44 protein-coding genes are annotated in these 57,671 nt (G+C 39.6%); 20 read left to right on the top strand and 24 right to left on the bottom strand.

Translation table 11 applies throughout. The features are described 5' to 3' along the window. Positions 1-281 precede the first annotated feature (281 nt). Positions 282-560 carry a hypothetical protein gene (locus HRT55_RS20260; RefSeq protein WP_291624155.1) on the top strand — a complete coding sequence of 93 codons (279 nt, stop codon included), beginning with the start codon at positions 282-284 and terminating at the stop codon, positions 558-560. 84 nt (positions 561-644) lie between these two features. On the opposite strand, the gene HRT55_RS20255 is transcribed toward HRT55_RS20260, so the two are convergent. Both HRT55_RS20255 and HRT55_RS20250 read right to left on the bottom strand, forming a co-directional pair. Continuing rightward, positions 645-1,304 carry a 3-oxoacid CoA-transferase subunit B gene (locus HRT55_RS20255; protein WP_291624153.1) on the bottom strand — a complete coding sequence of 220 codons (660 nt, stop codon included), beginning with the start codon at positions 1,302-1,304 and terminating at the stop codon, positions 645-647. Positions 1,305-1,306: 2 nt separating this feature from the next. Then, positions 1,307-2,014 (bottom strand): CoA transferase subunit A, encoded by a 708-nt coding sequence (locus HRT55_RS20250; protein WP_291624151.1) that lies wholly within the window; start codon positions 2,012-2,014, stop codon positions 1,307-1,309. A gap of 186 nt (positions 2,015-2,200) precedes the next feature. Between HRT55_RS20250 and HRT55_RS20245 the strand changes: the two genes are divergently transcribed. From HRT55_RS20245 to HRT55_RS20220, 6 genes are all read left to right on the top strand, one after another. Next, positions 2,201-3,109 carry a LysR family transcriptional regulator gene (locus HRT55_RS20245; protein ID WP_291624149.1) on the top strand — a complete coding sequence of 303 codons (909 nt, stop codon included), beginning with the start codon at positions 2,201-2,203 and terminating at the stop codon, positions 3,107-3,109. Between the two features lie 340 nt (positions 3,110-3,449). Then, positions 3,450-4,232: a 3-hydroxybutyrate dehydrogenase gene (locus HRT55_RS20240; RefSeq protein WP_291624147.1), complete on the top strand. Its 783-nt coding sequence runs from the start codon at positions 3,450-3,452 to the stop codon at positions 4,230-4,232. Between the two features lie 117 nt (positions 4,233-4,349). Further along, positions 4,350-5,534 (top strand): thiolase family protein, encoded by a 1,185-nt coding sequence (locus HRT55_RS20235; protein ID WP_291624146.1) that lies wholly within the window; start codon positions 4,350-4,352, stop codon positions 5,532-5,534. Between the two features lie 2 nt (positions 5,535-5,536). Further along, positions 5,537-5,920 carry a carboxymuconolactone decarboxylase family protein gene (locus HRT55_RS20230; protein ID WP_291624145.1) on the top strand — a complete coding sequence of 128 codons (384 nt, stop codon included), beginning with the start codon at positions 5,537-5,539 and terminating at the stop codon, positions 5,918-5,920. 347 nt (positions 5,921-6,267) lie between these two features. Further along, positions 6,268-8,337, top strand: coding sequence for a PHB depolymerase family esterase (locus HRT55_RS20225; protein WP_291624144.1), 2,070 nt, complete (start codon positions 6,268-6,270; stop codon positions 8,335-8,337). A gap of 446 nt (positions 8,338-8,783) precedes the next feature. Further along, positions 8,784-9,422, top strand: a complete 639-nt coding sequence (locus tag HRT55_RS20220) for an ABC transporter substrate-binding protein (RefSeq protein ID WP_291624143.1) — start codon at positions 8,784-8,786, stop codon at positions 9,420-9,422. Positions 9,423-9,535: 113 nt separating this feature from the next. Here the strand turns inward: HRT55_RS20220 and HRT55_RS20215 are convergent, their stop codons facing one another. Together HRT55_RS20215 and HRT55_RS20210 are read right to left on the bottom strand one after the other, a co-directional pair. Beyond that, positions 9,536-10,516 (bottom strand): alpha/beta hydrolase, encoded by a 981-nt coding sequence (locus HRT55_RS20215; RefSeq protein WP_291624142.1) that lies wholly within the window; start codon positions 10,514-10,516, stop codon positions 9,536-9,538. Beyond that, complete coding sequence (locus HRT55_RS20210) at positions 10,504-11,730, bottom strand: CynX/NimT family MFS transporter (RefSeq protein WP_291624141.1); 1,227 nt, start codon at positions 11,728-11,730, stop codon at positions 10,504-10,506. The genes HRT55_RS20215 and HRT55_RS20210 overlap by 13 nt, the downstream gene beginning before the upstream one ends. A 198-nt stretch (positions 11,731-11,928) precedes the next feature. Here HRT55_RS20210 and HRT55_RS20205 point away from each other — a divergent pair, with 198 nt between their 5' ends. Together HRT55_RS20205 and HRT55_RS20200 are read left to right on the top strand one after the other, a co-directional pair. Further along, entirely contained in the window at positions 11,929-15,462 is a 3,534-nt protein-coding gene (locus tag HRT55_RS20205) for a PAS domain-containing hybrid sensor histidine kinase/response regulator (RefSeq protein WP_291624140.1), read from the top strand. A 142-nt stretch (positions 15,463-15,604) separates the two neighbouring features. Next, on the top strand, positions 15,605-16,330 hold the full coding sequence (locus HRT55_RS20200; protein WP_291624139.1) for an ABC transporter substrate-binding protein: 726 nt from the start codon (positions 15,605-15,607) through the stop codon (positions 16,328-16,330). A gap of 119 nt (positions 16,331-16,449) precedes the next feature. On the opposite strand, the gene HRT55_RS20195 is transcribed toward HRT55_RS20200, so the two are convergent. The 6 genes from HRT55_RS20195 to HRT55_RS20170 form a co-directional block, all read right to left on the bottom strand. Further along, entirely contained in the window at positions 16,450-17,118 is a 669-nt protein-coding gene (locus HRT55_RS20195; protein WP_291624138.1) for a response regulator transcription factor, read from the bottom strand. Positions 17,119-17,231: 113 nt separating this feature from the next. Next, positions 17,232-19,484: a TonB-dependent receptor gene (locus HRT55_RS20190; RefSeq protein WP_291624137.1), complete on the bottom strand. Its 2,253-nt coding sequence runs from the start codon at positions 19,482-19,484 to the stop codon at positions 17,232-17,234. Positions 19,485-19,620: 136 nt separating this feature from the next. Further along, on the bottom strand, positions 19,621-20,574 hold the full coding sequence (locus HRT55_RS20185) for a PHB depolymerase family esterase (protein WP_291624136.1): 954 nt from the start codon (positions 20,572-20,574) through the stop codon (positions 19,621-19,623). Between the two features lie 313 nt (positions 20,575-20,887). Further along, complete coding sequence (locus HRT55_RS20180; RefSeq protein WP_291624135.1) at positions 20,888-21,895, bottom strand: adenosine deaminase; 1,008 nt, start codon at positions 21,893-21,895, stop codon at positions 20,888-20,890. A 441-nt stretch (positions 21,896-22,336) separates the two neighbouring features. Next, positions 22,337-23,014 carry a single-stranded DNA-binding protein gene (gene ssb, locus HRT55_RS20175; RefSeq protein WP_291624134.1) on the bottom strand — a complete coding sequence of 226 codons (678 nt, stop codon included), beginning with the start codon at positions 23,012-23,014 and terminating at the stop codon, positions 22,337-22,339. A gap of 308 nt (positions 23,015-23,322) precedes the next feature. Continuing rightward, on the bottom strand, positions 23,323-23,727 hold the full coding sequence (locus HRT55_RS20170; protein ID WP_291624133.1) for a thioesterase family protein: 405 nt from the start codon (positions 23,725-23,727) through the stop codon (positions 23,323-23,325). Positions 23,728-23,851: 124 nt separating this feature from the next. Between HRT55_RS20170 and HRT55_RS20165 the strand changes: the two genes are divergently transcribed. Together HRT55_RS20165 and HRT55_RS20160 are read left to right on the top strand one after the other, a co-directional pair. Next, positions 23,852-25,468: an amidohydrolase family protein gene (locus tag HRT55_RS20165; protein ID WP_291624132.1), complete on the top strand. Its 1,617-nt coding sequence runs from the start codon at positions 23,852-23,854 to the stop codon at positions 25,466-25,468. Between the two features lie 362 nt (positions 25,469-25,830). After that, complete coding sequence (locus HRT55_RS20160; protein ID WP_291624131.1) at positions 25,831-27,681, top strand: BamA/TamA family outer membrane protein; 1,851 nt, start codon at positions 25,831-25,833, stop codon at positions 27,679-27,681. A gap of 73 nt (positions 27,682-27,754) precedes the next feature. On the opposite strand, the gene pssA is transcribed toward HRT55_RS20160, so the two are convergent. Both pssA and HRT55_RS20150 read right to left on the bottom strand, forming a co-directional pair. Further along, positions 27,755-29,083, bottom strand: a complete 1,329-nt coding sequence (gene pssA / locus HRT55_RS20155) for a CDP-diacylglycerol--serine O-phosphatidyltransferase (protein ID WP_291624130.1) — start codon at positions 29,081-29,083, stop codon at positions 27,755-27,757. Positions 29,084-29,198: 115 nt separating this feature from the next. Then, the gene (locus HRT55_RS20150; RefSeq protein ID WP_291624129.1) at positions 29,199-31,241 is read right to left on the bottom strand and encodes an FAD-dependent oxidoreductase; all 2,043 of its coding nucleotides are present in this window, start codon (positions 31,239-31,241) and stop codon (positions 29,199-29,201) included. Between the two features lie 187 nt (positions 31,242-31,428). On the opposite strand from HRT55_RS20150, the gene HRT55_RS20145 reads away from it, so the two are divergent. Then, positions 31,429-31,914, top strand: coding sequence for a hypothetical protein (locus tag HRT55_RS20145; RefSeq protein WP_291624128.1), 486 nt, complete (start codon positions 31,429-31,431; stop codon positions 31,912-31,914). A gap of 34 nt (positions 31,915-31,948) precedes the next feature. Here the strand turns inward: HRT55_RS20145 and HRT55_RS20140 are convergent, their stop codons facing one another. Further along, the gene (locus HRT55_RS20140; protein WP_291624127.1) at positions 31,949-32,164 is read right to left on the bottom strand and encodes a dodecin; all 216 of its coding nucleotides are present in this window, start codon (positions 32,162-32,164) and stop codon (positions 31,949-31,951) included. Positions 32,165-32,318: 154 nt separating this feature from the next. Further along, positions 32,319-33,683 (bottom strand): MFS transporter, encoded by a 1,365-nt coding sequence (locus tag HRT55_RS20135; protein ID WP_291624126.1) that lies wholly within the window; start codon positions 33,681-33,683, stop codon positions 32,319-32,321. A gap of 309 nt (positions 33,684-33,992) precedes the next feature. Between HRT55_RS20135 and uvrA the strand changes: the two genes are divergently transcribed. From uvrA to HRT55_RS20115, 4 genes are all read left to right on the top strand, one after another. Further along, the gene (gene uvrA / locus HRT55_RS20130) at positions 33,993-36,824 is read left to right on the top strand and encodes an excinuclease ABC subunit UvrA (RefSeq protein ID WP_291624125.1); all 2,832 of its coding nucleotides are present in this window, start codon (positions 33,993-33,995) and stop codon (positions 36,822-36,824) included. A gap of 94 nt (positions 36,825-36,918) precedes the next feature. Beyond that, a complete protein-coding gene (locus tag HRT55_RS20125; RefSeq protein ID WP_291624124.1) occupies positions 36,919-37,461 on the top strand; it encodes a GNAT family N-acetyltransferase in 543 nt (180 codons plus the stop codon). A 128-nt stretch (positions 37,462-37,589) separates the two neighbouring features. Beyond that, a complete protein-coding gene (locus HRT55_RS20120; protein ID WP_291624123.1) occupies positions 37,590-39,485 on the top strand; it encodes a propionyl-CoA synthetase in 1,896 nt (631 codons plus the stop codon). Between the two features lie 182 nt (positions 39,486-39,667). Beyond that, complete coding sequence (locus HRT55_RS20115) at positions 39,668-41,944, top strand: hypothetical protein (protein ID WP_291624122.1); 2,277 nt, start codon at positions 39,668-39,670, stop codon at positions 41,942-41,944. Here HRT55_RS20115 and rluF read toward each other — a convergent pair. Then, positions 41,934-42,899, bottom strand: coding sequence for a 23S rRNA pseudouridine(2604) synthase RluF (gene rluF / locus HRT55_RS20110; protein ID WP_291624121.1), 966 nt, complete (start codon positions 42,897-42,899; stop codon positions 41,934-41,936). The two genes, HRT55_RS20115 and rluF, sit on opposite strands and share 11 nt — an antisense overlap. 89 nt (positions 42,900-42,988) lie before the next feature. On the opposite strand from rluF, the gene HRT55_RS20105 reads away from it, so the two are divergent. Then, a complete protein-coding gene (locus tag HRT55_RS20105; protein WP_291624120.1) occupies positions 42,989-43,690 on the top strand; it encodes a glycerophosphodiester phosphodiesterase family protein in 702 nt (233 codons plus the stop codon). Positions 43,691-43,822: 132 nt separating this feature from the next. On the opposite strand, the gene hutI is transcribed toward HRT55_RS20105, so the two are convergent. Beyond that, positions 43,823-45,064 (bottom strand): imidazolonepropionase, encoded by a 1,242-nt coding sequence (gene hutI / locus HRT55_RS20100; protein ID WP_291624119.1) that lies wholly within the window; start codon positions 45,062-45,064, stop codon positions 43,823-43,825. A 150-nt stretch (positions 45,065-45,214) separates the two neighbouring features. On the opposite strand from hutI, the gene hutC reads away from it, so the two are divergent. Next, positions 45,215-45,976: a histidine utilization repressor gene (hutC, locus tag HRT55_RS20095; protein ID WP_291624118.1), complete on the top strand. Its 762-nt coding sequence runs from the start codon at positions 45,215-45,217 to the stop codon at positions 45,974-45,976. An 82-nt stretch (positions 45,977-46,058) separates the two neighbouring features. Here hutC and HRT55_RS20090 read toward each other — a convergent pair whose 3' ends face one another. Both HRT55_RS20090 and hutH read right to left on the bottom strand, forming a co-directional pair. Further along, positions 46,059-48,089, bottom strand: coding sequence for a urocanate hydratase (locus HRT55_RS20090; RefSeq protein ID WP_291624117.1), 2,031 nt, complete (start codon positions 48,087-48,089; stop codon positions 46,059-46,061). Positions 48,090-48,105: 16 nt separating this feature from the next. Beyond that, complete coding sequence (gene hutH, locus HRT55_RS20085) at positions 48,106-49,623, bottom strand: histidine ammonia-lyase (RefSeq protein ID WP_291624116.1); 1,518 nt, start codon at positions 49,621-49,623, stop codon at positions 48,106-48,108. A gap of 156 nt (positions 49,624-49,779) precedes the next feature. Here hutH and HRT55_RS20080 point away from each other — a divergent pair, with 156 nt between their 5' ends. Further along, positions 49,780-50,676: a LysR family transcriptional regulator gene (locus tag HRT55_RS20080; RefSeq protein WP_291624115.1), complete on the top strand. Its 897-nt coding sequence runs from the start codon at positions 49,780-49,782 to the stop codon at positions 50,674-50,676. Positions 50,677-51,007: 331 nt separating this feature from the next. Here the strand turns inward: HRT55_RS20080 and HRT55_RS20075 are convergent, their stop codons facing one another. The 6 genes from HRT55_RS20075 to HRT55_RS20050 all read right to left on the bottom strand — a co-directional run bounded on the left by HRT55_RS20075 (position 51,008) and on the right by HRT55_RS20050 (position 55,988). After that, positions 51,008-51,652, bottom strand: a complete 645-nt coding sequence (locus tag HRT55_RS20075; protein ID WP_291624114.1) for a PEP-CTERM sorting domain-containing protein — start codon at positions 51,650-51,652, stop codon at positions 51,008-51,010. Positions 51,653-52,170: 518 nt separating this feature from the next. Next, on the bottom strand, positions 52,171-53,103 hold the full coding sequence (gene dusC, locus HRT55_RS20070) for a tRNA dihydrouridine(16) synthase DusC (protein ID WP_291624113.1): 933 nt from the start codon (positions 53,101-53,103) through the stop codon (positions 52,171-52,173). Continuing rightward, positions 53,103-53,375 (bottom strand): hypothetical protein, encoded by a 273-nt coding sequence (locus HRT55_RS20065; protein WP_291624112.1) that lies wholly within the window; start codon positions 53,373-53,375, stop codon positions 53,103-53,105. Before HRT55_RS20065 ends, dusC begins: the two co-directional genes overlap by 1 nt. 245 nt (positions 53,376-53,620) lie before the next feature. Continuing rightward, complete coding sequence (locus HRT55_RS20060; protein ID WP_291624111.1) at positions 53,621-54,526, bottom strand: SDR family NAD(P)-dependent oxidoreductase; 906 nt, start codon at positions 54,524-54,526, stop codon at positions 53,621-53,623. A gap of 30 nt (positions 54,527-54,556) precedes the next feature. Further along, entirely contained in the window at positions 54,557-55,054 is a 498-nt protein-coding gene (locus tag HRT55_RS20055; RefSeq protein WP_291624110.1) for a nuclear transport factor 2 family protein, read from the bottom strand. Positions 55,055-55,061: 7 nt separating this feature from the next. Continuing rightward, a complete protein-coding gene (locus tag HRT55_RS20050; RefSeq protein ID WP_291624109.1) occupies positions 55,062-55,988 on the bottom strand; it encodes a bifunctional GNAT family N-acetyltransferase/hotdog fold thioesterase in 927 nt (308 codons plus the stop codon). A gap of 320 nt (positions 55,989-56,308) precedes the next feature. Here HRT55_RS20050 and HRT55_RS20045 point away from each other — a divergent pair, with 320 nt between their 5' ends. Next, positions 56,309-57,070, top strand: coding sequence for a hypothetical protein (locus HRT55_RS20045; RefSeq protein ID WP_291624108.1), 762 nt, complete (start codon positions 56,309-56,311; stop codon positions 57,068-57,070). Positions 57,071-57,671: the final 601 nt, after the last annotated feature.

Here is a 57,671-nt window from a genome sequence, read left to right as displayed (position 1 = left end):
GATTACACAATATAACCCAAACAAAACTGGTTAATTTAACTAATAAGTTAGTGTTTTTCATAATTATTTTTGTCAAATTAACTAATTGATAAGTATTTAACCACTTAGCCTAAATAAATTAGTAGCACATGAGAAAGGTAACAAAATTTTTATTTATTTTAACGGCACTGGTTAGCAAAATAGACTGTACAAAAAGCAACATCAGCCCAACAATTCTCAACAGTGTCACCGGTCATAATTGGTTATTATCTCTCCACTAGCTAAAGAGTTAGGTAAAAATCATGCTAAATAACTTAATACAGAACAATGAATCAAGGTCTATCAATGCTTTTTTAACCGACAGCAGACAGCAGAGCTACGATCAAGACACCTTATGGGACAAACTTAACCTTAGCCAACAATATGCGGTGTGTAGCTTAGGACAATTTGGTTACCTACTCACCTATGTACGTAACTTTGGTGATACTACTCTGGCAATATTGAAGCAAAATGACAAAATTGCCACTATCAACGAAGCGGGTGTGATCAATATTAATCCGGCTATTGTCTGTCGTCAGTAATACTAATTACTTCATATTTTCTTCGTAAAAGACCAAAATAAAAAGGCGAACACATGTTCGCCTTTTCGCTATAGAAAACGGCTATCAGCTAAATTTCATCTCAGGAATATCGCCTTCAATCACCAGCTCACCTTGAGTTAACTCGATAATTTCTGCCACCGACACGCCTGGTGCCCGTTCAAGTAAATGAAATTGCCCTGCTTTTATTTCAATAAAAGCTAAATCCGTTAATACTTTTTTGATACAGCCTTTACCTGTTAAGGGTAAAGTACAATTACTGAGTAATTTAGACTCACCATGTTTTGAAGCGTGGGTCATAGTAACGATAATATTGTCAGCGCCCGCCACTAAATCCATAGCACCACCCATGCCTTTGATGAGCTTTCCTGGGATCATATAAGAAGCAATGTTGCCATTAACATCCACTTCAAATGCACCTAATACAGTTAAATCAACATGGCCACCACGTATCATGGCAAAGGATTCGGCGGAATCAAAAATTGACGCGCCAGCAGCCATAGTTACCGTTTGTTTACCGGCATTGATTAAATCGGCATCAACTTCGTCCTCTGTTGGAAAAGCGCCCATACCCAATAAACCGTTTTCTGATTGCAGCATCACCTCTATGTCTTTAGGAATGAAGTTTGCTACCAGCGTTGGTATGCCGATACCTAAGTTTACGTAAAAGCCATCTTGTAATTCTTGCGCGACACGCTGTGCGATTTGATCTCTTGATAAAGCCATGATTATTCTCCTGCAGGTCGTGTAGTACGCTGTTCAATACGTTTTTCAAAAGTACTTTGAATTAAGCGGTTAACATAAATACCCGGCGTGTGAATCTCATCTGGGTCCAGTTGCCCTGGCTCAACGATCTCTTCCACTTCAACCACAGTTATTTTTCCAGCGGTTGCCGCTAAAGGGTTAAAGTTACGCGCTGTTTTTCTAAACACTAGATTGCCGTATCTATCGGCTTTCCACGCTTTCACTATGGCAAAGTCACCCACTATCGCCTCTTCTAAAATATAATCACGACCATTAAACTGGCGTTCATCTTTACCCTCAGCCACAGGTGTACCGACCCCCGTGGCCGTGTAAAATGCAGGAATACCAGCACCACCAGCGCGCATTTTTTCAGCCAAAGTTCCTTGGGGGGTTAACTCAACACTTAGCTCTCCTGACATCATTTGTCGTTCAAACTCAGCGTTCTCACCAACATATGAGGCAATTATTTTACTAATCTGGCGATCAGGTAATAACAAGCCAAGACCAAAACCATCAACACCACAGTTATTAGAAACGAGAGTAAGTCCTCGGGTGCCTTTATGTTTTATCTCACTGATTAAGTTTTCTGGAATACCGCAGAGGCCAAAGCCGCCGGCAATAATGGTCATGTTATCCGTTAACCCTGCCATCGCTTCTTCATAGCTATACACAACTTTATCAAATCCTGACATCTGTATTACTTTCCACTTTGATGAAAAGCCCTAAGTAAGTTTTAAGTGTTTAGCAGTTTTAACTAATTGCATGCATTTGTTAAATTGATTAATCTTAACTATTGATAACTTTTACTTATAAATGATATCTATAGGTACAGCTATAAATAGTTTCCTAATAAATTAATACGCCGATGTGAGCATAAAATGAATATCACCTTAAAACAGATCCGCGCATTCCTTGCCATTGCCCAAGTAAAGAGTTTTGCCGAGGCTTGTGAGCTGTTACATATTTCACAACCAGCTTTAAGTGTCACTATCAAAAACTTAGAAGCAACCGTTGGTGGTCAACTTTTTGCTCGCTCAACCAGAGCCCTAGCCTTATCTCCTGAAGGTGAGCTATTTCTACCGGTAGCAAAACGCTTGTTAACTGATTTTGATAATGCCTTGGTCGAACTGCATGAAAGTTTTGCGCTTAAGCGCGGCAATTTATCCTTTGCTGCCATGCCCTCTTTTGCTAGTACTTTATTGCCAAAACAACTGGTGGATTTCAATAACCAATACCCCGCAGTAAAAGTAAAAGTTCATGATGTCATCGCTGAAGATGCAGTAGCCATGGTGCGTTCAGGAAAAGTAGAGTTCGCCATCAGCTTTGATCCTGGTAATTCTGATGATCTTAACTTCGAGACCCTTTTTACCGACAAATTTATCGCTGTTTTTCCACAGAGCCACCCGCTAGCTAACACAAAGAACATTCAATGGCAGCAGCTTAGTCAATACCCATTCATAACACTGCAAAGACCATCAAGTATCCGCTTATTACTCGATGAAACCTTAGCCAAAGAGGGCATATTTCTCGATATTGCTTTTGAAGCAAATCAGCTAGCAACCGTAGTACAAATGGTGGCTAATGACTTAGGAATTAGTGTTATCCCCTCACTTTATCAGCAACAACTCTCGGCGCTGAAGCTTAACTATTGTCAAATAAATGAACCTGTTATAAGCCGCCGTGTCGGCATTATCAGTAAGCGCAGGCATGTTTTTTCTCATGCTGCCACTGAGTTTTTAAGAATTATCCAGCGTAATTTCTCACAAGATATCTCATCAGTTAAGTAGATCGAATGAATCAAACTAGCGACTAACCTAAGTCAATCAACTTAGGTTAATGGATGAAAGCTCATCAAACTAATCCTTCAAAATAAGCCTTAAAACTCCCCCCTTCAAAAAAGTATTTACATAGCTAGATTTATCTACTATCAGTCATGCCTTGAGTAAATAGTCCTGCTAGCTAATGGCACTAAGGTAGTAAATCAACTCGCCCTTAATTCAGCTAAGGTAAGGCAATAAATTTCCGCATACTGCTTGTGCTAGGTGCAAATAGTTTCACCTCAAAATACGAGCCGTTTATCAGCATAAGGATATGCTGATCTTTTTAATCTTTATCAAAGGAAACACTATGCTACAAGGTAAAACAGCACTTATCACCGGCTCAACCAGTGGTATTGGCTTAGCCAGTGCTCATGTATTAGCTGAACAAGGCATTAATTTAGTGCTACACGGCTTAATGAGTGATAAAGAAGGTGCCAGCCTGGCACGCGAATTTAGTGATAAATATCAAATTAAAACTCTGTTCGATAACGCCAATTTAATGGACTCAGACGCCATTAGTGTTTTTATGACCAAAGCAATCAAGACCATGGGCTCGATTGATATATTGATCAACAATGCCGGCATTCAACATACTGAAGCGGTAGACACTTTTCCTGAGAACAAGTGGAATGCCATCATTGCCATTAATTTAACCGCGGCCTTTCATACGACTCAACATTCTTTAGCAGGTATGAAAGAGAACTCATGGGGCCGAATTATAAATATAGCTTCGGTGCATGGTTTAGTTGCTTCGAAGAATAAAGCCGCATATTGCGCAGCAAAACATGGCATTGTTGGCTTTACTAAGGTGGTTGCGCTGGAATGTGCCGAGCATGGCATCACTGCCAATGCTATATGTCCAGGTTGGGTAGATACCCCCCTTATTAATGATCAAATCACTGATATTGCCAAAAAAGAAAACAGTAGTTTTGAGCAAGCAAAATATCAACTAATTACCGCCAAACAGCCGTTACCTGAAATGATGGACCCACGCAAAATTGGTGAATTCATTCTATTTCTTTGCAGTGATAGTGCGCGCAGTATTACCGGTTCATCTTTACCTATGGATGGCGCGTGGACGGCTCAGTAATAGCCAATAGATAGATAATAGGTAATCAGCAGATAGCCAATATTAAGTAAATAAATTATCTCGCGCCCCTTTAACGCCTTATATTAATCGCAATTAAGCTATTGGAAATAAATTGATATGAACTCAGAAGACTCAATTGTTATTGTCGCCGCAAAACGTACTCCTATGGGCAGCTTTCAAGGTTGTTTTAAAGGTGTTTGTGCAACCGATTTAGGCGCAGCAGCCATTGAAAGTGCTCTAGCAAGTACCGCACTTGAAAGTAGTGATGTTGATGAAGTGATCATGGGCTGTGTTTTACCCGCTGGCCTTGGTCAAGCCCCTGCAAGACAAGCAACATTAAAAGCAGGTCTACCTGAAAAAGTTGGCGCTACCACCATTAATAAAGTGTGTGGTTCAGGAATTAAAGCAATGATGTTTGCCCATGATCTCATTAAAGCTGGTTCGATGAATATTGTTATTGCTGGCGGTATGGAGAGCATGACTAATGCGCCTTATATGTTAGCCAATGCTCGAGCGGGTTTTCGTATGGGTCACGGCAATATAAACGATCATATGATGATGGACGGTTTAGAAGACGCTTATGAAAATAAAGCCATGGGCTGCTTTGCTCAAGATACCGCTGATGAACATCACTTAACCCGTGAAGATATGGACAGCTTTGCCATCAATTCATTAGCTAAAGCCACACAAGCTATCGAATCAGGTGCATTTGTTAATGAAATCGCGCCCTTTACAGTAAAAAGTCGACGTGGCGATACGCTCGTAACGATCGACGAAGCGCCAGCCTTAGTTAATAAAGATAAAATCCCTAGCTTGCGCCCTGTGTTTGCCAAAGAAGGCACCATTACTGCGGCCAATGCCTCATCGATTTCAGATGGCGCGGCAGCATTAATACTGATGAAAGAATCAACTGCCAGAGCAAAAGGGCTAACACCATTAGCGCGCATTGTTGCTCATGCCAGTTATGCACAAGCACCCAAAGATTTCACCCTTGCGCCCATTGGCGCTATCAATGCTTTATTAGCCAAAGCACAATGGCAACAAGATGATGTCGATCTTTGGGAAATTAACGAAGCCTTTGCCATGGTTACCATGTTAGCTGTAAATGAACTAAATCTTGATACCGCTAAAGTGAATGTGAATGGCGGTGCCTGTGCTTTAGGGCATCCCCTTGGCGCAAGTGGTGCGCGTATAGTCACTACGTTATTACATGCCCTGCTCAATAGAAAATTAACTAAAGGTGTTGCCAGTTTATGTATTGGCGGCGGTGAAGCAGTGGCTATCGCTATTGAGGCACTTTAGTTATGTTGGATAATAAAACTAACTCACAAAAATCTGCTGGCGAAACTATCAGACGAAAAGTCATGGGTGATGACTTTGTTGATAGCGCCTTAGCTAAAGCGACTGATTTGACTCAACCGATGCAAGAATTCATTAATGATCATGGTTGGGGATCAACGTGGCAAAGGCCTGGGTTAGACTTAAAAACCCGCAGCTTAGTTACTATTGCCATGTTGGCTGCTCTAAAAGCGCCACAAGAATTAAAAGGTCATATTCGCGGCGCACTCAATAATGGCGCCAGCATTGAAGAAATTCAAGAAGTGCTGCTGCATAGTGCCGTCTATTGTGGCGCACCTGCGGCGCAAGAAGCCTTTCGCGCCGCACAAGAAGTATTGATAAACGAATAAGCTTTAACGCCAAGTTAACTAAGCCATAAGCGACTTACCGAGTTAATGGCTTAGCTAACTTGGCATTACTCAAATATTAGTACTCAAAAATACTTATTCAAAGATATAACTTCTTTTAAAACCTGCCTTTAAAATCCTCAAGCAGTGAACCTTTATAGCTCACATCCCAAAAAATCAGTTATCAAAGCTAAAAACTAAAGCTAATTATTTTCCTTGTTCACTTACCGATACTACTAAGGTGCCACTTCTTTTTACGATGAAATTGCCTAGAGTAGCTACTGTGCAAAAAACGCACAAGGATGTTCAACCAACGGATAATTATAATAAATAAAAAAGCAGGTTTTCTTATGAAGATATTATTAGCATTGAGTATAAAAATAAACGTTAACGTAATAATAAAACTATTAACCTTACTACTGGTGATACCGCTAAGCGCTTACGGCGGAAGTTGGCAGCAAAACGTCGCAATTGGTGGCTTTAACAAGGTCCATATATACACCCCTGATTCAATGTCACCCATAGGCGAAGGCAAGTCGCTACTAATAGTGTTGCATGGCTGTGTGCAACCGATAGATAATTTTTTAACTGCCAATTTAGAAGTCGCTGCTGAAACATATGGCATGGTAATCGCGATACCTGATGCGATGAATAAAGCAGGCTATAGCTGCTGGTCCTATTGGCAAGGCAGTATAGCTAGAACGGCGGGCGATTATAAAAACCTGATCAACTTAGCCAATACCTTATCAAGTGATAGCAACCAAACTATCGATGCCAAACAAATCTACATAGCTGGCTTATCTTCTGGCGGAGCTATGTCTGCACAAGTTGCTTGTTTAGCTCCTGATATTTTTTCCGGTGTCGCCCCTAGCGCCGGCCCAACGATAGGTACGAGTTCAAATGGTGCAATAACAACTTGCGAAACTGTATCCCCGACAACTTTTAAGGCACGTTGTGAAGGATACGCAGGCACAGCCAAAAATCACTTTGCTACTCAAATAGCCGCAATTGGCCACGGCACTGCCGATACCGCAGTAAATACCTGTTATAACCAACAAAATTCTGATGGTTTTGCCAATGTTTACGGGGTAAGCCAATTAACTGGCAGCAACATCATTTCAGAAGGCTCAGGCCATAGTGCTGCTGAAACACTGTGGACTGATAATCGAATCGCCATGTTATGGTTTGATAACTTAGACCATTCTTGGTCAGGTGGTGCAGGCGCAGGTGGTGATTATATCGCAGGCAACAGCATTAACTTTGCTAGCTACCTAGGACAATACTTCGCTGAAAATAATAAACGTGTCGATAGAAATTCAGGCCCAACCATCAGCAATCACAGCGCCGTTGATGAAAGTAGTCATATAGTTATTAGCGGTAATGCCATTGATTATGAAGGAAGTGTAAGTAATGTCTCTTTAAATATTTATACATTAGATTCAGGCACTGCAGTATTAATTGAAACACTAAACAGTCAAGCCGCCGTTGCTGATGGAGCTTATAGTGTAACTTCCACTTTGCTAGCTGATGGTTTATATCAAGTAACATCGACAGCTACCGACAATGAAGGAAAAACTGGTGATAGTGCATCTGTCACTACTAGAGTAGGCCCAGAGCCACCAGAAACTGCGCCTGTATTATCAAATATTAACCTCGTTGTTGCCGGTCAATGTATATCAATAACTGGCAGTGTTATTGATATAAACCAAGATTTAGCCAGTGTGGTAGTGAGCTTTGCTAATGGTGATATCAGTGCAAATATTTCAGAAAATAACTTTGCTGCCGAGCAATGTAACTTAGCTGGTGGTGGGCAAAATGCAACGGTAACCGCGACAGATACTACAGACCTATCAAGTACTGAAACAGTAACCTTTACCATAGACGCTGGTGTTATTGGTGATTACAATCTACACATTAATTCTGGTCATATCACTTGGGGGAACAGTTACTCTGCTTGTTACTTGGCTTTTGGCAGCAATGAGTTCACTATGCGTGAATATCCTGCTGGCAGTGAGCAGTGTCAATGGATAGCTGATGGCGAACCTAGCTGTGCGGGTCCAAGTCAAAGTTGTGTTATAAACAATAACACCCCTGATAACGATACCGATAATGATGGCATAATTGATAGTGCAGATAACTGCCCTAACACCAGCAATGTCGATCAAGCTGATAATGATAACGACGGCTTAGGTAATGTTTGTGATGCCACCCCTGATGGTGACATCCCTGATCCTATATTTACTTGTCAGCAATTTACTAGCAGCAACTATGCACATGTACAAGCGAATAGAGCAACCACCAATGGTTTTTATGCTTATGCTATTGGCTCAGGGGAAGCATTGGGGCTTTATAATATCTTTTACTCAGCAACGCTTGCGCAAACAGCAGACAACTTCTTTTCTATAGGGACTTGTCCGTAAAGCCGGAGGTTAAAATAAAAAAGTCGCGCTAAAATTTTTAGCGTGACTTTTGGTGATTAATTTTAAAAAAAAATTTACAATCATTTTTCTTCATTACATGAGTTAATTCAATATAGGCATTACTTGTGCGTTGAAAGCTCGAATATTTCTTTGTTTGCTAAAAATAATCAGAGCAATCTTTTCTCTCGTTAAAACTTACATTAAAATCAGTGATGACTACACTTTAGCTATAATTTAAAAGCAGATTATTCGTGCAATACAGTCATTGATAATAATTTTGTTAGGAAAATAATATGCCGTACTTTAAGCTCTTATTACTATTAATTTGTAGCGCTCTATTCTCAGCTCAAAGCTTCGCTAAAGTAGATGTTAATCTTTTAATTGAAGATGGTTATTATCCACTGATAATAAATACTGAAAAAGAACAGGGTTTAGCTTTTGAATTAGTGAAAATTTTAAATGAGTCGCAGCATGAATTTAACTTCTTTCTTAATACTCTGCCCTCAAAAAGGCTTATTAAATCTGTGCAAGAAAAAAAGTTTGATGCTTTATTTTTAATGGCTATGATTTGGCTACCAAAATCAACTCATTCATATCTGACAAAAACAAAATTCTCAGTAACCGTAGCAAATGAATTATATGCATTAAAAGAGAATGCACTCGATCAATCTTATTTTGATAATCTCGATGAGTTAACTAAGGCTGGGGTGCTAGGCTACTCATATAAATTTGCTGGCTATAATACTGATCAGATGTTTTTAAGCAATGTGCATAAAATGAGCCTAACCAGAAGTGAAGTCCATGTTGCTAGAATGGTTTTATTTAAACGAGCAGAGATTGGCATTATTGGTAACCTTGCCAGTCAGTATTTTAAAAAGACTAAGACCAATACTATTGATATGAGCCTGCTTTATAAGAGTGATATCCCGGATCAAATTTATAACACCGCATTTTTAGTAAACCAACAAAGCTCGACAATAACGGCTTATAAATTTGATGAAGTTTTAAAGTTGCCTACGGTAAAAAATAAACTTAATGATTTATTCAAAAAATACGGCATAGATTCGAGCGTAAAACCTTGGTAACCCCTTAGTTTTCAAAATCTAGTTATATAAAACATAGCCATACGACATAGCCATATAAAAACTGAGCAATTAAGCTCGGTAAAGATGAGAAATACCAAAGGAAATAATAAAGCTTATTTGTTGTCAGAATCCGCCTTAACAAATTCATTAATAAGCCGGTAAGTCGCTAAACATTCTTCACTAACCAGTTCATCAAGTAACATATAGGCGTGAGTCATACCGTCAAATGAATGGTGTTCAACTGCTACACCTACTTCTGTTAATGACTTAGCATAAGCAATGCCCTCATCTCTAAGTGGATCACAACCTGCAGTGATCACTAAAGTGCTTGGCATGTTTGCTGAGAACTCTCCGAATAACGGCGAAGCTTTTGTTATTTTAGCCTGGTCTAGGCTATTGGCATGAAAGTACTGCTGAAAATACCAATGTATTTTATCTTGTTCTAATAAAAAACCTTGACCATTTTCATCAATAGAAGCGCTACTCATGGTGTAATCTACACTCGGGTAAATTAGAATCTGCTTAGCTATTTTGACTGAAGAGTTCAGCAATTCATTATGCTGGTTATTCATCACTAAACTAGTACAAATGGCGCCACCGGCACTATCGCCAGCAATATAAAGCTGGTCACTATGTTTCATATCAAAAAGTAAGCTTTGATAGTGCCTAAGTACTTGCTGACAATCATCTAGACCCGCAGGATATGGATGCTCTGGTGCTAAGCGGTAATCTACACAAATAACAATGGCCTGCGCCGCAATAGCGAGCTTACGGCTAATAGGGTCGTATAAATCGATGCTACCGCACATATGGCCGCCGCCATGAAAGTGCAGTAATACCGGTAAAGTATCATTAGCTGCTGGGTTATAAATGCGCACGGGAATATTATGGCTAGCTGTTGCTAAGTAACTGTTTTTTACTATGTCCATATGTGGCCCAGCGCCAATTAACGGCGCTAAGTTATCCAAACCTTGTCTAACTAAGTCGACACTAAAGCCCTGGCCATTTTTTTTGGCTTTAGCTTTGGCATCGGCCATAGCCTTATTAGATTTATCAAGAAAACCGACTAACTTAGGAGAGATTATTCCGCGCATAATTTGTCCTCACTTGCTTTGCTTTTATCATCACCTTCATTAGTGATGGCTGCTTTTACCTTTCCTGTTTCAGGCAAGAAAAAACTCCCAATAAAAAAGGTACTACTGACTATTGAAATGAGAATAAATGAGACGGTGTAATCACCTTGATTGATATCCACTAACTTGCCAAATAACCATAAGATAACCGTAGAAATTAAGTAGCTGATTGAGTAGAACAAACTAAATACCACGGTAATACGTTGCCCGGTCATTTTGGGTAATTCATGGGGAATAGAAACCAAAGCAGTGATAGGGAAGAAAATGAAAAAACCTAATACTATGGCTGATAAAGTTTGTAACCACTCACTGCTACTAAACGACACACCAATAATGGTTATCACCATGACAGCACCAGACCAACGAATAACGGGTAGACGCAGTGGCATTTTTTTACTGTAAATAATACCTGCTAATGTGCCGACAATACCAAAACCAATCACCCACTTACTTTGGCTAATACCGGCTTTAGGATAGAAGGTAAATAAACAAATATAAAACGCCAATAGCCCAGAGTAAGTTAAACCATAAGCCCAATTAAACTTATCTTTAAGACCATCGATATAACTGTAATTGGCCACGGCGTTTCCATCTTGGTTTTGCTCATCGCTTTCAAGTTCGAACTTTACCAATAACCAAGCAAAGCTAAGTAATAAACTAGCAATAGAAAAAGCAGTTAGGCTAACCTTCCAATCTCCAGTGAACTGATTAATTTCAGCCATTTTCCACAGCACAATACCAGTACCGATATTAAAAGCCACGGCATTCAGGCCGTTAATCACCGGACGCTCATCCGCTGGAAACCAGTGCATAACAATAGGGTTAAAATAAACAATCATAAAGGCGCCACCTAAGCCCATAAGAAACCGACTAAGTAGCAGTAATTCATAATTAGGCGCTAATGGCGTTAATAAACCAATAACAATAAATAGGCTAGCAATAAAAAATGCGTATTTAATACCAAACTTTAGCGCAACCCAGGCTGCACCAAAGGTACCAACAATTTTAGCCAAGGTGACTGCACCACTGATAAAGCTAGCGGAGGCTAAACTATCAACATGCATAGTCGCCATGATTTGTCCCATACTTGCTGTGCCACCAACCCAAGCCATAGCAAAGAGTACATAACTAATAAAAACAATGGCTTCAACCAAGTATTTGTTACTGATTTTCATATGTGATAGTTTCTAATCCAGGAGAATATTTATCGTTAGGTTAGCGTATGACGGCTAGCAAATAACTACTACCTTAGTTCACTACCCTGCTACAACTGGCGTGGTATGCTAGCGATAACATTATTTACCGATAACTTTTAGCACCTATTTACCGCACTCGTTTACCATGCTCTTTGACCATAATAAAAGGCACTGCATTTGTTAGTTTGGCTTTCACTTGATACTTGGCTTATCACCGTTCTTTCCATAGCCTACTTAGCACTACTCTTTATTGTTGCTCACTGGGGGCAAAATCAAGCCCCTGAAAACTGGAGCTGCAAACCTTGGGTATATAGCTTGTCGCTAGGGGTTAGTTGTAGTTCATGGGCTTTTTACGGCACGGTCGGTCAAGCAGCGACCACAGGCGCTTGGCTCGCGCCGATTTATATTGGTTCTATTCTTTCTTTCGTATTGGCTTGGCCAATGTTGCAAAAAATCCTGCTGATTGTTAAGCAGCAAAATTTAACCTCTATTGCCGACTTTATTGCCTTTCGCTACGATCGTTCACCCAAAGTCGCCGCTCTGGTTACCATTGTCGCGCTACTAGGCATTATCCCTTATATCGCCCTGCAACTTCGCGCCATCAGTACCAGCTTTGATTTATTAACAGGCACTTATCAATCAGGCATTAGCACGGCTTTTGTTGTCACTATCGTACTTATCTTCTTCAGTATTTTATTTGGTACTCGCCAAATAGCCGCCAATAAGCAAAACCAAGGGCTAGTATTGGCTATCGCTTTTAGCTCAATTATTAAATTATTCGCCTTAACGGCGATAGGTATTTTCGCGACTTTCTTTATTTTTGATGGCTTTAGCGACTTACTTAGCCAAGGTAAAAACATCAGTTCAATTACCGGTACAAACTCAGCCTACCTTGCTGTCGCCCATGCGGTATTGGGGGCAATTACTATCTTTATCTTGCCGCAACAGTTTCATATGATGATGATTGAAAACCACCATCAACAAGAGTTAAAAACAGCCCGTTGGTTGTTCCCTTTATACCTGCTATTAATTAATGTCTTTATTTTACCCATTGCCATCGCTGGCCAGTTAACCTTTCCTGGCGGTAGTGTCGATGCCGATACCTATGTGTTAACCATCCCGCTTTTTTATCAACAAGCCTGGTTAGGTATCACTGTTTATATTGGCGGCTTAGCCGCGGCCACTAGCATGGTTATAGTCGCGGCTATTGTGCTTAGTACTATGGTGGCAACTGAAGTATTAACCCCCTTGGTATTGAAATTCCGCTTATTTAATATCAAGGAAACTCAGCAGTTATCAGGGCTATTACTTAACTTACGCCGGGGTTCCATCGCCATTATCTTACTGCTGGCGTTTGTTTTTGAGCGTATCATTGCCCAGCAAAACCATCTTGCCACCATTGGCTTGCTCTCGTTTGTCTTACTCTCTCAATTTGCCCCAGCGACAATCGGCGCGCTGTATTGGCGTAAAGCTAATACTAAAGCGGCCTTAACGAGCTTAATTGTTGGTAGTTTTGTTTGGTTTTATACCTTATTACTGCCAGCATTAATGCCAACTAGCCAATGGCTTGAAACCGGTTTATGGCATATCACTTGGTTAAAACCTACTGCCCTTTTTGGGATGAATTTTCTAGATAGTACTAGCCATGGGGTTTTTTACAGCTTGCTATTTAACCTTACCTGCTACGTTATCGTCTCAATGGTAAGCCGGCGCAGTGTCGGTGAAAAATTACAAGCCGAGTACTTTGTTAATAAAAGCCAAAATCAGTTTGAACGAAACTTATCCCTAGATGACTTATACAGTTTATTAATGCGCTTTATTGATAAGGAAGCAGCTGAAGCCTTGGTTAGCTTTGCTAAAAGTGATCTAAATACTAATAAAAACAGTAGTAATAAAAACCAGAAGCTCATTGAATATACCCGCTTACAGCTTTCCGGAGTACTTGGCTCTGCCTCAACACGCATGGTAATGAAAGCCGCTTCAACTTCACAAGAAATGCCCTTAGAAGATGTCGTTAGTATTGTTGATGAAGCTAACCAAATATTCCGCTTTAACCGTGAATTATTACAATCAGGAGTGGAGAATATTGAGCAAGGCATTAGTGTCATTGATGCCGATATGCGCTTAGTAGCCTGGAACCAACGCTATATTCAATTACTTGATTATCCTGAAGGTTTTGTAACAGCAGGAAAGTCAGTGGCAGAATTACTGCGCTATAACATTGATAAAGGCGTTATTACGGGTGTAGGCAGTGAAATAAATATTGCTACGGGTACTGAATCGAATACGCATATAGATAGCTGTACTAGCGTAGAAAGTGAAGCTTTAATTGCTCGACGTATTGAGCATATGCGCATGGGCCATAACCATTACTTTCAGCGTACTATGCCCAATGGCATAGTATTAGAAATCAGAGGGCAATCTATGCCAGGTGGTGGCTTTGTTAGTACCTTTTCTGATATTACCGCCCATATTGAAGCCGAAAAAGCCTTACAAAAATCCAACGAAAGTTTAGAAAAGCGTGTTGAAGAAAGGACGCAAGAGCTAAGACACGCCAAAGCTGAAGCAGAAGCAGCCAATAGCAGTAAAACCCGTTTTTTAGCGGCCGCCAGCCATGATTTGATGCAACCCTTTAATGCCTTATCACTGTTTACCTCTATGCTGAAAAAGAAAGTTGCAACGAAAGAGTTAGCGCAGTTGGCCAATAATATTGATGATTCCCTAAATGTTGTTGAAGCACTGCTTTCCGATTTGGTCGAAATATCACGCCTTGATCATAACTCAGAGAGCATTGAGAAAAAGCACTTTGCGCTAGATGAGTTATTAATACCGCTAAAAAATGAGTTTACTGTTTTAGCTCAGCAAGATGACATCAACTTTAGCTATCAAGCTAGCTCCACTTGGGTCAATTCAGATAAACGTATGTTACGACGAATAATACAGAACTTTTTATCAAATGCTGTGCATTATTGCCGCGATAAAACCGGTGATAAAGCAGCTATAGCCAACAAAATAGTATTGGGTGTTCGTCATAACAAAGACATGGTTCGCATCGAAGTTTGGGATAACGGTCCAGGTATAGCAGCAGATAAACAACAAACTATTTTTCAAGAATTTGAGCGTTTAGAACAAAACCGTGAAATACCTGGCCTTGGTCTAGGTTTAGCCATTGCAGAGCGCATGACTGGCCTGCTTGGTTCGAAAATATCAGTTAAATCGACCGTTGGCAAAGGCACGGGCTTTATGATTGAAGTACCTCGAGTGCAGCCTAGTGCGGTTAATGGCGGCAGTGAAATATCAACCATTAACGGTAAAAAATCAGACTCCAGCAGCGATAACTTTGCCAATATGTCAGTGTTGGTTATCGATAATGATGCGCTTATGCTAACCGCGATATCTTCACAGCTTACTGAGTGGGGCTGTAATGTCTATACCGCTAAAGATCAAGCATCACTAAGCAAGGTGACTAAAGACATGCAACAGGCCCCTCGTTTTATCATTGCCGATTATCACCTTGACAACGATGCCAATGGTGTAGATTTAGTGAAAAGTTTATTGAACAAAGAAAATTGGCAAAGTCCTTGTGTAATATGCTCTGCCGATCCTTCCGAGCAAGTTAGACAACACACCAGTGACGGCAAGTTTTTGTTTTTAAGAAAGCCGGTAAAATCGCTAGCGTTAAAGCGCATAATTAGGCAAATGATTGCCTGATAGTGAGTATTTACTGGCTTTTAATATATAAGAGTTTTTACCTGAAGCACCGGTCAAATTAATCAGCAGAACTAACCTTGCTAAACACAAATTAGCCAGTAAACTTTAATAGTAGCATGACTATTTTTAGGAATTGTTACCCATGCCCTCTTTAAAGCCTTACTTTTTATTTTTGATATCTTTACTCCTTTGCCCAGCTATTCAGGCAGAGCCCTCGTATACGATAAAACTAGGGACCAAAGTGGCATGGCCACCCTATCATATTGACTTGAAATCAGGTGCGACTGGTGTTGCGGTTGAAGCTGTAGACTGTGTGATGGCGCGTATTAAACAGCCTTATGAAATAAATAAACTGCCTTGGTCTCGCGCGCAAGCGTTAACTAAGTCTGGCGCCTTAGATGGTTTTTTCTCAGCCTCTCAAAGTGACAAAAGAGATGGCTATGCTGAGCTATCAAGGGTTTTTATCCCACAAATACGTAAATTCTATTTTTTAAAAAAATACTTCCCCGCTAAGGTAGAGTTATATTCCATTGACTATATAAAGGAAAGTTTTACTGTAGGCGCTAGATTTAGCTCAAACGCTATGAATTATTTAAAAATAAATAATTACAATATTGGCGCTGAGCACCTTAGCGAAACAGTATTAATGAGAATGCTCGATGCGGGTCGAATGGATGCGGTGTTAGAGAACTCTTTGGTTTTTGCGCTTATGGTCAAAAACCTAGATAGATCTATGGATGAATATTTAAGTATCGAAGTAGGCAAAAAAAACATGGGAGTATATTTTAGTAAAATATTTTTAGATAAACACCCAAGTTTCCTAGCTTTATTCAATGAAAATATCCCACCTTGTAGCTTAATAAAATAAACTATCTGCAACTATATTATTAACCATAATAGCTAAAAGTTATTAGCTCTTTGTTATGAGCAGTTACTTATGATTATTTACTTACTAGAAGCTACTTACGAGAAACTACCTATAAGAAGTTACTTAGGAGAAGTATTTTCCCCAGGTGCTAACATTAATTGCTGATACGCTAGCCCTGCTAAAGTACGGTTATTCACCTCCAGCTTTTCTAAAATAGCCGAAACATGCTTTTTTACCGTGGTCTCTTTAATATTGAGATCATAAGCGATTTGCTTATTGAGCTGACCGTCGGCTACTTTGGTTAGCACTACATACTGTTGTGGCGTTAATTGTGCAAGTTGTTTAGCTAAGCGCTGGTTGGCAAGCGCGACTTGCTGATTTTCATTTTTTTCTATTAGTTCCGGTAACCAGATATCACCCGCTAAGACCGTATCTATGGCACTAGCGATAGTGGTTAAATCAGCGGATTTAGGAATAAATGCCGCAGCGCCAAAGTTAATGGCTTTTTGCATAGTTTCATCATTATCATCAGAAGAAACCATAATCACCACTAAATCAGGATAATGATTTTGCAATTGCGTTAAACCGGTAAAACCGTTGTTACCTGGCATATGTAAATCGAGAAAAATAATTTCTAAACTCGGCGTTGCTTCAATAGCCGTTAACAACTCACTAAAGTTGTCTGCTTCTAACGTACCGGCATCATCAATACACTCCACTATGGCGTGTTTAAGCGCACTGCGAAATAATGGATGATCGTCAGCAATAATTACTTTTGCTGGTGACATATAAGCTCCTAAAACAAGATTAACGTTAATTAAGTTAGTATGAAAAAAAGAGCTGACAAGTGCCAGCTCTTTTTAATTTGTTTCTACTATTTTAACCTAGCCCTCGGCTAAAGTTAGAATTGATAACCTATGGTTAGTGAAACTGTCGATGGATCGCCGTAATAAGCAATCAAGGTAGTATCACCACCAAAACCTGGTAACCAATTACCATCATCATCTTGTCCACCAGTAAAGTCATAGGCGCCAACCATGTACTCTTCATCGGTAATATTTTTCCAATGCAGTGCTGCTGTCCAATCACCATCATTGCTGTACCAATTGATACCAAGGTTTAGTAAACCATAAGCTTCTTGAGTTAACCTATTGTCAAGCTCAACTAAGGCATAATCACCGCGATAGTAATAATTACTATTTACCACGAAGGAGCCGACAGAACTTTCAATATCGTAGGTAACACCAAAGTTAACTGTGGTATCTGGGGTGTTGGCTACGGTATAAATATCAGAGATATCATCATAGCCACTGCCATTCCAGCTGAGTACTTCAGTGAATTCACTATCAATATAACCAAGAGCAAAGTTAAAATTTAGTGACTCTGTCGCTGCATAATGCATTTCAAGCTCTAAGCCTATCGCTTCAGATTGACCAATGTTACCTAAACGTGAATCTAGCACTGTAGGGTCTTCATTTGGCGCGACACTTTTATATTGACGATCTTTATGCTCTAAGGCAAAAACAGTAGCATTTACGCGTAATTGATCAAACCATTCACTTTTAATGCCCAACTCAACTGAATCTACTATTTCAGGATTCACCGCGGGTTCATTAGTAGATGCTCGCGGATTAAAAGTACCTGACTTGAAACCTTGTGAATAACTGGCAAATACCATCATATCGTCATCAATTTGATATTCTGCTCCCACTTTAGGAGTAAATCGTGACCATGATTTATTACCATTTAGTACTTCCGTCTGCGCTAAATCACCGCGGATATAACCGGGTATCCATCCTGATATTGGGTATTCTATCGAGCCATAAACGTCTTTAGTCACATTGGCAGTTTTCTCTTCTTCGGTAAAACGAGCACCTAAGGTAAAGGATAATTTATCGGTGACATTATAAGAACCTTGTCCATATACTGCATAACTTTCACTGTTATTACAGCCACTTTGATCAACAGTCATCGATTGAAATATAATGGCGTCGTAATGACCACAAGACTCTGAATCAAAATAATATAAACCAGAAACAAAAGTTAAATTCTCACCATCGTAATTTAACTGGAATTCTTGTGAAAACTGCTCATCATCATAGACAGCAGGAACATCAAAAATTTGTAATGGCGTATTATCAAAATCAATATTGGTTGGTGAATAATTTTCACGTGCTGCCGTTACTGATTTTACTGACCAAAAATCATTAATAAAGTACTCTGCTGTTAAGCTCCAACCTTCATTTTCAACTAAATTTTCTGTTGGTAAACTTGTATATGAGTCATAAACGCTATCAGGTACCGGCGCATCCGTTAACATACTGGGTAATAAACGGTAACCACCTTTTGCATTCGACTCATCTTTAGTATTGTCGTAGTTAAAACGGAAGAACCAATCATCAGTGGGGGTAAACTCCAATGTAATACGGCCAGCAAAAACATCTTTGTTGTAGTTTTCAGTATCTTGGTTAGCTAATGATGTTTCAAGAAATTCACCATAACCATCACGAGATAAGCTGGCTAAAGCAAAACCAACATAAAATTTGTCATCAATAACAGGGATTTTACCGGCTACTTTGTAATCTTGGCGGCCGTAGTTACCAAAGGTAGCCGTGAGATCGAACTCCCTATCCCCTGACATTTTTTTGGTAACGTATTTAATAGCGCCACCTATGGTATTTTTACCGTATAAGCTACCTTGTGGTCCCCGTAATACTTCAATACGTTCAACATCAATAATATCTAGCACTGCACCTTGTGGACGGGCAATATAAACATCGTCAACATAAATACCAACACCGGGTTCATAACCCCAAAGCGGATCTTCTTGACCAACACCACGGATAAATGCTGTTAAGGTAGAGTTTGTGCCACGGCTACTTTGCAAGGTGGTATTTGGCGAAAACTGTTGCACCTCAGTCATAACACTAATGCCATTTTGCTCAAGTTGCTCAGCACCAATTGAGGTAACGGCGACAGGTACATTTTGCAGAGTTTCTGCCGTTTTACGTGCGGTAACTTCTATACGTTCGAGACCCGAGTTATTTTCAGCGGTTGATGACTCATTCGCTTCTGCTGCAAAGGTAATGTTGGTGGTTATTGCGCTGGCAATAGCTAAAGCGAGGTAACTTAATTTCTTGTTATAGCGTTTCATATTAGTGCCTTATTATAATTATATTGAATCAGCTTTTTTAGATTATTGTGATGTTTTTTACTGATGTTAAAACTCTATAACAAAATTAGACAAAGTTAATCTGTACTATAGTACCATAGAGCTTAACCATTGAATATTAGAGAGTTTTTTCTTTTAACCTCCAGAATTTTACGATATCGAGGGCGCTATCGAGGGAAGATTCAAACAAAAAAGGTGCACTAGCATCTCTATTACCAAACGCGGAATTAACCGTTAAGCCATGACCAAGGTCATTAATTTCAACTAATTTTACCTGTGGCGGTTTATCATTATCTTGCCAAAGGGTTAGCTGGAAATCTGCTGATGATATTTTACTTGTTGCTAGCGGTTTTTCAGCTAATTTTGACCACTGTACAGCCAATCGCGATGAGTTTTTCGGGTTAACTACTTTGTCATTACTGCCGGTGATAACAATAAGTCTTGGCCACTTCTTGACGGTTTCATTACCCTTTTTTGCTAGGTTAACTAATTCAGTTGCTGATTGTGAGGGACCATTTCTCATACAAGAAATAGCTTTAGCGAGATCATTCGCGCAAGGGTAAGGTAGACCGGCAATAACAGCGCCTGCAGTAAATAACTCTGGGTAGTGCGTTAACAGCGCACTGGTGATAGCGCCACCGGCAGAAAGACCAGCAATATAAACCTGCTCTATGCCTGTTTGGGATTTTACTGCGCTGATCATATTTTTGATCGACAACACTTCCCCTTGATCTTTAGCGCTATCTTGCTCTGAGAACCAATTGAAACACGACTTTACATTATTCTTTTGGCTTTGCTGTGGTAACAACAAGGTAAAATTATATTGCTTAGCTAACGCGACAAAACCACTTTGCTTCGCTAGAGTTTCACCCTTTTGCACGCAGCCGTGTAAAAGTACCACCAGGGATTTAGCCTGTTTAGATGGCGATAAGTAACTTGCGGTTAACTCACCAGGATTATCACCAAAGCTATTTAATGGTTGGAAGTTAGCTAATGTCTGAGACATAGCTAAAGTAGGGAGACTGATAAAGAGTAGAGACACCCAAAGTATGTGCTTTATTGTAGATAACATAAGGTTGGCTTAGTTGACTGTGTGATGTGCCATCATGGCGCATTGCCTTATTGTGCAATATGGTACTTTAGTGCCAACGTCTTGAGTGCTATTAGAATTAAGCTGCTTGCCAGTGATTAAACGTATTTAACCGTTCAGGGGGATATTAGTAGCTGGTGAAAGGGTAGTAATATGGCATGATGATAAAAAACTAAGCTACAAAGCAGCCAGAATATAGCAAGAGAAAATAGTCTATAAAAAGCTGCTTTGTTATGCATATCTTTATGTTTATGTTGGTAATCTAATAAAATATTTGTCGTTATTTAATCAAAGTCTATTGATGCAATTCTATATAATCTTGTGTAGCTAATGTTAGTCGCTGTTTTTCACTTTGAGAAATAAAGCTCGCCTCAATAGCATTTAAAGTAAATTGGGCAATTTCAGATTTATTCATCGGTAGCGCATTATTTACTGCCAAAAAATTATCTGTCATATAGCCACCAAAATAGGCGGGATCGTCAGAATTAATGGTGACACAAACGCCCTTTCGCAGCAGAGACACTATATTGTGTTGCTCCATACACTCAAATACTTTTAGCTTAATATTAGAGAGTGGACAAACAGTCAGTGGAATACGCTCTGTGACTAACTGCTTTACTAACTCTTCATCGTCGGTACAACGAACGCCATGATCAATGCGAGTAATTTTTAGTAAATTTAATGCCTCATAGATATTACTTGCTGAACCTTCTTCTCCAGCATGGGCAACGGTTAAAAAACCTTGCTCAAGTGCTTTTTTAAAGACTCGCTCAAATTTACCCGCAGGGTTACCAACCTCGGTTGAATCAAGGCCGACTGCAATAATTTTATCTTTATGTGCTTGTGCTTGCGCTAAGGTTTCAAATGCTGACTTTTCATCTAAGTGGCGTAAGAAACACATAATTAGTTTACTGCTAATATTTAATTCCGTTGCCGCTTTGACTAACGCCCGATGAATACCGTTAACCACAGTATCAAAGCTAATACCACGCTCGGTATGTGCTTGCGGGTCAAAAAACACTTCGGTATGTAAAACTTTATCTTCTTTACAGCGCAGTAAGTAGGCCCAAGTTAGCTCAAAAAAATCTTGCTCATGGATAAGTACATTGGCTCCTTGGAAGTAAATGTCTAAGAATGACTGCAGGTTATGGAAATTATAAGCATCCCTAACTTCAGTAACTGAATTAAAGGGTATATCAACCTCGTTTCGCTTTGCTAGCTCAAACATTAGTTCAGGTTCAAGTGTGCCTTCAATATGAAGATGCAGTTCGATCTTAGGTAAGGATTGAATAAATTCTTTCATGACTTAGTCCCCAATAATTAAAAGGTTCATTCAGTACTTTTCTGTGAAGAAATATTATTCGTACCAAGAGAAAAGCACTAAAGCGCTAAACTCTTCGTAATCAGGATTTATTGGTTCCTGGTAGGGACCAAAAATCCCTATCATTGGGATTATTCGAAGGGAAAGCTAGTCATTGCATCTAAAGAAATGACTAGCTTACTATTCTATATTGCCTCATTTTATTATACAAGTCTAGACCAAAACAATGGCTAGGTAATTTTCCAGTTATGGAGTAATCACCACGGTTGCTCATTAAAATTACTTGTGCCACAGCAGATGCTAACTCTACTCACCATATAAAGACAAAAAGTATAGACACAAAAAAACCTCTATCAATTTAACATTCAATAGAGGTTTTATATTTTACTTTAAGGTGTCTTTACAAAAAGAACAACCGGAAGCCTAAAATGGAATATCATCATCAAAATCAATTGATGGTTCTTGTGGATTTACTTTTGGAGCTTGCTGCTTTTGCTGACCTTGATTAGCAAAGCCGCCTTGTTGCGCTGGTGCTTGCTGTTGAGGAGCAAAACCACCTTGTTGCGCTGGTGCTTGCTGTTGAGGAGCAAAACCACCTTGTTGCGCTGGCGCTTGTTGTTGAGGAGCAAAGCCACCTTGTTGTGCTGGCGCTTGTTGTTGAGAGAAACCACCAGACTGTTGTGGAGCTTGTTGCTGGAAGCCACCTTGCTGTTGCTGCCCTTGATTAGAGAAACCACCGCTCTGACCTTGAGACGATTTACCATCTAACATTTGCATTACGCCGTTGAAGCCTTGTAATACGATTTCAGTAGTGTATTGATCTTGACCTTGTTGATTGGTCCACTTACGTGTTTGTAAAGAACCTTCAAGGTATACTTTTGAACCTTTTTTAAGGTACTCACCAGCAATTTCAGCTAGTTTGCCAAACATAACTACACGGTGCCATTCTGTTTTTTCTTTTTGCTCACCAGTTTGTTTATCTTTCCATGAGTCTGACGTTGCTACAGTAATATTTGCTACTGCGCCGCCATTTGGCATAAAACGTACCTCAGGATCTTTACCTAAGTTACCTACTATGATTACTTTATTTACACCCGCCATGAAAATATCCTATTAATTGAGCTATTAAGACATGTGCCGTTTCTTTATCTATTTACATAGAAAGAAAATCTGTCTTTGAAATTTAGTTTAAGAGGGTAATTCTATAGTGAGCGGCGATCAAATTCGAGTGATTTTTTGTTAAACAGGCCATTTATTTTATTTTATTCTCTTTTAAAAAGCTCGTAGAAAATAGCTTGCTTATCACAGGGTAAAAACACAGCGCTGATCTTGTCGACTAATTAATTGTTATCACAACGAATTAGCAGCAAAACGTTAAAGTTTGACTACGTAAAACTGAACATTAGCAATCAATATGCGTTTAGGTCTATCAAGTGTTCAGAGAGCTGTGCTCGAATATCATCGGATATTTTTTTCGAACTTTGTGCTTTATAATCAAAATTGACCATGGCGGCCGTACCCGATACACATTTTTCACCGTGTTGCCACAGCTCTTGATAAACATCAAACGAAGCGCCACCAACTCGACTAATGTAGCTTCTTATCTCTATTTCTTGACCATAAAAGAGTTGACCATGATAAGACACTTCTATTTTAGCAATAATAAGTTGCCATTTCTTTGGATCTAAATCGGGGGTGAAAAATTTAAAAATTGGTGCTCGTGCACCTTCAAACCAAATGGGCGGTTTAGTATTATTTATGTGACCTAAAGCGTCAGTATCACTGAAGTGTGGCATCATTTTTTCACTGAACATAATTAACCTTTTTATCTTTATTAACGTTACTGCAATGCATTTATCTACAGCTATATTACTTTTACATATAAGATATAGTATCTTAACCATATTTAGAAATACCATCAATATTAGAGATAAATAAATGAATAAATCTTTATCCTTACTTGGCTGTTTTTGTGCTTACCTAGCTATCACATTAGTCATCAATCTAACCACTGCCACCGCTGCATTAGCCTCAGGTGATGCCAAAGCCCCAGAACGTACCACGGGTGAAGGTCCCTATAAGCGACTTATTCTTCGTGGTGGTATTGTTATCAATGGCGAAGGTGCGCCTGCACGTGGTCCCATGGATATTGTTATTGAAAATGACCGCATTGTAAAAATCGTTAATGTTGGTAACCCAGGCGTACCTATTGCGCTAGCACGTCGCCCGAAAGCTCGCCCGGGTGATAAAGAAATTAACATTGAGGGTCAATATGTACTGCCTGGCTTTATTGATATGCATGGTCATATTGGCGGCAGTGCCGATAATATTCCAGCTGAGTATGTCTTTAAGCTCTGGCTAGCTCATGGTATTACCACAGTGCGTGAGCCGGGAACTTTTAATGGTATTGATTGGGTTATGGAGCATGTAAAGCGCAGTGAAGAAAATACCATTGCCGCGCCACGCATTATGCCCTACTTTGTTTTTGGCTTAGGTTTAGATGAAAGCATAACGACGGCTAAACAAGCAAAAAAATGGGTGAAATCTATCCCTAAAAAAGGCGCTAAAGGTATTAAGTTTTTTGGCGCAACACCGAAGATAATGACAGCAGCACTTAACGAAGCTAAAAAACAAGGGCTAGGCAGTATGATGCATCATGCCCAACTTGACGTAACCAATATGAACGTACTTGATTCAGCCCGTTTAGGTCTGACCTCAATGGAACATTGGTATGGTTTGCCTGAAGCCTTATTTGAACATCAGCATATTCAAAATTATTCACCCGATTATAATTATAATAATGAACAGCATAGGTTTGCCGAAGCCGGACGATTATGGCAACAAGCAGCAAAACAAAACAGCGAAAAATGGTTAAGCGTGCGTGATGAATTACTCAGTTTAGATTTAACCTTAAACCCAACCTTTACTATTTATGAAGCAAATCGTGACTTAATGCGTGATATGAATGCCGACTGGCATAAAGAATATACCTTGCCAACATTATGGGACTTCTTCCAGCCTAGTCGTAATGCACATGGCTCGTATTGGTTTGATTGGACCACGGATGATGAAATTGCTTGGAAGAAAAACTACCAACAATGGATGAGCTTCGTAAACGATTATAAAAATCATGGTGGTCGAGTAACCGTAGGCTCAGACTCTGGCTATATCTTTAAAATATATGGCTTTAGTTATATTCGAGAATTAGAGTTACTGCGAGAAGCAGGTTTTAATGCCCTCGAAGTTATTCAAGCAGCAACCATTAATGGCGCTGAAGCGCTTGGCATGGCGGATGAAATTGGCTCTATCCGTGTAGGTAAAAAGGCAGACTTAGTGATAGTTGGTGAGAATCCATTACGTAACTTTAAAGTACTTTATGGTACGGGCCACTTTCGCCTAGATGAAAACAATAAACCCATCCGTGCAGGTGGCGTTAATTACACGGTAAAAGACGGTATTGTTTATGATGCCAAGTTACTCCTCAAACAAGTAAAAACAATGGTTGAACAAGCTAAAATAAAGAAAATTGATAGCATTAAACGAGCGAAAAACTAAATAACCTCAGCTAAGGTTAAGCAACTTCATCCAGTAGAGCTATAGTTAAATGAGTGATATATATACCCATGTTACTTCTATATGCAGAATTCAGCTGGAATTAGAAACGTTTTAGACAAGGCTTTTGTTGAAGATAATGGTTGTTCCCTTATCGAAATTAATAACGCAGTATAAATCGTTTCGAAACCAGTCCGACGGAGATGACTGAGCAAATCACGCTCTTCGGTGCATATTTTTTTAAGGGAGTACCATTAATAAAAAAAGGCACCTTGATCATGAATCGCTCAGGTATCCTGAAACTCGAATATTGGAGTATCATGGGTCTCAAAAAATCACTCATTTAACCTTAACTTAGGTACGCGATGCAGTTTTTATTAGCAGTCATAAAAAAAATAAAAAAATGTAATGTCATATCGTCACCCCCCATAAAAGCAACCTCACTTATTTGGCGAGATAAGACAATAACTAGCCTGCCGTTCTTGTTAATGGTCGGCTTACTCACTGCCACTTTCTGTGGTGCTGTCTCTGCCGCCGAGCAAGTAGGTAATCAAGCAGTTAAACAAAACACTAAACAAGTAAATACCTCATCCAGCATTGCCAATTTCACCCATGATGATTCAGCCAGTACACAAACTTATAACAAGGCTGCTATTGAACCCTCAAATGAAAATATATTGTGTGATACCAGCCAACCCAAAGTGATATTCAAACCACAAACTATCTTTGATGAAAGTGAAGAAGGTATAACTTTTTTACATCGCTGGGCCAATGCTATCCACATTGATACCAAAATTGCCACCTTAGAAAATGAAGCCAGCTTTTTTGTTAATAAGTGCATAAAAACCTTTGCTGATATGGCCGAGCTTGAGCGCCATTTACGTAGCAGGAAATACTTAAGGGATGCCGAAGTCACTAGTGATGAAAATCTTAAAAATATAACAGTAACCACGTGGGACAACTGGTCACTCATGCCAACGGTAAGTTTCGGTCGTAAAGGAGGTATAAACACTTACAGTTTTGGTATTAAGGAGCGTAATTTACTCGGTTTAGGTATAGATACTGAAATTGAAGCGTACAAAAACACCCAGCGCTCTGGCTACAAGTTAAAGGCTACCGTGCCGCTTTTTCAAAAACAAAATACTGAGGTTAAATTACGATTTGCTGATAATGACGATGGCCAACAAACTAGCTTATTTTTACATAAAATGTTTGCCAGTTTTCATACCAAAACGGCTTATAATATCGGTTTTAATGAAGAATCCCGTAACGATACACTTTTCCAAAACGGTCAAAATCAGAGTATTTATGCTCATGATATTAGTTACCTAGAAGCCAGCTATGCTTGGTTAAACTTTAATAGTGATAGCCGTTTACTGAGATACCGGGTTGGCATAACACAAGATAAAGATACTTTTTCAGCGCTGTCGAGTCAGGATAGTAGTGACTTAACCAGCCCGCCACTAACCAATATTCGTCCTACGGATAGGGATTTACTCTACCCCTGGTTTGCTTTTGAATATATTGAAAAGGACTTTAGAGAATTAACCAACGTTCACTTGATCACCCAAATAGAAGACTTTAATCATGGCTGGCAGCTTAAATCTCGCCTAGGCATAGGCAATGGTAATAAAGAAAACGCAGCGTGGACGGTATGGAAAATGCGGGTGAAAAAAGGTTTTAATCTATATAACAATGCCTTGCTATTACTTGACTTTGCACTGGCGAATGATATCTATCAACATAGAGATAGTCGTTTATGGGTAAAGTTAACAGCTGAATATTTTTATCAGCTAAATAAAAGTTGGGGCTTTTATTTAAGTAATGCCAATGTTACCAGTAAAAATCAGTACCTAGACCAGCCGGTAACCATGGGCGGAAATACCGGTTTACGTGGCTTCCCTTTACAATATCAACATGGCCAAAGTAGTATTAAAGTCACTTCTGAAATCAGATACTATCCACAAGTAAATCTATTCAAACTCTTTGATATAGCCGGTGTTGCTTTTGTTGATGCGGGTCGAACGTATGGAGAGTCGACCGTTAAAAACATAGAGCATGGTTGGCTAGGCTCTGCAGGCTTAGGTTTGCGCTTGCACTCCCCTCACTCGGGTGGCAATCACCCTATTATTCATATCGACTTTGCTTTTCCGCAAAGTGATAATCCTGATATTAATAGCTTTGAAATTAGAGTGCAGGCCAAGAAATCATTTTAAGGGTTTTAGCATGTAATAGGCTTGTTAGTGCTCCAACGATTGATTACAGTATTTTTTACTGTAATCAATAGTACTAAAGGAATCGTTTTAAAACCCTATCAATTTGTGCAACACGTATTTTTTTCAATAATTTCTGCGGTTTTTCCGGGTAGTCATCAACTGATTCAATATCTGAATAATGCACTATTTTAGTGGTATCCACTAAAATACCCAGTAATTCATCATTGGTTTTTTGTAAAAGCTGCTTACTTGCATCATCGACAAGTAAACCATTTTCTAGATCCAGTGCCCAAGCACGCGGGTTTAAATTACTGCCGGTAATTAAATGGTAGCGATCATCAACACGTAAACCTTTAAGGTGAAAACTATTATCTTTATCTTTCCACAAATGAATATTCAATAAGCCTTTATCGATAAAACTTTGGTAACGCTTAACAAAACGCTTTAATAACATTTCATAAACGTAAGGAATGATACCGATAGTGCTAAAGTCTTCATCATTACTAATAAAAAAATCATTCGCTGTTTTATCGCCAACAACCACAGTGATTTTAACACCACGTTTTAATGCTTTAATAACATCTCGAGCAAGGGCATGAGGTAGATTAAAATACGGCGTGAAAAGCACTATGTTATTGTCAGCTTGTTGCACTAAATGACGGGTAGCTTGGTTAAGCTGATTTTTACGGCGACCAAAGCCTACTAGCGGAGTAATAAAGGTTTTATCACTGACTAGCTTGGACTGACTATTACTTTGCTGCTGAGCAACAATGTAGTGGGACTTTCTTAATCGGGCTTTTAACGTCGCAAGATTTCTCTTTTGCTCTATGGCATCAGGTAACCATGCTTGATTAAGCAGAGGCGACAGACCTGAACCAATAAAGGTATCAGTTAAGTAATGACAAAAACTTTCAGCTAATTCAGGACTATTAATAGTACAGTAACGGTCTAAACGGTATCGTTCACCTTGGTGTAAATAAATATCGTTAATACTTGCACCTGTATAGAAAAGCTTATCATCGAAGACCATGCCTTTCAGGTGTAAAACGCCAAAGACTTCTTTACGCTTAACCGCCACACCATAAATGTTGACCGTTTGCGGGTAGTCTTGCGCTAACTGTAAATACAGAGCACGGTTACCTAAGCTCTCTTTTTCACCTATTAAGCCACGTTGACCACGGTTAAAGTCGACAAAGATATTAATATCTAGCTCGGGGAAGTTTGCTTTAGCTTGGTATAACGCATGGAGGATTTCCCGACCTGCGTCATCATCTTGTAAATACAAAGCAGTAATGAAGATACGCTGACGCGCACCCTCAATTAATAATAACAACTGCTGCTTATATTCTTTAGGGGTGGTATAAAATTCAATATCACCGCCATCGACAATTATTTTTTGCACTGTGCTCTATCTAAAAAAAATTAATTCGCGACAGTATATCAATAATAAACCGAACAAATATAGGCTTTTTCTTCGGTTAACTATTGATATCTCGATAGATAGGCTCAAATAACGCCTAAATTTTCACCGCTAATTCGGCAGCTTGGCGTATCGCACGTTTAGCATCAAGCTCGGCCGCGACATTTGCACCGCCAATCAGATGCACAGGTAAACCGCCATCAACTAATGCTTGTTGCAAGTCTCGATTAGACTCTTGTCCTGCGCAAATAATAATATTGTCCACTGCCAGCAACTGCTCTTTACCATCAACTTCAATCAATAATCCCTTATCGGTAATGGCTTTGTAACTTGCGCCAGCAACCATAGTAACGCCCTGTTTAACTAAATTAGCTCTATGTACCCAGCCAGAGGTTTTACCTAGCCCTTTACCCACTTTAGTGGTTTTACGTTGTAACAGGATAATTTTCCTTTCTGGATTATGTTTAGGTACATCTTGCTTGTTGAGTAATGCTCCGCCTTGCTGATAACTTTTATCAACACCCCAGTTTTTAAGCCAGGCATCAGGTTCATTGGTTAGTGATTTTTCTGACAAGTATGTTGCCACATCAAAGCCAATACCACCGGCGCCGATAATAGCAACATTATTACCTACCTCAACTTTATCACGCAGTACTTGTAAATAAGTCAGTACTTTCTTACTGGCATAACCTTCTCCTAAGCCCTTTATGGTAAGTTTTCTCGGTTTAATACCCGTAGCAAGTACCACTTCATCAAAACCGGCAGCGATTAATTTCTCTGCACTTTGCTCGCTATTAAGGTGCACTTTAATACCATGCAAGCTAAGTTGTTTGTTAAAGTAGCGTAGTGTTTCGAAGAATTCTTCTTTACCTGGAATTTGCTTAGCGACATTAAACTGACCACCAATTTCACTAATCTTATCAAACAGTTCAACTTGATGACCACGTTGAGCCGCATAAACACTGAAGGCTAAACCTGCAGGTCCTGCTCCTATCACCGCTAATTTTTTAACTTTATTCGTTTTTTCAATTACCAGCTCAGTTTCATAACACGCCATAGGATTTACCAGACAAGAGGCGCGCTTTTGTGCAAAAACATGGTCTAAACAAGCTTGGTTACAGCCAATACAGGTATTAATCTCATCGGCTTTATTCTCCGCAGCTTTATTAACAAAGTCGGCATCGGCAAGGAAAGGCCTCGCCATTGACACCATATCTGCTTGCCCTGTAGCTAACACTCGCTCGGCAACATCAGGGGTATTGATGCGGTTAGTGGTAATAAGCGGAATAGATACTTCCTGCTTCATTTTTTCAGTAACCCAAGTAAATGCTGCTCTAGGTACAGAAGTTACTATGGTAGGTACACGCGCTTCATGCCAACCGATACCGGTATTAATGAGTGTTGCGCCAGCCTGCTCAACCGCTTTTGCCATAGTAACAACTTCTTGCCAACTGTTACCACCTTCCACTAAATCCAACATGGATAAACGAAATATTATAATAAAGTTATCGCCCACTTTGGCGCGTACCGCTTTGATTGTTTCAATGCCTAGGCGCATTCTATTTTCAATGCTACCGCCCCACTCATCATTACGTTTATTGGTTCTAAGACAAGCGAACTGGTTAATTAAATAGCCTTCAGAGCCCATGATTTCAACGCCATCATAGCCCGCTTTAGCGGCCAATTTAGATGCATAAGCAAAGTCTTTAATGGTAGATTTAATTTGCCTAACGGACATGGCTTTCGGGGTAAAAGGTGAAATAGGAGATTTAATTTTGCTCGGCGCGACACCAAAAGGATGATAAGCATATCGCCCTGTATGTAATAACTGTAAACAGATTTTAGTAGGGTATTGATGTACCGCCTCGGTGACTTGCTTGTGTTTATTTACTTGCCAAAAATGGCTTAACTCACTGCCAAAAGGCGCGATTCTGCCGCGTAAGTTAGGACTAACACCGCCAGTAACAATCAAGCCAACACCACCTTTTGCCCTAGCTTGATAAAAGGCTGCTAATTTAGCAAAACCGCCGCGCTCTTCCTCTAGGCCAGTGTGCATTGATCCCATAAGGACACGGTTAGCCAATTGGGTAAAGCCAAGGTCTAGTGGCGCTAATAAATGTGGGTAGGCAGTTGTTGTCATAATTTTGCTCTGCTATTGGTCGTACCAGTTAATTTAGATACATAATTTACTGACATTTAGATAAAAACACAAGTTATGGTAAAATATTCGGGTTAACATTACCTAAAAGTAGAGCCCTGATGGTTACCAACTAAGTAGTTATCAGTTACTGACTAAAACATCTAAAATAGCGATAGAATAAAATTTTATGCCCAATAAAAAACAGTTAATTAATCTTATTGTCACGGCATTAGCAAAAGAGCTTCAACAAGCTATTGATGCTGCCAATGAAGCACATGCCGCTGCTGTTGATGACCAAAGTGTCGCGGAAACACAATATGATACCTTAGCGATAGAAGCGAGCTACTTAGCAGAAGGACTATCTAAGCGAGTGAATGAATTTCAGCATGCCATTGATACCTATACCGCACTAGAGATCCTTGAGTTCAATGTTGATAGTTATATCGCCCTTGGGGCGTTAGTACAGTTATCAGCAGATAAGCAAGCCAAGCACTGGTTTTTTCTCGGCCCTGCCGCAGGGGGCTTTCGCTTTCAGTTAGCTGAGCAAAACATCACTGTCGTTACACCCCAATCCCCTATGGGCATGGCATTACTTGGCAAACAACAAGATGATGATATAACAATGATGCTTGGCGTCAATAAGCTAGAAGATTACATTGCTGCACTCAAATAAGGCTAGTTAAATACGCTACTTGAACAAAGCTAAGTTAGCTTGACGCTATTTTAAAGCCTATTTTCAAAGTGACTTGATAATGGCCGACAGCACCATCAACTATATGACCACGGGTTTCTGTGACCTCAAACCAATCCATATTTTTGATAGTTTTATTACACTCAGCTAAGGCATTTCCTATGGCATCTTCGATACTGGTTTTAGATGAACCAACCATTTCAATTTTTTTGTAAGTGTGATGATTAGACATGTTAGTCACGCGCTAAATAAGGGATAAGGTAACCCTTAGTTTAGCGCGATTTTGCTAGTTTGCTTTATCCAAAAAAAATCCCTCAACTAATTTTAATAGTGAGGGATTTTTATTACGCATTACACGCTAACTTACAATAGAGTAGTTTAAGTCTCTACCCTTGTAATAAAGCTTTAACGGCTAGTAAATCAACGCTTTTTTCATCAACTTTTAAATAGGCGACCGCTTCTGTATGTACTAGGGTTGCTTCGATAACACCTGGCATATTAATTAACTGCTCAGCCATTTGTTCGGCTTCTTGTTCGCAAGTGATGCTAGTTGCAAAACTAAAACTTTTCGATTTTTTAAGTTTCTGCATGCCAAAAGTGAGTAGTAACCAAACTAGACTTGCAATAGCCATCACTAAAAAGATAGTTTGTTCACCATATTGACTGGCAATGAAACCGCCTAAAATACCGCCGACAAACGCTCCTAAAAATTGGCTGCTTGAATAAACGCCCATAACACTACCTTTCAGACCAGCTGGTGCAATGCGCGATAAAATTGATGGCATGGTTGCTTCTAAATAATTAAAAGCGGTAAAGAATAAGACCATCGATAATACCAAACTCCAAAAGCCTGTTGGTAATAACCACAGCGAAAATAACGCTACCGTTAATAAAGTGACCGCCGCACTAAACATTGGCGTTTCTTTTTGTTTTTTAATGGCAATAATCATGAAAGGTACCATCAAGAAAAATGATCCCAGCAAGGTAGGTAAATATATTTGCCAGTGATTTTCTAATGCCAAACCACTGGCAATAAACTGTTTAGGCAAGGTAACAAAACAGGCGGTTAATGCCATATGTAATATAAAAACGCCCCAGTTCAAGCGAGACAATTGCGGATGGCGAATTAAGGTAAGAATCTGCGCGGGCAAAGCAACACTATCGCCACGCGGCGCTTTGTTTACCGAATTTGGCACCATAAACTGGATCATAAACATAGCGATAATAGTTAATAAACCGGTAAACCAGAATAAACCACTTAAACCAAAAACATCCGCAACAATCGGCCCTAAAATCATGGCCAAAGTAAAAGACAAACCGATGCACATACCAATGGTTGCCATCACTTTTGGTCTTTGCTCTTCGCGGCTTAAATCAGCAGCCAAAGCTAAAATAGCACTGGCGATAGCTCCCATACCTTGAACCGCTCGCCCTAAGACCACGCCATAAATAGTGTCTGACATGGCGGCAATAACACTACCAATAAGAAACACCACTAGCCCAGCTAAGATAACCGGCTTTCGGCCAAATTTATCAGATAGGATTCCCATAGGTATTTGTAATAAAGCTTGTGTTAAGCCATAAGCACCAATGGCTAGCCCTAACCACATGGGGCTATATCCCGTTAGTTGCTCACCATAGATGGCAAACACGGGTAATATCATGAATAAGCCTAACATGCGCACACCAAAGACACTGGCTAAGGAAAAGGCGGCTTTTTTCTCAATACGGTTTAAACCTGAAACACTCATAACGTTGCTAAAACCTAAAATAAAATGAAGAACGCGGAAAAATTTGCCACTAGTTTAGCACGCAAACTAGTACAACAAAATCCCAACAATGAAAACAGGAGGTTAAGGACAAGATAGTTTGGTCGTCATGGTAATTGTTGGTTCGTCTGCTTAATGACATATCTCCGTTTTTTCCTTTCCCAGAGAGCTAACAGAGCACTGTAAAAATAAACAGTTTAATTTGATATTCTGCCCTAGTTTAGTTTTTATACTGTAAATTATATGACATAATCGTCGGTTCTATTTTATCGTAAGTTGGGTTAAAAACGCATGAAAAGTATTGTAGTCAGAGGGGCTCGCACACACAACCTCAAAGACATTAGTATAACAATACCTCGAGATAAACTCGTGGTAATTACCGGTCTTTCTGGCTCAGGAAAATCTTCTCTTGCCTTTGATACGCTCTACGCTGAAGGGCAACGCCGTTATGTAGAATCACTTTCAGCTTATGCTCGTCAATTTTTATCGTTAATGGAAAAGCCGGATGTTGATCATATTGAAGGTTTATCGCCCGCTATATCCATTGAACAAAAATCTACCTCTCATAATCCGCGATCAACCGTAGGTACTATCACTGAGATATACGATTACTTGCGTTTACTTTATGCCCGAGTGGGTGAACCGCGTTGTCCGGAGCATGGTCAAGCACTGGCAGCACAAACCGTTTCACAAATGGTTGATAAAGTTTTAGAGCTTGAGCAAGGCACGAAGGTGATGCTACTTGCTCCTATTATCCAAGAGCGTAAAGGCGAACATGTAAAACTGCTTGATAACTTAGCCGCGCAAGGTTTTATTCGCGCCCGCATTGATGGTGAAGTATGTGACTTATCCGATCCACCGCCATTAGAGTTACATAAAAAACACACCATAGAAGTTGTCGTTGATCGTTTAAAAGTGCGTGATGAGATTCAATTACGCCTTTCTGAGTCTTTTGAAACAACATTAAGCTTAACCGATGGTACCGCCAAAATCGCTTTCATGGATGAGCCCGACCGAGAAGAACTGCTTTTCTCTGCTAATTTTGCCTGCCCACATTGTGGCTACAGCATGCAAGAATTAGAGCCGCGCTTATTCTCCTTTAATAATCCAGCCGGCGCCTGTCAAACTTGTGATGGTTTAGGTATTGAGCAATTCTTCGATAGTAATCGCGTTATTGCCAATGAAGAGTTAAGCCTTGCCGGCGGCGCAGTCCGTGGCTGGGACAAACGTAATTTTTACTACTTTCAAATGCTGCAAGCCCTTGCCCAGCATTATGGCTTTAACGTTGATAAGCCTTTTAAAAAATTATCCACTGAAGCACAAAAAGTTGTGCTTTATGGCAGTGGCGAACAAGAAATTGAATTTAAGTATATGAACGACCGTGGTGATGTGGTGATGCGTAAACATGCATTTGAAGGCATCATCAATAATATGCAGCGCCGTTACAAAGAAACTGAGTCAAACTCGGTACGTGAAGAGTTAGCCAAATACCTTAACTCACATCATTGTCCAGACTGTAATGGCAGTCGCTTACGATTAGAGGCGCGCAATGTTTTTATTGCTGACACACCGCTAAACATAATCGCCGAACTATCAATTAGTGAAGCATTAGCCTTTTTCCAAGGTTTAGCGTTAACCGGACAAAGAGGACAAGTCGCTGAAAAAATCTTAAAAGAGATCAACGAACGTTTAGGATTTTTAGTCAATGTTGGCCTTAATTACCTTAATCTATCACGCGGCGCTAATACCCTATCTGGTGGTGAAGCACAGCGAATACGTTTAGCCAGCCAAATTGGCGCAGGTTTAGTGGGAGTAATGTACGTATTAGATGAACCCTCTATTGGTTTGCATCAACGGGATAATGAACGCTTACTTAGCACCTTGATACACCTCAGGGACTTAGGTAATACCGTGATTGTCGTTGAACATGACGAAGATGCCATTCGCGCGGCCGATTTTGTTATTGATATTGGTCCAGGCGCAGGCGTGCATGGCGGCGAGATTATCGCCCAAGGTACAGTAGATGATATTTTAGCCTGTAAGGAGTCACTCACGGGTAAGTACCTTTCAGGTGTCGAACGTATTGAAATACCGAAAAAACGTCATGCCTTTGATAAAAAAGCCGTGGTAAAACTAAAAGGCGCCAGCGGCAATAACTTAAAGGATGTTAATTTAGTTATTCCAACAGGTTTAATGACCTGTATTACTGGTGTTTCCGGCTCAGGAAAATCGACACTGATCAACGACACCCTATACAAACTCGCTCATATTGAGCTAAATGGTGCCACCATTGATGAACCGGCCCCCTATAAAAGCATTCATGGATTAGAGCATTTAGATAAAGTTATCGAAATTGATCAAAGCCCTATTGGTAGAACACCACGTTCAAATCCGGCAACATATACCGGTATATTTACTGCGGTACGTGACATTTTTTCCGCCACGCAAGAGTCGCGTTCACGTGGCTATAAGTCGGGCCGTTTTAGCTTTAACGTTAAAGGTGGTCGCTGTGAAGCCTGTCAGGGTGATGGTATGATCAAAGTGGAAATGCACTTTTTACCCGATGTTTACGTGCCTTGTGATGTTTGTAAAACTAAGCGCTATAACCGTGAAACCTTAGAAGTTTTATATAAAGGTAAAAATATCCATGAAGTATTGGATATGACCATTGAAGATGCTTATGAGTTTTACCAAGCCATTCCAGCAATAAAACGTAAACTGCAAACCTTACTTGATGTTGGTTTAGGTTATATCAAATTAGGCCAATCTGCAGTGACACTCTCTGGTGGTGAAGCGCAGCGCGTTAAGCTATCAAAAGAATTATCAAAACGTGATACCGGTAAAACTTTATATATATTAGATGAGCCGACCACAGGTTTACATTTTCACGATATTAAACAATTACTGCATGTTATTCATCGATTACGTGACCATGGTAATACCATAGTAGTAATTGAGCATAATTTAGATGTGATAAAGACCGCTGACTGGATTGTCGATTTAGGCCCAGAAGGTGGTTCGGGTGGTGGTGAAATATTAGTTGCAGGCACACCTGAGCAAGTAGCAAAACATAAAACCTCACATACAGCGAGATTTTTAAAACCTTTGCTGCAACAATCATAAAGCCCTTGTTAGCATTGTAATAAAATTTAACCAAACATAACGAAAAGTAGATTGCGTTATGTTTGCTTTCTTATCATTTTTTAATAGGTTTATTATGCAAATCAATAATACTGAACGCCTTAAGTTTAGGTTAATGGATTCTCAAGATGCCCAAGCGCTATGGCAATTAGATCAAGACCCACAAGTGATGAAATTCCTAACTGGCGGCCAAGCCACCAGCATGGATAAAATTAACAGTGTATTTATTCCGCGTATGGAGAAGTACCGTGATGACAAGTTAGGCTGGGGGATTTGGCAAGTATCAGACAAGGTAACTGATGAGTATTTAGGTTGGGTATTAATCCGCCCTATGGCGTTTTTTACTGACTCACCAAACTTTAAAGACTTAGAATTAGGCTGGCGTTTTTTCCAAAGCACTTGGGGCAAAGGTTACGCTACAGAGGCGGCAATAGCTATTAAGAATGCAGTTATCACTCTTTCTGATGTTAGCCATGTCTCTGCGTTAGCGGTAGCCGATAACTTGGCTTCTGTAGGCGTGATGAAAAAAATGGGCATGAGCTTTGTCAGAGCTTATTTACATACTGATCCCATTGGCGATTTTGATGCGGTTCATTATCAAATGTCAGTGCAGAAATAATATAGCTAAATAACTCACCAACTAGCTTACCAGTATAAAATGCTCAAATATTAGGCTAAAGTCTAATAGGTTAATTTTGTCGACAGTTTTAAGGTATCACTACCCATATAGATTGTAAGGTCAAGATAATGAATAACTCTGAGCGACAAGAATTAGCAATAAACTCACCGGAAAGTTACTGGCATGAGCAAGCAAAGCTTGTAGCTTGGTATAAAACACCACAAACAATATTGTCGACAAACAGTGACTCTTGGCATGAGTGGTTTGTCGATGGCGAGTTAAATTCTTGTTACCTCGCTTTAGATTATCATGTTGAACAAGGTCGTGGCGCACAAACCGCCCTAATATACGACTCGCCAGTCACTGGACTCAAGCAAAAATTTACCTATAGTGAACTCACTAGTTTGGTGGCTAAATTTGCTGATGTGCTCAGATCTCAAGAAGTTACTAAGGGAGATCGCGTATTAATTTATATGCCGATGATCCCCCAAGCGGCTATCGCTATGCTTGCTTGTGCTAGGCTTGGCGCAATTCACTCGGTAGTTTTTGGTGGTTTTTCTGCTAACGAGCTTGCCGTGCGTATCAATGATGCCGAGCCGAAAGTCATTGTTAGTGCCAGTTGTGGTATTGAAATAGCTAAAGTCATTGCCTATAAACCTTTAATTGATGATGCTATTGAAAAAGCCATTCATAAACCTAAAAGCTGCATCATTTATCAAAGAGAACAAGTTCAAGCGCAGCTGATAAAAAACCGAGATCTTGATTGGCAAACACAAATGGATGTTGCTGTAGAAATCCCCCCTGTAGCGGTTAAGAGCACCGACCCACTCTATATTTTGTACACCTCGGGAACTACGGGCAAACCCAAGGGCGTAGTCAGAGATAACGGCGGTCATGCTGTCGCTATGCTTTATAGCATGAAAAATATTTACGGCATGCAGCCAGGCGATACCTTTTGGGCTGCTTCAGATGTTGGTTGGGTTGTCGGCCATTCTTATATTATTTATGGCACCTTAATGGCGGGTTGTACCAGTATTATTTATGAAGGTAAACCCATTAAAACACCTGATGCAGGTGCTTTTTGGCGGGTCTGCGCGGAGTATAAGGTCAATGCATTATTCACAGCTCCCACCGCCTTTCGAGCCATAGGTAAAGAAGATCCTGAAGGTGACTTCCTTAAGGATTACGATCTCTCCTCATTAAAACGCCTTTACCTCGCTGGCGAACGCTTAGACCCAGCCACTTACCGTTGGCTCAAAGAAAAAACTCAATTACCGATAATCGATCATTGGTGGCAAACAGAAACGGGTTGGGCAATTGCCAGTACACCACTAGATGACGGCAATGGTAATATGATGACAACCAAGGCTGGCTCTTCTGGACCTGCTGTTGCGGGCTATAATGTACAAATTCTGGATGTACATGGCCAGCAAGTTCCTGCGGGACAACAAGGTAGCGTGGTAATAAAGCTACCATTGCCTCCTGGCTGCTTAGCAACAATTTATCGAGATCCACAAAGATTACTTTCCGGCTATTTATCAACTTACCCTGGTTATTACCTGACTGGAGATGGCGGCTATATTGATGAAGATGGCTACCTTTTCATCATGGGCCGCACCGATGATGTTATTAATGTTGCCGGTCACCGATTATCAACGGGTGAAATGGAAGAAGTTTTATCGGCTCACCCCGCAGTCGCAGAATGTGCCGTAGTTGGCATTAATGATTCATTAAAAGGGCAAGTACCATTAGGGTTAGTGGTAATAAAAAATGGCATCAGTACCTGTGATACACAGTTGGAGAAGGAGTTGAAGCAAAGTATTCGTACTAGCATTGGCGCAATAGCTTCATTAAAAAATTTGTTTATTATTGACCGATTGCCTAAAACACGTTCAGGTAAAATTTTACGAAAAACCCTTAGGCAAATGATTGATGGCGAAAAAGTTGAAATTCCATCAACCATAGAAGATAGCCAAGTAATCACTGAATTGTCAGCAACTTTAGCTAATATTAACAAAGTATAAGCCTTTACGACTGCAGAAATGCCTAAGATTATTACGATTAAGCACAAGGAAGTGTTTATATCGACGAGCTAACCATGATAATTAAATTAATAGCTTGAATCAGTTGACTTTTATTAGGCTATTTTCAAATTTATCTCCTATATTTAACTGTGCTAATAAGATAAATATTACGGAGACAATGGATGCACACGAAAAACACCACGGCAAAAGCGACTAAAACAGCGCAGTCTACAACACAGACAACAGCAAAAAAACAGCAAGTTGACCATAAAAATAAAACTGTGATTTCGAGCTCTGCTGGCACTAGTCCTAGCGATGATTTTGATATCATAGTAAAAACAGATAAAAATATTAAAAGTGTTAGTAAATCTGCTGACCCAACGCACTTATATTTTACTGAAAAAGACTTATCGCGTATTTTAAGCAATTTAGATACCTTGCGAGATGATGTTTACCCAGTCCCCGCTGACCAAGAAGATCAACCAAAAAAATCCCAGCCCTTTCCTTCTGTTTGTCTTATAGGCTTAGGACGATGCGGCTCAAATATCGCTTTAGATGTTGCCTCATTAGTGCACAGCGCCCGCAATTATTATCTTAATGAATTTCATAACGAAATGAAAAAAGCCAAAGAGCGTGAAGGCAGTTCGTTAAAGTGGATAAAGCGCAGCTTAAAGCTACAAGATAAAAAATCAGACAAACCAGTATTTTTAATTGAACCACTCGTTATGCTGGGTGATTTAGATAAAGATATTGAAGGTAGAATTCGCTATTCTTCACAAAATTACGACAAAAATTTCCTTGATGAATACAATAAATTAAAAATAATGGATTTATCTGAGGTGCATGCTGGTGGTGCCGGTAACGCACCTATATTAGGGCAATACCTTGCCAAAATGATCCTCAATAAAGAAACCGAACACTTCAGCAACCCTGATTGGCAGTTTATACATTCTTACCTTATTGACTCTTGTGGCATCAAGGCCAATCAATCACGCTTATATTTTTATATCTTCAGTGCCGGCGGCGGCACAGGCTCAGGCATGGCTTCAGAATTTGGTTTAGCACAGCAATATTCTTACATGAGTAAAACCTTTGAGATTCGCTCCGAAAAAGAAATAGCCACCCACGGACAAAATTTTGTTTTTGAGCCTATTTTCACCAGTGGCATTTGTATTTTACCCAATATAAACGATCCCAGTGTTGAAGTATCCGAAGCACTTCATATCAATGCTGGACGTTTATTATGTAAGTATTTAGCCGAAGAATGGGACTTTTCTTATAACCTAGAGAATGAAAAAGAGCATGTTGATGGTCAAGCTCCTTATCGAATTCGGCCTTGGAATGCCATGATGCTAATCTCGAACGATATAATGCGCTATGCCGAGGAAAGTGATACCAATGGCGATATTAAATATATTGATGTTAATACCATGGAAAAACATGCCAACCAATATATCAGCCAACAAATTTTTAATATTTTAACCGCGCAAGCCGTGACCACGGATTATGATGATAATTACTTCCGTCGTGCGGGAATTGATATTGGTGAGACTATACGCTTAGATGCCAATGACTTATTTATGAGTTTAGCCGGCCCAGTGGCCATCGCCTATGCCGAATCGGTCGTTGCTGACTCGCCGTCTGTTGCCGATGAGCAAAAACAACCCAGCTTTAATGGTGAGAAAGTGGCATTGGATGTAGATGATCTATTTTTCCGTTCTATTGATTTACCGCATTTTAATAATACAACGCAAGCTATTGAGGGGGTAAGTTTATTACCGATAGAGTCAGAACAATACCGAGCCGCATTAGGGAAATACAAGACCTCTGGCTTTGATGCTAAGCATTTAAACGATTTACACTTTTTTAAAAATTGCTCATCAATCGTTTCTATTATTTCACTGCCTAAAGACTATAAATTGTCTTATATGGACTTAAATAAACTGAAAATGCATTTAAACAACTTGTTCCCCAATACCACATTGAAACGTTATGCTTTGGTTATTGGTGCTTCAGCTAATTTATCGTTAACCACCTTAATAGCCAAAAGCCCATGTTTGAGTGATGACTTTTTAACGCTGATTGTCTCTTACATTAAACGCTGCTTTGCTAAAGAGGAATATCGTTTTGACGACTCGTTGGACATCGCCATTATTGATTTTATTAAAGCACCTGAATTTGATGAGTCAAAGCTCGAGGCCATGTTAATTGAACATGAAAACCCCGCAAAAATACTCGACACCAATTGGTATGCCATCAAACCCATGTATGAAAAAAAATATCGTGAATTAGTACGTGATAACAAAAAGTTTGTTTCTATTAACGATATACGTTTAACCATTAATAGTGTGAAAAAATCGATTCATTATTTACGTGAAATATACCGTCATCGAATCAGTAAAACTCAAGTTATCTCACTTAATAAAAAACCGACAAAACCAGCTAAGCCTACTTCTTAGGAGTGAGTTTAAGCGTATTTCGTCCTGCTGGTTTACTACTCTTTGTAGTAGACCAGATATCACTAGCACTTAATTTTTTTGGTGTATCTTGGTCATCAGGTGCCGCTTTTTTAGGTGTGTACTCATACGGACTCTTCTTACTTATATTAAGGTCTTCATCTATTTTTTTGGCCAATTCGTCCAGGCTCAATGCTGCTTTAGGCTGAGCAGTATCAATCGCTGTTTTACTAGAGTGCTGTACCGCAGTATTAATTTCAGCCATTTCCGCCGTAGTTAAATCTCGCCACTGCCCTGGACTTAAATTGCCCAGTTCAACTTTCATAATACGTGAACGTTTAAGTTTTAGAACGTCATAATCAAGATATTCACACATGCGGCGAATTTGACGATTTAAGCCCTGAGTTAATACAATAGTGAAAACAAAACGACTTTCCACCCGCACAATACAAGGTTTAGTTATAGTCCCTAGAATAGGCACACCACGAGACATACGTTGAATAAAGCGTTCGCTGATGGGTTTATCTACTGTCACTATATATTCTTTATCGTGGGCATTTTCTGCACGTAATATTTTATTAACAATATCGCCATCACTGGTGAGAAAAATCAAACCTTCCGAAGGCTTATCTAAACGACCAATAGGAAATATGCGTTTTTTATGACCAATAGCATCAATAATATTACCTCTTACATGTTTTTCCGTAGTACAGGTAATACCAGTAGGCTTGTTATAAGCAATATAGATACGATCCGATTTATCATCACTAATTGGCTCGATATTATAGCCGTCTACTTTAACGACATCCCCCTCTAACACTTTGGTACCTAACTCTGGCACTTTATCATTAATGGTGACACGGTTATCTTCTATCATTTTATCGGCACTACGGCGCGAACAGAAGCCAGAATCACTAATGTATTTGTTTAAACGTTTTGGGAAGATTGAAGTGGTCAAGGTAATCGCTACTTATATTTTGGTGCATTTTTAATTATCACTATTATACTCAAAAGTATCACCAATGTATTAATCATCTGCAAAACACTATGCTAATTTTTGCACATCGTGGCGCCAGCGCCATTGAACCGGAAAATACCTTACTAGCATTTAACGCCGCATGCACTGCTAATAGCGATGGTGTTGAATTCGATATCCACCATGTTGATGGCAAGTTAATGGTTATTCATGATCGCTATCTTGAGCGCACCACATCAGGAAGTGGCTTATTAATAGCACATAGCTATGCTCAATTACGCCAACTGAATGCCGGTAAGGGAGCGATAATTCCTACTTTAGATGAGGTGTTAGCGGTAGTTACTAAGCAGAGTGTTATTAATATTGAGCTTAAAGGCATTGAAATAAAGGACATGTCACTACTATTCGACTGTTTAGACAATGCTAAAGCAGTGCTTAAATTAAACTTCAAACAAATATTACTTTCTTCATTTAACCACCATTTATTACAAGCAATATATCGACAAAGGCCTGAATTTAGCCTAGGTGCATTAACCGCTGGCCTGCCACTAGGTAATGCCCAATTTGCTCAGCAATTAGCAGCTTATTCTGTCCATATTGTGCTCGACTATGTTAATGCCGAATTTGTCATAGATGCTCACCAACGAGGACTAAAAGTTTATGTTTATACTGTTGATAAGTTAATAGATATTAAAAAGATGAAAGCATTAGGGGTTGATGGCATCTTTGCCAACAACCCCCAACAAGCGCGACTGTATTTACAGCAGATTTAGCTTTAAATACCGTTTTGCACTAATACTTGATAACAGAGCTCTGTTGGTTAACTGTAGGTAGTACTCCATAGGGCAACTTCAGTAGCGTAGATTCACACTGATGTGCGGTTCAAAACCGCCCCCTAAGCTCAGTTAAATAACTCGTTTTCCTGCTTGGTATAACGCTGCTAATGGATTTACGCCAAATTGATAACAAAGTTCAGCTGGTTGTTCGATCTTCCATAGTGCAATATCAGCATCATAACCAACTGCCAACTGCCCTTTAGATTCGGTTAAACCTAATGCTTTAGCACCGTAACAAGTAATACCTGCCAGTGCTTCACTTGGCGTTAATTTAAATAAAGTACAGGCCATATTTAACATCAAGTGAATATTATGAATGGGTGAGGTACCTGGGTTAGCATCCGTTGCAACAGCCATAGGTACTTGATGTTTGCGCAGTAATTCAATTGGTGGTAATTGTGTCTCACGCAGGAAGTAAAAAGCACCGGGTAATAAAACCGCGGTCATGCCTGATTTCTTCATTGCTTTAATACCAGCTTCATCTAAAAACTCAATATGATCAGAAGACAAGGCATCATAGTTTGCCGCAAGCTCTGAAGCGCCGAGGTTAGATAGTTGCTCTGCATGCACTTTTATCGGTAAGTTATGCGATTGTGCGGCATCAAAAACACGCTTGGTTTGCTCAAGGCTAAAGCCAATGCCTTCACAAAAAACATCAACCGCGTCGGCTAAGTTTTCATTAACCACTTGTGGCAACATTTCATCGCAAACAAGATCAAGATAGCCTTCGGCATTGTCTTTATATTCTGTCGGTAAAGCATGGGCGCCAAGAAAAGTACGTTTGATTGTCACTGGCAGTTCATCAGCTAACAGACCAGCGACCTTAAGCATTTTAATTTCATTAACCGTATCTAAACCATAACCTGATTTAATCTCTACAGTAGTGACACCCTGTTGATGCAAAGCGGTTAATCGAGGTAAAGCGCTGGCCAGTAACTCTTCTTCACTGGCTTTTCTTGTCGCGGTAACGGTTGAAACAATACCGCCACCAGCATTTGCTATTTCTTGATAGCTTTTACCTTGTAAGCGCATTTCAAATTCGTTGGCACGATTACCGCCATAAACAAGGTGAGTGTGACAATCGATCAAGCCAGGAGTTAACCATTGTCCTTTACCATCAATCACTTCAACATCATTATCTTTTTCTGAGAAGTCAGCGGGTAAATCACTTTCTTTACCTAACCAAGCAATTTTACCATTGCTGATAGCTAAAGCTGCTTGAGTTATTTCACCGTAGCTATTACTGCCATCTGTCATGGTTGCCAGGTTTACATTGATATAAAGGGTTTGCCAGTCTTTAGAATTTGTCATGGAGCTACCTAATAAAGAATAAGTTAAAGTGACTATAATAGAAAAATTTTACCCTGAAAATATCCAAGGTGCAACTTGTATATACAACTATTGCCTTTTCATTAAAGATATGAGACTGTATAAATAAGTTCAGCTAACTCAAACATAATCATGACTGCCAATTCTACTGTCCATACTAGTAATAACACTAACAATAGTTCTGCAAAGAAAGATAAGCCTGCTAAGTATACTATAATCAAGCAATTTATCTGTGAAAATATTGAGTCTGGTGAGTGGCCACAAAATGCCAAAGTACCTTCTGAAAATGAATTAACTCAGCAATTTGATGTTAGCCGAATGACCGCAAGACGTGCTTTACAAGATTTAACTGAGCAGGGTATTTTAGTACGTTCACAAGGCGCAGGTACTTTTGTCGCCACCTTTAAGTCGCAATCATCACTGCTAGAAATTCGTAATATTAGTGATGAAATTAGTGAACGTGGCCACCAACATAAAGCTAAACAATTAATACTTAGATCAATTGCCGTTACTGAAGAGTTAGCTATTTTATTAAACTTGAAAAATAACGAACACGTCTTTTATTCAGAAATTTTACATCTTGAAAATGATGAGCCTATTCAATTAGAGCAGCGTTATGTTAATGCCAGTTTAGTACCTGAATATTTATTACAAGACTTTAGCCAAATTACCCCACATGAATATCTTTCATCTGTGGCACCATTAACAGAAGCAACTCACGAAATAGAAGCGGTATTAGCCAACGAAAATATTTGTCAACAATTAGAGATAAATTCGAGCACGCCTTGTTTACAAGTAAAACGTCGTACGTGGTCAAAACAAGGTGTGGTGAGCTTCGCTATGTTGACATCGCCTGGTGATAAGTATCGCTTAGGTAGCCATTTAGTTATTTAAGCGCGACTAGAAATCGACACTTTAGCAGAAATGAATTCAGAGCTACTCCAATCTATACGGAATAGCTCTGAGATTTAGCATTTTACAGTGATAAGTTATTTAAAATATCGTCATCAACTAGGTTAGCTAAGGTTACTTTAAGTTTAGGTGTCCTTGCCATTTCACGTTTTATCGCAAAATTAGCTTCTGAATTACGCGCCCAACTGCGGCGTGCAATACCATTATTAACATCAAACAACAGCATAGATTTTAGTTTGCGTTCAGCATCAGCAGTACCATCAAGTAACATACCAAAACCGCCGTTGGTTACTTCCCCCCAACCAACACCGCCGCCATTATGGATAGAAACCCAAGTGGCACCACGGAAACTATCACCAATAACATTGTGAATTGCCATATCTGCAGTAAAACGACTGCCATCATAAATATTAGACGTTTCACGGTATGGTGAATCTGTGCCACTTACATCATGGTGATCGCGACCTAGTACTATAGGACCAATTTCACCGCTATTAATGGCATCGTTAAAGGCTTTAGCAATTTCCATTCTACCTTGTGCATCGGCATAAAGAATTCGCGCTTGTGAACCAACCACTAAGTTGTTTTGCTTGGCGTCTTTAATCCAGGTAATGTTGTCTTGCATTTGTTGCTGAATTTCTTCAGGCGATTCTTGCATTAATTTTTCAAGCACATTTGCGGCAATCGCATCAGTTTTATCTAGATCTTCTGACTTACCAGAAGCACATACCCAACGGAATGGTCCAAAACCATAGTCAAAACACATAGGCCCAAGAATATCCTGAACATATGAAGGATATTTAAAGTCTATGCCATTTTCAGCCATAACGTCACCACCAGCGCGGGAAGCTTCTAATAAGAAAGCGTTGCCGTAATCGAAGAAGTAAGTGCCTTTAGCAGTATGTTTATTTACTGCATCGGCATGGCGCCTAAGTGTTTCCTGTACTTTAACTTTGAATGCTTCAGGCTCTTCTCGAATTAATCGATTCGATTCTTCATAGCTAATGTCTACAGGGTAATAACCGCCCGACCAAGGATTATGTAATGACGTTTGGTCTGAGCCTAAATGAATGAAAACTTCGTTCTCGAAAAAACTTTCCCATACATCTACTATGTTGCCTATGTAAGCAATTGATACGACTTCCTCGGCAGCTTGTGCTTCTTTTACACGTGTTACCAATTCATCCATGTTATCAATTAACTCGTCAACCCAACCTTGCTGATGGCGTTTAGTTGCGGCATTAGCATTCACTTCGGCACAAACCGTAATACAATTAGCAATATTTCCCGCTTTAGGTTGCGCACCGCTCATGCCACCTAAACCTGCTGTTAGGAACACTTTACCTTTAGACGTTTCGCCCTTATTAAGAACTTTACGGAAGGCATTCATTACGGTAATAGTGGTGCCGTGTACTATGCCTTGTGGGCCAATGTACATGAAAGAACCCGCTGTCATTTGTCCGTATTGTGTTACACCTAAGGCATTAAACTTTTCCCAATCATCTGGTTTAGAGTAATTAGGGATCATCATGCCATTGGTTACCACAACACGCGGCGCTTCTGTTGAAGACGGGAATAATCCCATTGGGTGACCAGAATAAAGATGTAAAGTTTGATCACTTTCCATTTCACTCAAATACTTCATCGACAACAAGTATTGCGCCCAGTTTTGAAAAACTGCACCGTTACCGCCATAAGTAATTAACTCTTCAGGATGTTGCGCAACAGCAGGATCTAGATTATTTTCAACCATTAACATGATTGCCGCTGCCTGAGTACATTTAGCCGGATAATCGCTAATCGAGCGTGCTGTTAAATCATAACTTGGCTTGAAACGGTACATATAGATACGACCGAAATCTTTTAGTTCTTGAGCAAACTCTGTTGCTAATTCTTGGTGCCACTCTTTAGGGAAATAACGTAAGGCATTTCTTACTGCCAGCTGTTTTTCGTCAGCTGATAGAATGTCTTTACGCTTAGGAGCACGATTGGCATCTGCAGGATAAGCCTTTGCTGGTGGCAATTGGCTTGGGATCCCTTGCTGAATCTCTTCTTGAAAAAGAGTTAGCTCTTGAAAATTCATCGTTGTATTCATAGCAATGGGCCTTTTATTAATGATTAAAGCTAACTGTAAACGCTTGTGTCTTAACCAATTTAATCATGGCATCGATGTCAGGCTTCAATAGTCTATCTTCTTCAAGTTTAGCTACTTTTTCTCTGATCACTTGGTGGTTTAATTCAATAATATCAGAGCATTTGTTAGGGCGTCTAAATTCGAGAGCTTGTGCCGCATACATTAACTCGATAGCCAATATTTTCTCTAAATTACCTAAGATTTGATTTAATTGTCTACCAGAAATACTACCCATAGAGACGTGATCTTCCTGACCCATAGAGGTAGGCACACTATCAGCAGAGGGTGGGAAACAAAGCGATTTGTTTTCTGTTACCAGTGCCGCGGTTGCATATTGTGGGATCATCATGCCTGAGTTGATGCCACCGGACGCGGTTAATAGTCTCGGCAAGCCGTGCAAACCTTCTAACATCAAGTAACAACGTCTGTCTGAAATATTGCCCAATTCCGATGCGGCAATCGAAACATAATCAAGCACCATAGCTAGTGGTTGACCATGGAAATTACCACCTGAAATCGCTTCTTCGCTACTGATAACAATTGGGTTATCCGTTACAGAGTTCATTTCAATTTCAACTAACTCTTCTAAGTGATAATAGGCATTACGTGATGCACCATGCACTTGTGGAATACATCTTAATGAATAAGGGTCTTGCACACGATCACACTCTTCATGATCAGCCATGTTTTGTGAACCTTTAAAGAACTCTCTCATACGCGCTGCAACAACAAGGTTACCTTTAAATGCACGAACTTGATGTAGTTCGTCTCTAAATGGCGATTGGCTGCCTTGCATGCCTTCGATACTCATCGCACCTGTCATATCTGCTAGGTCTAATAAGTAACGCATTTTAGTTAACGCTGTGATGCCATGAGATAATATAAATTGTGTACCATTAATTAACGCCAAGCCTTCTTTTGCCTGCAGGACCATAGTATCTAGACCATGTTCGCGAAGTAACGGTGCTGCTGGTACTATTTTATCGGCTTGCCCCTCTTCACTTACCCAGAATTCACCTTCACTTAGCAGCGGTAAGAATAAGTGAGAAAGTGGTGCTAAATCACCCGATGCACCTACTGAGCCTTGCTCTGGTACAACGGGGATCAAATCAAGTTTGATAAAGGTCAACATGCGTTCTATCACATCAAGGCGAATACCCGAAAAACCTTGACTTAAAGCATGTACCTTAGTGATCAGCATCAGCTTTGAAATGGCTTTTACAATTGGCTCACCAACACCTACTGCATGGGTTATAAGCAGATTTTTTTGTAATAAATTAGTGTCTTCAGGTGAAATTTGTGTATCACATAACGGGCCAAAACCTGTGTTGATACCATATACCGCTTTATCTGAAGCGGCCATTTTATCTACTCTTTGGCGGCTTGCATTGATTTTATCTATCGCTTCTTGGCAAAGCTCAGCTTTGATACTGCCATCAGCAATACCATTGACAATATCAAGATTCAGGCGATCAATACCGTATTTAAATGTCATCTTAAAGATCCTAATTATTTAGTTATTTTATTTAGCAAAGCGCTATTAATAGCGTTATTAATACCTTTATTTTAGCTTGCTCTAATTGTTTTATAAATACATAATAATCGTAATTCATTCCGGTTTTACCGAACTAACAAAGAAGGGAATAAATACGTGCAAGTTCATGACGTAGATTTACGTTTATTAAGAATATTTGTCGCTATTGTTGAATGTGGCGGTTTGTCCGCGGCAGAGTCCCGTTTAAATATAGGTCGTTCTACCATTAGTTCCCACTTATCGGACTTAGAAGTTCGTTTAGGCATTAAATTATGTAAACGCGGCAGGAGTGGTTTTGAAATAACAGAGTCTGGCCGCGTGACTTATCAAGCATCATTAGAGTTACTACAACAATGTGAAGCGTTTGCCAGTACTGTAGCCAGCTCTAAAAATGAACTTTCAGGTCGGGTAACTATTGCTACCATAGATACTTTAGTGAGTGATCCTCGTTGCGGTGTTGCTCGTACTATTCGTGCCTTAAAAGCAAAAAGTAATAACATTCAGTTTGATATAAACGTTTGTGAAGCACGAGAGGTTGAAACATCTGTAGCCAATGGTCGTTCTTTGGTGGGAATTGGTGTAAGCAGACACCACCTACGCGGCTTAGACTATTACCCTTTACACAATGAAAATAATTACTTGTATTGTGCTGTCGACCACCCTTTATTTGATTGCAAACCTGCAGAAATCAATAAACGGCTACAAGATGCCGAAGTAATAACCAGTAACTATATGCGTGATAAAGAAAGTAGGAATGACGGTTTAAATTATCAAACCAGCGCCATTGCTTATCACGATGAAGGCATAGCACACTTAATATTATCTGGAGAATTCATCGGCTATTTACCCGACCATTATGCGAATTACTGGGTCGAAAAAGGGCTATTCAAGTCTATTTTACCTGAGAAATATTCTTATCAAATACCCGTTGTTTTAATCTCCTCAAAAAATAACATCGTCTCACCGCTGGCAAATGCGCTGATAGAAGAAATTAAGCGCTGTCATTCTTTTTAAAGGCAGTAGCTAGACTATGTCACCTACACACGCTGACTTTTCCCTTTGTAAGTTATATGGAAGGCCTGATAAGTTGTGCGGCTTCAAGTATGATTACGGCGTATCAAGTAAACTAACTTGTTATGAACAAGGCTTAGACATAACAATAACGGCACTTCATAGTGGTAGATTATTGATTAAAATACCAACAAGTCATTCTGAGGGGATTGATAAGTTATAAGTGGCTTCCTGGGCTCTGAAGTAAACATAAAATAATGGCCCAATAATCGAATGATTGAGCCATTACTAAATTTTTAATTGAAATTGTAAATACTCAATGCTCCAGTGGCAATTACTTACTAGAACGTCTACTAAACATTAAACCAAATAAGCCCAAGGATAATATGGCCACGCTAGTTGGCTCAGGTATAGCATTGGCAACATCGCCATCTCGAACTGCCCACGTATGAAACTCAGCACTAATATTGTAGCCATTCTGCATCCCCCCCATGTTAACAAAGGTCCATGCATTATTACTACGCCCTGGCACATAAGAGCCATCGTACCAATCGGCAGTCCAGTATATAACTTCTATATTACTAAACAAATCGAACTCTGGGTCACCTGCGGCATCCCCCACTAAATCACCAGCCTCTAACCCAAAGTCATTATAAAAGAGATGACCAAGCTCATTACCTGTACAGTTAAAATCCCCACTTTCACAAACTGGCGATGCATTAAATAAACGCCAGTCGTCATAGCCACCAAATTCAAGTTGCCCAGCCCAAGCTACAGAGTCACTCCAGTTCATTCTACCATCAGCATCATAGCCACTGGTCTTAGCATAATTAGTATCTTGCATCCATGTAATGTTTTGCACGTCGTCATATATCATACCGTTACCACGATCAATTAGACCTGCGGTAGCAGTATTATTAATTAAACACCCTGTTAAAATAACCCCAGCTATAACAGTATTTAAAAACGTATTTCGCATTATATTCCCTTATTAATTTAAAAAACAACGGTATGCAAAAATGGCACCATTATATTTATACCAATAAATTCAACTACTTAAAAACCATAAATTTAGATACAAGTAAGTGTGTAAAAAAAATAGACACCAAGTTATTAGGCTAGTCAATTAAACCTCAGGGTTTACGTATACCTAGGAATATGAAAATGTCAGGTTAAACTGGAATTAACAACGACTTCAGGTAAGATCTTAATTAAAGTAAATGAATTTTCTCTTGTCGAAATCAATAGCGATGCATAAATTACTTTACAAGATAATATGATGAAATGTCTGAGCTAACCACGCTCTGCAATGCGTAATTTTATAGGACGTGACTCAACTATGCAGCCCAAGACGACTTAAATAAATATCGACAATCTGATTTTTGTCCTTGTGATTAAGCGCTGTCACTTTTTTGGCTAATTGTAGAGGCTCAAAAATTAAAGAAAATACAAAAAAGGGCAACCAATGTCGCCCCAACTAACTCTTTCGATCTGGTTTTAAAACGCAGCTTTAATCTCTTCTGCCGTTTTTAATCGTCGAATTTCGACAAATAACTCATCTGCTTCTTGATAATGATTTTTTAAATATTTCAGCCACTGCTTGATACGATTACAGTAATACTTGCTCTTATCGCCGTGAGTTTCAAATTCTGTATAAGCAGATAACATAGCCAGTACGTCTAACCACGGCATAATGCCGCTTTCTTGTTTAATGACTTGCCCTAGGTTCGGTATAGTCAGTGCGCCACGGCCAACCATAACATCAGTACAGCCGGAAACTTCTCGACACTTAATAGCATCGTCTAAATTCCAAATTTCGCCATTAGCGATAACGGGAATATTAATGGCATTTTTAATTTTAGCAATCCACTGCCAATGTGCCGGTGGTTTGTAACCTTCGACTTTAGTACGGGCATGTACCGTAAGTTCACTTGCACCTGCAGCCTCAACCGCTTGCGCATTTTCTATGGCTAGGCTTTTGTCTTCATAGCCCAAACGAATTTTAGCACTGACAATGGTGTCGCTAGGTACTGCATCTTTAACTGCTTTTATTATTTGATAAAGGTTTTCGGGATCTTTTAATAAAATAGAGCCGCCACGACTTTTATTAACCGTTTTAGAGGGGCAGCCAAAGTTCAAATCGATGCCACTTGAACCAAGCTCAATCACTTTAGCGGCATTTTCAGCCATATACTCAGGGTATTGCCCCAATAACTGTACACGAACAGGTGTGCCCGCTTTAGTGCAGCTACCGTAAACATCGGCATCAATTAACTCTGGGCAGTAACGATGAAAAACACGATCGGGAAGAACTTGGTCAACTACACGAATAAACTCAGTGACGCAGAGATCATAACTACCTACTTGCGTAAGTAAGTCACGCATTCTGTAATCTAACACACCTTCCATAGGCGCAAGTACAACACGCATTAGTATGGAGAGCTATTGCTAGCTTGCTTGGGCGTGTTACTTTCCCGAAAGCGAGTCATTATGTTAATCAGCATGAAATAAAAAACCAAGGTTAAAGCGGCGACTGTGAGGTGAGTAATGACGGTGAATAACTGTAAACTTTCTTGCCAAAAAAAGATCGGCCCTGAATAAGTAACGTAGCAAAGATCTAAAATAGTGACATGGCCCCAAACCACAATAAACAGCAATTTAGCTTGATGACGAGTAATAATGTTTATTGGCAATAAATTCAAAAGTAGACTCTTTAATAAATAACGGCGCTAGTATAACAAAAGCATTAGCGCTCAGTGTAATTATCATTTTGATATAAAAAATTTCTATGTAGTTAACTCACGATCTTGATGTAAAAGGCATCTTCGAAGATCCATCACATTTTACAAATTGGATCCCCGATTAATACACAACGGGGTGTCGTCACTTAGTCATGTGATAGGAACGTAAAAAATGCTCACCTAAACATAAACATAAGCAAAAGGAACTACTCTCCTTGTACTAGCCATTTGAGTAAGTCTGCATAAACAAAACGATAGTTTAACGCCGCTTGTGTTTTTGTACCTGAAACGATCTTTGGCTTATCCCCTGATAACATAGCGTCTTCTTCAAAAACCGGCGCAGGTAATTTTAAGGCTGTTGCTGCAGCCTGATAATATTGCTTTTTAGTTACCTGTGTAGGGCTAACACCATTAAAAATCCCGCCTGTAAGATCACTTGTTAATAATGCCTGAATAAGGCCAATAGCGTCTTGTTGATGAATCAAGTTAACAATAGCCTGTGGACTTTTCAACATACGACCATTTAGTAAAAATTTGCCAGGATGACGACTTGGGCCAACTAAGCCTGATAATCTAAGTACATAACCATTACGATTAGTTAGCTTATCATTTGACTCATTAAAGAGAAGTACCGCTTGCTCAGCTTGGCTTAATAGCGATACTTTATCAGCAGAAAAATCCAATTTATTGTTTTCATCAACTAATCCTGATAAACCGTTATATATCGCACTGCTACTCAGTAATATAATTTTCTCGACGCTGCTACTAGCTTTAGCTCCGACAACCAGTTGCTGTACTTTTTCAGCGTAATCAAGCCGACCTTGCCTAAATTGTGGCGTAATAGCGATGACCAAGCATTGTTGGTTAAAAATGACATGGCTATTTAACCGCCCTTGCTCTGCTGGTAATGATAATACTTTCGCTTCGACACCTTCGCTCTGCAACTGTGCTGTATTATCAGAGTTACTGCGCGTAGCAAGTACCGCCACGCCTTCTTTTATCAGTTGCTGTGCTAAGGCGCTGCCCAACCAACCACAACCGACAATACCTACAGAAAGGCTTACTGAAATATCTGCTGAAGAAGCGACTGTATTACTCATGGCTTTATTCATCGTTATTATTCTCATTACTGTATTAGATTACTAATTAGGCTGCTCAAAGGACTTTATTTGCTGCACTAGCGCTTTAGCTAAACCGTTAGGCATAGGGATTGATAAATTATATTGGGAGATTTTCCAACCCTGCTCGGTGTTGATTAACACCCCAGAGCCACGACAAGTGCCGTAAATTTCGCTAGATAGTAACTCATCAAAAAAGGCGACCTGCCCTGCTTTAAGTAAACTTATATTTCGCTCTGTTGGCGTATATAGCCAGCCAGTGCCTTTTGAAAAGTATGGCACGACAAACGCTTTAAATTCATCCTTACTCCAGCGCTCGCTAGCATCTGTTCCCAGAAAAATAGCATCGTCGCTAAATAAATCAAAATAAGGCTTCGCCTTTGCATCCGCAGCTGCTTGATGAAAGCTATTTAATACTTTAGTTATGCTTTGCTTATCAGTAGCGGCAACGGCATTAAAACTGACTACCCCATGGATTAGGCCAAAAACTAGCGCTATAACTAGCAAACAATACTTTTTCATTATGTTCTCACTTGTTAACTTTCAAGATTGGGTCTGCTTTAGGTTTAGGAGCTAAAACAACATAACTACCAGTAAACGTTGCCGCAACGTGCTCGCCACTATAAAGATGAGCAGTTAAATTAATTCGAGAATTTTTACCTAATGCCAATCGACTGAAGTCACCTGATACCGAATCGCTAGAAACTTTTGCATAACCCGGCCCTGTTATCGGGGCATGATATTCTATATTTGCCTTGGCTAAAACAATGTCACCTTGAAGTTGCTGGCGCTGTAATTGCAGATACACCCAGCCCCAACCTGATAATGTTGCCAAAGTATAAATACTGCCGGCAAACATAGTGTTATGTAAGTTTTTATTAAAGCTAGCATCACAATGAGTTATAAGCTCTTGACCATCAAAGTAACTAATTTGAATGTTCATCGCTTTGCTGAGCGGAATAGTATCATGCCAAATATCTTGCAGTGCCTTTGAGCATGTTAGCTGGTGGCTATTAGCATGAGTTAACGCTTTACTCATGGCAAAGTGCTTAATTTCATCAAATAATAGATGAGAAAAACCGTGAGACTGGTAACCGAGCTTCTGATAAAAAGCCATAGCACTTTCTCTAGCGTTTAAAGTCAAATCAGTAATACCTAACTTTTGTGCTTGCAACTCTAGCGCTTTGATAATTATCTGACCAAGACCTTGTCCTTGCGCTTTTAGACTTACTGCCATAAAGCGAATTTGGCCACTGAACTGGCTAGTTTTCTCAAGACGACCAACCGCTAGTACTTTATTATTTTCATCGATAATCATCCGATGGAAACTTTCTTGCTCTAGGCCATCACGTTCGCTACCAAGTGCTTGTCCCCATGGCTTACGTAATACTTGCCAACGTAATTGGTAATATTGCTCAAACTCTACAGCTGTTTTTGGTGACCTACAGACATTCATTGGCTATTCTTACTCTTATTCAATGTGTTTATACCCATGTTACCTCAAAATTCAGAATTCAGCTGGAATTAGAAACGCCTTTAGGCAAGGTATTGATTGAAGATAATAGTTATTCTATTGTCAAAATCAATACCGTAGTATAAAGCGTTTCTAAACCAGCCCTGCGGGGATACCTGAGTAAATCATGCTCATCGTTGCATCTATTTTTAAGGGAATCACCCTTAATAAAAAGATAAGCCTTGATCATGTATCACTCTGTTATCCTGAAACTCGCATTTTGAAGTATCATGGGTAATATAATAAAATTTAGGAATTGGTTAATGCGGTTAGCAAAACATTTAGCCCAAGGTCGGTTAGTGTATTTAAGCCAGCAACAAGATGCAATAACGGTTAGTGAAAACGACTATTATCGTTGGATGGCATTTAGTGACATAGTGCAAAGTGTTATGCACAGACGTAAGCCTTGGCAATTAACCTTGCCGCATCAAATTGCCTTGATGTTACCACTACTTTTTTTTAGGCCAACCCGCATAATTGAATTAGGACTGGGTGGTGGCAACCTAACACGATTTTTACAACATTTATCAAGCGACATAATGTTAACGACAATCGATCACAGTCAAGGTGTTATCGATAGTTTTGCGCAATATTTCAATCCTGAGCGGGCTGAACTGGATATAGTCTGTGCTGATGGCATGACTTGGTTAACAGAGCAAAGTGCTGCTGAACTTGATTGGATTATTTGTGATGTTTATCAATCGCAAGAATTTGGCTTTGATGCCATCGTTAAGCAACTTGAAACACTAACCAGCAAATTAAATTCGCAAGCCTGTTTGTCCATTAACTTACCTGACATTAGTGATAGTGATATTAACTTGTGCCTAACCATATTGCAGCAGCTACAACCAGATCACCATATAACTTATTTTAATATTCCAAATTACCTTAATATAGTTATTCATTTAACCCCTGCACATTGGCAGCTACACAGGTTAATAAAGCGCAATAAACACAGTTACCTATCTCAGGTAACTTTGCAGCGCTGGCGACAATTTTGGCGTCATGGTCAACAGCTCAATTAGCTAAGTTGTAATGACTGCTTCATTAAATAATATAAACTCTAGAATTTATGCAATAAAAAAGGATGCCGAAGCATCCTTTTTTGTATTAACAGTTATCTTAATTAAAAGCTGTTAATTATTTTCTACTTTCTAGCAGCGTCTTTAGCTATTTTAGCAGCTTTAACTTCAGCAATTACTGTTTCACACCGTTATTAGGACAAGGCACTTGTATTGCTAGCTGAGAGAATTCCGTTGGAATTAACCTCGTAAATCGCAGGCATAAAAAAACCTACCGAAGTAGGCTTTTAAATTAACAGCTAAGTGTTAACTACTTTCTAGCAGCATCTTTAGCTATTTTAGCCGCTTTAACTTCAGCAATTACTGTTTCACACCGTTATTAGGACAAGACACTTGTATTGCTAGCTGAGAGAATTCCGTTGGAATTAACCCCGTAAATCCAGGCATAAAAAACCTACCGAAGTAGGCTTTTAAATTAACAGCTAAGTGTTAACTACTTTCTAGCAGCGTCTTTAGCTATTTTAGCCGCTTTAACTTCAGCAATTACTGTTTCACACCGTTATTAGGACAAGGCACTTGTATTGCTAGCTGAGAGAATTCCGTT

This window comes from Colwellia sp. (genome assembly GCF_013214175.1).
In the GTDB taxonomy this organism is placed as follows: Bacteria; Pseudomonadota; Gammaproteobacteria; order Enterobacterales; family Alteromonadaceae; genus Colwellia.
The sequence above is the reverse complement of the archived record's forward strand: the minus strand, read 5'-3'. Positions and strand labels throughout refer to the sequence as shown.

What these genes read in the sequence shown, in the direction of transcription:
- HRT55_RS20260 (WP_291624155.1), top strand. Translation starts at nt 282, where the DNA reads ATGCTAAATAACTTAATACAGAACAATGAATCAAGGTCTATCAATGCT.
- HRT55_RS20255 (WP_291624153.1), bottom strand. Translation starts at nt 1,304, where the DNA reads ATGGCTTTATCAAGAGATCAAATCGCACAGCGTGTCGCGCAAGAATTA.
- HRT55_RS20250 (WP_291624151.1), bottom strand. Translation starts at nt 2,014, where the DNA reads ATGTCAGGATTTGATAAAGTTGTGTATAGCTATGAAGAAGCGATGGCA.
- HRT55_RS20245 (WP_291624149.1), top strand. Translation starts at nt 2,201, where the DNA reads ATGAATATCACCTTAAAACAGATCCGCGCATTCCTTGCCATTGCCCAA.
- HRT55_RS20240 (WP_291624147.1), top strand. Translation starts at nt 3,450, where the DNA reads ATGCTACAAGGTAAAACAGCACTTATCACCGGCTCAACCAGTGGTATT.
- HRT55_RS20235 (WP_291624146.1), top strand. Translation starts at nt 4,350, where the DNA reads ATGAACTCAGAAGACTCAATTGTTATTGTCGCCGCAAAACGTACTCCT.
- HRT55_RS20230 (WP_291624145.1), top strand. Translation starts at nt 5,537, where the DNA reads ATGTTGGATAATAAAACTAACTCACAAAAATCTGCTGGCGAAACTATC.
- HRT55_RS20225 (WP_291624144.1), top strand. Translation starts at nt 6,268, where the DNA reads ATGAAGATATTATTAGCATTGAGTATAAAAATAAACGTTAACGTAATA.
- HRT55_RS20215 (WP_291624142.1), bottom strand. Translation starts at nt 10,516, where the DNA reads ATGCGCGGAATAATCTCTCCTAAGTTAGTCGGTTTTCTTGATAAATCT.
- HRT55_RS20210 (WP_291624141.1), bottom strand. Translation starts at nt 11,730, where the DNA reads ATGAAAATCAGTAACAAATACTTGGTTGAAGCCATTGTTTTTATTAGT.
- HRT55_RS20200 (WP_291624139.1), top strand. Translation starts at nt 15,605, where the DNA reads ATGCCCTCTTTAAAGCCTTACTTTTTATTTTTGATATCTTTACTCCTT.
- HRT55_RS20195 (WP_291624138.1), bottom strand. Translation starts at nt 17,118, where the DNA reads ATGTCACCAGCAAAAGTAATTATTGCTGACGATCATCCATTATTTCGC.
- HRT55_RS20190 (WP_291624137.1), bottom strand. Translation starts at nt 19,484, where the DNA reads ATGAAACGCTATAACAAGAAATTAAGTTACCTCGCTTTAGCTATTGCC.
- HRT55_RS20185 (WP_291624136.1), bottom strand. Translation starts at nt 20,574, where the DNA reads ATGTTATCTACAATAAAGCACATACTTTGGGTGTCTCTACTCTTTATC.
- HRT55_RS20180 (WP_291624135.1), bottom strand. Translation starts at nt 21,895, where the DNA reads ATGAAAGAATTTATTCAATCCTTACCTAAGATCGAACTGCATCTTCAT.
- ssb (WP_291624134.1), bottom strand. Translation starts at nt 23,014, where the DNA reads ATGGCGGGTGTAAATAAAGTAATCATAGTAGGTAACTTAGGTAAAGAT.
- HRT55_RS20170 (WP_291624133.1), bottom strand. Translation starts at nt 23,727, where the DNA reads ATGTTCAGTGAAAAAATGATGCCACACTTCAGTGATACTGACGCTTTA.
- HRT55_RS20165 (WP_291624132.1), top strand. Translation starts at nt 23,852, where the DNA reads ATGAATAAATCTTTATCCTTACTTGGCTGTTTTTGTGCTTACCTAGCT.
- HRT55_RS20160 (WP_291624131.1), top strand. Translation starts at nt 25,831, where the DNA reads ATGCAGTTTTTATTAGCAGTCATAAAAAAAATAAAAAAATGTAATGTC.
- HRT55_RS20150 (WP_291624129.1), bottom strand. Translation starts at nt 31,241, where the DNA reads ATGACAACAACTGCCTACCCACATTTATTAGCGCCACTAGACCTTGGC.
- HRT55_RS20145 (WP_291624128.1), top strand. Translation starts at nt 31,429, where the DNA reads ATGCCCAATAAAAAACAGTTAATTAATCTTATTGTCACGGCATTAGCA.
- HRT55_RS20140 (WP_291624127.1), bottom strand. Translation starts at nt 32,164, where the DNA reads ATGTCTAATCATCACACTTACAAAAAAATTGAAATGGTTGGTTCATCT.
- HRT55_RS20135 (WP_291624126.1), bottom strand. Translation starts at nt 33,683, where the DNA reads ATGAGTGTTTCAGGTTTAAACCGTATTGAGAAAAAAGCCGCCTTTTCC.
- uvrA (WP_291624125.1), top strand. Translation starts at nt 33,993, where the DNA reads ATGAAAAGTATTGTAGTCAGAGGGGCTCGCACACACAACCTCAAAGAC.
- HRT55_RS20125 (WP_291624124.1), top strand. Translation starts at nt 36,919, where the DNA reads ATGCAAATCAATAATACTGAACGCCTTAAGTTTAGGTTAATGGATTCT.
- HRT55_RS20120 (WP_291624123.1), top strand. Translation starts at nt 37,590, where the DNA reads ATGAATAACTCTGAGCGACAAGAATTAGCAATAAACTCACCGGAAAGT.
- HRT55_RS20115 (WP_291624122.1), top strand. Translation starts at nt 39,668, where the DNA reads ATGCACACGAAAAACACCACGGCAAAAGCGACTAAAACAGCGCAGTCT.
- HRT55_RS20105 (WP_291624120.1), top strand. Translation starts at nt 42,989, where the DNA reads ATGCTAATTTTTGCACATCGTGGCGCCAGCGCCATTGAACCGGAAAAT.
- hutI (WP_291624119.1), bottom strand. Translation starts at nt 45,064, where the DNA reads ATGACAAATTCTAAAGACTGGCAAACCCTTTATATCAATGTAAACCTG.
- hutC (WP_291624118.1), top strand. Translation starts at nt 45,215, where the DNA reads ATGACTGCCAATTCTACTGTCCATACTAGTAATAACACTAACAATAGT.
- HRT55_RS20090 (WP_291624117.1), bottom strand. Translation starts at nt 48,089, where the DNA reads ATGAATACAACGATGAATTTTCAAGAGCTAACTCTTTTTCAAGAAGAG.
- hutH (WP_291624116.1), bottom strand. Translation starts at nt 49,623, where the DNA reads ATGACATTTAAATACGGTATTGATCGCCTGAATCTTGATATTGTCAAT.
- HRT55_RS20075 (WP_291624114.1), bottom strand. Translation starts at nt 51,652, where the DNA reads ATGCGAAATACGTTTTTAAATACTGTTATAGCTGGGGTTATTTTAACA.
- dusC (WP_291624113.1), bottom strand. Translation starts at nt 53,103, where the DNA reads ATGCGTGTTGTACTTGCGCCTATGGAAGGTGTGTTAGATTACAGAATG.
- HRT55_RS20060 (WP_291624111.1), bottom strand. Translation starts at nt 54,526, where the DNA reads ATGAATAAAGCCATGAGTAATACAGTCGCTTCTTCAGCAGATATTTCA.
- HRT55_RS20055 (WP_291624110.1), bottom strand. Translation starts at nt 55,054, where the DNA reads ATGAAAAAGTATTGTTTGCTAGTTATAGCGCTAGTTTTTGGCCTAATC.
- HRT55_RS20050 (WP_291624109.1), bottom strand. Translation starts at nt 55,988, where the DNA reads ATGAATGTCTGTAGGTCACCAAAAACAGCTGTAGAGTTTGAGCAATAT.
- HRT55_RS20045 (WP_291624108.1), top strand. Translation starts at nt 56,309, where the DNA reads ATGCGGTTAGCAAAACATTTAGCCCAAGGTCGGTTAGTGTATTTAAGC.